Here is a 57441-nt window from a genome sequence, read left to right as displayed (position 1 = left end):
TGCTGAGAGCTGAAAAGTACCGAATCCGACCGCCAGCGCCAGGCCAAACCACGCCCGCGAGCCGTCCGCAATGCTGGCCCGCTTCGCCATCGCCGCCACAATCGGCATCAGCAGCGCGATGCGCCCCATGTTTGATGGCATCACGAACGCCAGGGCATAGCTCAGCAGCACCACGCTTGCCACCATCAGCGGCCACGAGTCAGTGAGTTTCGCCGAGAGCGCCCGCGCGGCCCTGTCCGCCAGCCCGGTTTTGCGGATCGCGACGCCAAGCACAAAGCCGCTGAACACCAGCCAAAATGCAGATGAGGCAAAGCCGCCGAAAATGACGTCCGGTGGCGCGATTTTGGCGGTCATCGCCGCCGTGAAGAACAGCAGCGCGGTGATAAATTCCGGCAGGAGCGAGGTGGCCCACAGCACGATGGTGACACCAACGATAGCCGAGGGCAGAAACAGAGGGTGAGCAAACCAGAGCGACATACCTGTCTCCTGTAGATTTTTTCAGCAAGTCTACGGCGACAGGCAGCGCGAGTAAACGCTATTTATGGTGGGGTCACTGGAGGATATGACATTGATGATCCTGCAATTCCTCAGCGGAAGCGCGGTTAAGCGTCAGCAGATTGCGCTCCGTTGCCAGCAGCACAAATGACCCGTCGGACTGCTGGGCCATCGCCAGCGCAAAGCGGCCCATGTGCTCGCGCGCTTGCGGCAGTTCGTCGGCCAGCATCATAAACGGGCTACGCTGCACCAGCTCATTTTCTGTCACCCGTCGCGCCAGATATTCATGCCCTTCCAGCCCCCCCGGGAAAGGCAGCCATTGGGTGCTGATTTCCCCCTGATGCGCATTGAGCTTTTCACGCACATCGGGACGCAGGCAGGAGATGTGGATGTGGAAATGATTTTGCGTGCGCCCGGTCGGGGAGTTGATGGTCAGGGAGACGGCGCTGTCAGGCACATCCGCGCCGCGCTTCATGCTCATAAAATTGCGCGACTGCCACGCCAGCCAGAAGAAGTTCGGCGTTTGCGCCTCGGTGAGCAGCGGGCTTTCGGTGCCGTTGATGCGGTAGGTGGGCATCAGGAGATACTGTAGCGGCCCGTTACGGTCTTTGAAGACCACATAACCGGCATCCGGTTTCACCTGCGCACAGGGCGCTGGCTGACGGTTATTCAGCTGATTCGGCAGGCACTGGTCGAGAACGATATGGCGTAACGCGTCCGGATTGCCGGATTTCATCCAGATCCAGCCGCCTGCGGCGAGGAGAATGGCGACCGCCATCAAGACCATCAGTTTTTTCATTACGCGTTCCCTGTTGTCGTCAGAGGCGAAAGAGTAACGCAAAAACATGACCAAATAAAAAAGCCCGGCGGATTTCTCGCGCCGGGCCACCGTGTCATGCGTTGATTAGCGTTTGCTGATCTGGTCGAAAGTGCCGCCGTTAGAGAAGTGCTCTTTCTGCGCTTTCGCCCAGCCGCCAAACTCCTCATCGATGGTGAACAGCTTCAGTTTCGGGAACGCGCTGTCATATTTCTTCGCCACAGCCTCATCGCGTGGACGATAGAAGTTCTTCGCGGCGATCTCCTGGCCTTCCGGGGAGTAGAGATACTTCAGGTAAGCTTCTGCCACCGCTTTGGTATCTTTCTTCTCGACCACTTTGTCGACGATGGAAACCGTCGGTTCAGCCAGAATCGATTCGCTCGGGGTTACGATTTCGAACTTGTCTTTGCCCAGCTCGTTAGTCGCCAGCAGCGCTTCGTTTTCCCATGCAATCAGCACGTCGCCAATGCCGCGCTCAACGAAGGTATTGGTCGAGCCGCGCGCACCGGAGTCCAGCACTTCGACGTTTTTAAACAGGGATTTGACGAAATCCTGCGCTTTAGCCTGATCGCCGTTGTTGTGATGCAGAGCGTAGCCCCACGCTGCCAGGTAGTTCCAGCGTGCGCCGCCTGAGCTTTTCGGGTTCGGGGTGATGACAGACACGCCTGGTTTGATCAAATCATTCCAGTCATGAATCTGTTTCGGGTTGCCTTTACGCACCAGGAACACGATGGTGGAGGTATACGGCGCAGAGTTGTCCGGCAGGCGTTTGATCCAGTTCTTATCAATACGACCACGTTCAGCAATGGCATCGACGTCATAGGCCAGCGCCAGAGTGACCACGTCCGCTTCAATGCCGTTGATGACAGAAGTCGCCTGTTTGCCTGAGCCGCCGTGAGACTGGCGAATCACCACGTTATCGCCGGTTTCTTGTTTGTAGTGTGCCGCAAAGGCTTTGTTGTATTGATCGTAAAGCTCACGCGTCGGATCGTACGACACGTTCAGTAACTGGATATCCTTTGCCAGAACGCTGGACGATGCCAGCAATAAAGTTAACCCCACGCCCCATTTATTCATCTTCCAACTCTCATTATGTTGTGTTTGATGAATGCAGCGTGCCAGAAAGCGAACCAATGATTAAAGAATAAAAAAAGATTGGCTATAACTGAGTGGAATAAAAAATGTTCAGCAGGCGGGAAAAGCAAAACGGTAATCTGAAGATTACCGTTTTTCGTTCTTTCACCCTCTCCCTGTTTAGGAGAGGGCTGGCGTGAGGATATCAGGCCGAATCAGTACAGTTTTTTCGCGCAGTCCAGCCAGTCACCTTTGAACGGACGCTTCATGTTTTCAATCGCGTCGATGATGTCATGGTGAACCAGTTTCTCGTTCTGAATACCGACGCAACGGCCGCCGTGGCCCTGCAGCAGCAGATCGATCGCATACGCGCCCATACGGGAAGCCAGGATACGGTCGTATGGCCCTGGGGAACCACCGCGCTGGATGTGGCCCAGAACCGTAGCGCGGGTTTCGCGTTTGGTTTCTGTTTCGATGTATTTCGCCAGCTCGTCAACGTCACAGATGTGCTCGGTGATAGCAACGATCGCGTGTTTCTTCCCTTTCGCGATGCCTGCTTTGATTTCGTTAACCAGGTCTTCGCGGCTGAATTCTACTTCCGGCACCACGATGAACTCGCAGCCGCCCGCAATCGCTGCCGCCAGGGTCAGGTCGCCACAGTAGCGGCCCATCACTTCCACGATAGAGATACGCTGGTGAGAAGAAGAGGTGTCACGCAGACGGTCAATTGCTTCAACGACAGTACCCAGGGCAGTAAAGAAGCCGATGGTGTAGTCGGTGCCTTTGATATCGTTGTCGATGGTGCCCGGCAGACCGATGCAAGGGAAGCCCATTTCAGTCAGACGTTTTGCACCCATATACGAGCCGTCACCGCCGATAACAACCAGCGCGTCCAGGCCGCGTTTTTTCATGTTCTCGATAGCCACTTCACGGATGTGCTCTTCACGGAACTCCGGGAAACGCGCAGAACCGAGGAAAGTACCGCCACGGTTAATCATGTCGGATACGCTATAGCGATCCAGCTGAACCATGCGGTCTTCGTACAGACCCAGGTAACCGTCATATACGCCAAAAATTTCCAGACCTTCCGTCAACGCCGCGCGAACAACCCCACGAATGGCTGCGTTCATGCCAGGCGCATCACCGCCGCTTGTCAACACACCGATTTTCTTAATCATGACTACCTCTGAACTTAGGAATGCAAAAATGAAATCTGTTGCCGGAAGACGTCTATTCGACCAACCAATACTGCAAATAGTATATCAATCACTTCCAGCTGAATTGATTCAGGTCAGACCCAATGGCGGTAATTTATCCACAAAATGCTGGCCTGGCTCACTTTTTTACAACGAATTACGAAAGCTCAAAATGTCCTTTGCCTTCCCTGGGGACGACCGAGCAGGGGTCCTGGTGAATAATCACGTCCGAACCCGGGAAACGCTGCAAAATCGCCTGCTCTACCTGCTCAGCCACTAAATGCGCTTGAACGAGCGGTAAATTGTCTTCCATTTCTAAATGAATCTGAATAAAGCGGGTCGGCCCTGACTGCCGCGTACGAAGATCGTGAGCACCACTGACGCCGGGCCAGGAGGTCACGATTTCAAAGATCTCTGCGCGTTCGGCATCGGGCAGCGCGCGGTCCAGAAGCGATTGCACTGCTTCATAACCCATGCGTAAGGCGCTGTATAAAATATAAACCCCAATCCCTAACGCGAACAATGCGTCGGCACGATGCCATCCGTACCACGCCAGTCCGAGCGCAATAAGAATCGCGCCATTCATCATAACATCAGACTGATAATGAAGCATATCTGCCCGTACTGCCTGACTTTGCGTTCGGCGAACCACCCAGCGCTGGAAAGTTACCAGAACAATTGTGCTAATAAGTGCGATAACGGTAACGATAACCCCAACGCCCGGATCGTTCATCGGCGTCGGTGACGCCAGATGCTGGATACCGGTCAAAAACAGGAACAGCGCCGAGCCGGAAATAAACATACTTTGCGCCAGCGCCGCCAGCGATTCCGCTTTTCCGTGGCCAAACGTGTGCTCTTCATCCGCCGGTTGCAGGGAATAGCGCACCACCAGCAGATTGGTAAGGGATGCCGCGATATCCACCAGCGAATCCACGAGCGCGGCCAGAATACTGACCGAGCCGGTATACCACCACGCAAAGATTTTGATGATCAGCAAACACGACGCCATAACCGTCGCGGCGATTGCGGCGCGGCTCACCAGCCGGCCATAGGATTGATTCATAAACACTCCTGTCATGCCATGCCGCTAGTATAACGGATGGAAAAGGAGTCAAAGGATGAATAAACGGTTAACAAACTTGAATGAAGGGCAAAAAAAACCCCCACATCATGTGGGGGAAGACAGGGATGGTGTCTATGGCAAGGAAAACAGGGTCTACTGGTTACTACGGGTATTGCTACTAAAAAGCTTTATCTCAGAGCTTTGTTGCATCCGGGCAACCTCACGCAACTGATCCATACGTTGCTGATGTTTGTCGTTCAAAACCGCTTGCTGCTCGGGCGATAGCAGGTGGAACATCTGGTTGCGGACCCTGGCCATTTCGACCTGGCGGGCAACTTGTTCCTGCGCCATCTTTTCTGCCTGAGCGCGCACAGCGCTTTCGTCAAAATTTTCTGCGGTGACAAGGCGATGCATTGTCTCCATTTCGCTAACATTAACAGGGAGTCGATCGTGTCGTGCCCTGTGCATCAGATCTCGCATCTGTTGACGCTGATGTTCGGTTAAACTTATGCCGTCAAACATATTGCTTTGGCCACTGTGCTGCGTAATACCCTCTGCCGAGGGACCGTTATCGCCGGTGATGACTCCAGCAGCCTGGCTAAGAGCACTAAACGCCAGTGTTGAGGCCATGACGGCAGCGGTAACTTTGCGCATCACTTGCTCCCAAAATCTTTCGTGTCGCGATTCAACGAGAGCTAGTTTACGATTCGGGCTGCAAACATGCGTCAGGGGGTGTAAAACAACGTAAAGTCATGGATTAGATAGCCTTGATGTCGTAATTTCTGCCTCGGAGGTATTTAAACAATGAATAAAATCCTGTTAGTTGATGATGACCGAGAGCTCACATCCCTGTTAAAAGAGTTGCTCGACATGGAAGGCTTTAACGTGCTGGTTGCCCACGATGGGGAACAGGCGCTGAGCCTGCTTGATGACAGCATCGACTTGCTTTTGCTTGACGTGATGATGCCGAAGAAAAACGGTATTGATACGCTGAAAGAATTACGCCAGACACACCAGACACCTGTAATCATGCTGACCGCACGCGGCAGCGAACTGGATCGCGTTCTCGGCCTTGAGCTGGGCGCGGATGACTATTTACCCAAGCCGTTTAACGACCGCGAGCTGGTTGCCCGTATTCGCGCAATCCTGCGCCGTTCCCACTGGAGCGAGCAGCAGCAGAATACTGACAACAGTTCTCCAACGTTAGAAGTGGACTCTCTGAGCCTGAACCCGGGCCGCCAGGAAGCGAGCTTTGACGGCCAGACGCTGGAACTGACCGGCACCGAGTTCACCCTGCTGTATTTGCTGGCACAGCATCTCGGCCAGGTGGTCTCGCGTGAACATTTAAGCCAGGAAGTGCTCGGCAAGCGCCTCACGCCGTTTGACCGCGCCATCGACATGCACATCTCTAACCTGCGCCGTAAGCTGCCGGAGCGCAAAGACGGTCACCCATGGTTTAAAACCCTGCGTGGTCGCGGTTATCTGATGGTTTCCGCTTCATGATAGGCAGTTTAACCGCCCGCATTTTCGCCATTTTCTGGCTGACGCTGGCACTGGTTTTAATGCTGGTTTTGATGTTGCCAAAACTCGACTCACGCCAGATGACGGAGCTTCTCGACAGCGAGCAACGTCAGGGCGTGATGATCGAGCAACACGTAGAAGCCGAGCTGGCAAACGACCCGCCTAACGATTTGATGTGGTGGCGCAGGCTGTTTCGCGCTATCGACAAGTGGGCGCCGCCCGGACAACGCCTGCTGCTGGTTACCAGCGAAGGCCGCGTGATTGGCGCGGAACGCAATGAAATGCAGATCATCCGCAACTTCATTGGCCAGGCGGATAACGCCGATCACCCGCAGAAAAAGAAATACGGTCGGGTAGAAATGGTAGGGCCATTTTCCATCAAGGATGGGGAAGATAATTACCAACTCTATCTGATTCGACCGGCGAGCAGCTCCCAGACCGACTTTATCAACCTGCTGTTTGACCGACCGCTGCTGCTGCTGATTGTAACCATGCTGCTCAGTTCGCCGCTGCTCTTATGGCTGGCGTGGAGCCTGGCAAAACCCGCGCGTAAGCTGAAAAATGCCGCTGATGAAGTGGCGCAGGGCAACCTGCGACAGCACCCGGAACTGGAAGCCGGGCCGCAAGAATTTCTCGCCGCGGGAGCCAGTTTTAACCAGATGGTGACAGCACTTGAACGGATGATGACCAGCCAGCAACGCCTGCTGTCGGACATCTCCCACGAGCTGCGCACGCCGCTGACGCGCTTACAGCTGGGCACCGCCCTGCTGCGTCGTCGCAGCGGTGAGAGCAAGGAGCTGGAGCGTATTGAGATGGAAGCGCATCGTCTGGACAGCATGATCAACGATCTGCTGGTGATGTCGCGCAATCAGCAGAAAAACGCGCTGGTCAGCGAAACGGTGAAAGCCAATCACCTGTGGCACGAGGTGCTGGATAACGCAGCGTTCGAAGCCGAGCAGATGGGCAAATCGTTCACCGTCAACTTCCCGCCAGGCCCGTGGCCGCTGTACGGCAACCCCAACACGCTTGAGAGCGCGTTGGAAAATATCGTGCGTAACGCCCTGCGCTATTCGCATACGAAGATTGAGGTGGCGTTCTCGGTCGATAAAGACGGCATCACCATCAACGTGGATGATGACGGTCCAGGCGTCAGCCCGGAAGACCGCGAGCAGATTTTCCGTCCGTTCTATCGCACCGATGAAGCGCGCGATCGCGAATCCGGTGGGACAGGGCTTGGGCTGGCGATTGTTGAGACCGCCATTCAACAGCATCGCGGCTGGGTGAAAGCCGACGATAGCCCGCTGGGTGGATTACGTTTGACGCTATGGTTGCCGCTGTATAAGCGTTCCTAATGACTGTGGTGCCGGGCGGCGGCGACGCCTCACCCGGCCTATGGTTTTCCTCCCCTCGCCCTGCGGGAAGAGGATCGGCGTGGGGATTATTTGCCCCACAATCTCCGCGAATTATCTTCGATCTGCCCACTGATGCGGCGCTTCTGCATCGTTCTCGTCCAACTTGTCGATAACCCTGCTGCTGACAACAAACGGCGATACTGCTCGTCATCAAAGGGCATATGCCAGGCGATCGCACAGGCATCATAAACCGACACCTCGCTGAGGCGTGACGCCAGTTCCAGCGGCGCATCCGCCGATACCTGCCCGCCCTGAATCACCCGATACAGCCAGCCAGTTTTTCCTGCCGTTTGCAGCTGCGCGGACATATCGCTGATACCAAAATGGTAGTTGAGCTTAAAACACGGCGAGCGCGGCTGTGTGACCTGAATCAGCGCTTCGCCCCAACGGAAAATATCGCCAATAAAGACGTTCTTTTCGGTCAGCCCGTCCGTCGACAGATTCTCGCCAAATGCCGGCGCAACGAACAGATCCGCCTGCTCAGGAAACTCCCGCGCCCAGTGCAGATAGTGTTCGCGCGGATAGTGGCACAGCGCGCGCTCAGGCCCGCCGTGGATTTTTTTCTCGGCCTGCTCATCCCCCGCCAGCCCGAGTTCGGTCAGCGTCAGTTCACCGTCGACCTGCACTTTGGCAATCGCGCTCGGACGGCTGCCGTCGTACTCCCTGATCTTGCCTGTAAACACATTCACCGGATGTTGCATGTATCATGGCTCCTTTCTGCAGATACAAAAAAAGCGAGTCATCAGACTCGCTTCTCACAGGCTATCGTGCAACCTTATTTTTTAGCTGCGAAACGTGCCGCTGCTTCGTCCCAGTTCACTACGTCCCAGAACGCTTTGATGTAGTCCGGGCGACGGTTCTGGAATTTCAGGTAGTAAGCGTGTTCCCACACATCCAGGCCCACGATTGGGAAACCAGACGCGCCAGAAATCGCTTCACCCATCAGCGGGGAATCCTGGTTCGCGGTAGAAACCACAGCCAGTTTGTCACCTTTCAGTACCAGCCATGCCCAGCCAGAACCGAAACGGGTCGCTGCTGCTTTTTCAAACTCAGCTTTGAAGTTGTCCACGGAACCGAAATCACGCTCGATAGCGGCTTTCAGATCGCCCTGCAGAGTGGTGCCGGTTTTCAGGCCTTTCCAGAACAGGCTGTGGTTTGCGTGACCGCCAGCGTTGTTACGCAGAACGGTTTTCTTGTCTGCTGGCAGTTGATCCAGTTTGGTGATCAGCTCTTCAGCAGACAGGTTGGCGAATTCTGGCAGGCTTTCCAGCGCCGCATTCGCGTTGTTCACGTAAGTCTGGTGGTGTTTAGTGTGATGGATTTCCATCGTCTGCTTGTCAAAATGCGGTTCCAGTGCGTCATAGGCATACGGCAGGGATGGCAGTGTATAACTCATAATCCTCTCCATTATTGTCGGGCGGCACAGCTGTTAATGCCGCGTAAGCAGTTGGTTCATTATAGTTAATTAAATGATATTGAAAATGATTATCAATGCCGTACTTTTTATAAGGTTATCCATTTTTGTGCCAATGCCGAATTTGTGAGTCTGCTCACGTGGTTAACGCGCTGATTGCCATGGACAAGAAAAGTGCGGCAACCTTCTGAAGGTTCGCTCGCCGCTTAATTTTTACACTCATCGGGTCGGAGGGAAGCCACCGGCCTATAAAAACGATGAGGACGTAAAAATGAATCATGCGATTACGATGGGTATTTTCTGGCATTTGATAGGCGCAGCCAGTGCAGCCTGTTTCTATGCCCCGTTTAAAAAGGTCAAACATTGGTCATGGGAAACTATGTGGTCCGTGGGCGGTACGGTTTCCTGGCTGATCCTGCCATGGACCATCAGCGCCATGCTGTTGCCCGATTTTTGGGGGTACTTCTCCTCCTTTAGCGCCTCCACGCTCCTGCCGGTCTTTCTGTTCGGCGCGATGTGGGGCATCGGCAATATCAACTACGGTCTGACCATGCGCTATCTCGGGATGTCGATGGGCATCGGGATCGCCATTGGTATCACCCTGATTGTCGGCACGCTGATGACGCCAATTCTGAACGGTAATTTCGACGTGCTGATCAACACCAAAGGCGGCCAGATGACGCTGCTGGGCGTGCTGGTAGCGGTGATTGGCGTGGGGATAGTCACCCGCGCAGGCCAACTGAAAGAGCGCAAAATGGGCATCCGCGCCGAAGAGTTCAACCTGAAGAAAGGGCTGATTCTGGCGGTGATGTGCGGCATTTTCTCCGCCGGGATGTCTTTCGCCATGAACGCCGCCAAACCGATGCACGAAGCCGCAGCAGCGCTGGGCGTGGACCCGCTCTATGTCGCCCTGCCGAGCTACGTGGTGATTATGGGCGGCGGTGCGCTGGTGAACCTCGGCTTCTGCTTCATTCGTCTGGCAAAAGTGAAGAACCTGTCGGTAAAAGCCGACTTCTCACTGGCAAAACACCTGATCATCACCAACGTGCTGCTGTCGGCGCTTGGCGGCCTGATGTGGTATCTGCAGTTCTTCTTCTACGCCTGGGGCCACGCCAGCATTCCACCGCAGTATGACTACATGAGCTGGATGCTGCACATGAGCTTCTATGTGCTGTGCGGCGGGATTGTGGGGCTGGTGCTGAAGGAGTGGAACAACGCGGGACGGCGTCCGGTGAGCGTGCTGAGCCTGGGCTGCGTGGTGATTATTATTGCCGCCAACATTGTTGGCCTCGGCATGGCGAACTGATCACGCCGCTTTTCGACTGTGATGACGCCACTGAACCGGCGTCATCCCCACCTCGCGGTTAAACACCACGGAAAAGTAGTTACTGTCCTCAAAGCCACAGCGCGTCGAGACTTCACTCACCATCAGTTCCGTATGTTGCAGCAGATACTGCGCGTGGCAGATACGCAGCTGGCGCAGATAGTGGTTCACCGTCATCCCCGTCTGGGTGCGGAACTGCTGGCGCAAGGTGCGCTCGCTGCACTGCTCCTGCTCGCAGAATTTCTCCAGCACAAAGCTGCGATTCAGGCTGCCCGCAAGCGTCGTAATCAGCTTATCAAGCAGCGCTTCCTGCGCCGTGGCAGAAGGGTTATCCGTTGCGTAGCGATAGCGTTTGAGGGTCATCACCAGTTGGGCAAACAGCAGTTCGGCCATCTCGTTCGCCCCCGGCTCGGCCTTCTGGCTCTCCTGTTCAAGCTGGGTGATGACGTGGCGTACCTGAGTCATGCCGTTGCTACTCAATCGCCAGTGCGGCGCGGTGTGCGCCTCATTAAACCCGGGAATATGCCCCGCCCAGTCGACGTTGAGCTTTAGCCTGTCCGGGCAGTAAATCACGTTCTGCAAAACCAGGTCGTTGACCGAGGCGTAGGAGTGTTTATCTTCCGCGCGGATATAAAACAGATCGCCGCGGGTGATGCGGTAGGGGCGGTCATTGAGGACGTGCAAACCGTTGCCGCGCCACACCAGCACCAGCTCGCAAAACTCGTGCGTGTGCTCGGCAAAGACGTTTTGCGGATAGCGATCGGCCACCGCGACAGCCTGCCCGGCACTAGCAAAAAAATCGGATTTGCGAAGGATTAACGGAGCGCCCACAACTCACCTCAACAGCTAATAACCTGACATTATTAGCTGTTTTACGGCAAAAAAACGGTGATTCTCCTCGCGTTACTGAAGTGACGCATCCCGGCCCTGACGAATTTCGCGCGGCGACCAGCTGAATTCACGACGGAACAGCGTCGAAAAGTGGTTACTGTCGCCAAATCCGCAGCGATAAGCGATATCCGTCACGCTATCGTCCGTATGACGCAGCAGGTGCCGCGCTTTGATCAGGCGCAGCCGGTTGAGATAGCGCTGCGGCGTCAGGCCCGTGTGCTGCTTGAGCTGACGATGCAGCGTGCGCAGGGAAAGGGAAAAATTATCAGCCACTGTTTCCCAGCACACCTCTTCCGCGAAGTGTTCTTCCAGCCAGGCCATCATCAGATTAAGGCGCGCATCGTTGTTTTCGGCCCCTTCCACCAGGCTGCTGCGACGCAGCAGAACCAGCAGTTGCATGAACAACAGTTCACGGCTGGCGCGCGTATGCGTTTCCGCATTTTCCTCTACCGTTTCCATCTGCCCCACCAGCTGACGCACCTGCTGAAGGGTGGACTGATTCACTCGCCAGTGCGACGGATAGTGCCCATCCTTCTCCTGCGGCAGAAGTTGGTTCAGCCCGGAGAGAAACTGGAACGCATCCGGTGAACGGTAGAGCACGTTGGTCAGGCACAGGTTATCCGTATGTTCATACAAGTGCCGATCGTGGTCGCGCACAAAGCACACGGTTCCACCGCTGATGGTGTAGGGCTGGCCGTTAAACACGTGAATGCCCGTACCGTGCTCAACAATCACAATCTCATGAAAATCATGATGATGTTCAGGAAAAGCCGCCTGAGGAAGCCGTGGTTCGATCGCCACTGGCGAACTTCCGTGAGGGAAAAAATCCACGCTGTGCAGTACGGTCATATCGGCCACCACCAATGAGAAATGTTCTCAAAATAGTAATTAAGGGCCGGGTTTCTCACCTTCAATTTTCGACACCAAAGCGTGCAAAGCCTGTCAGTTTTTCAAGAAACAGCGGGAAAGATCCGGAAATGCGGCAACGGTCACATGGGCTGAAATCCCCGTCATAACAGGAAACTGTGAACTTCCTCACGTTCATCTTTGCTTTCTTGCCAGCGCGCGATTTTGCCTGTCAGTGGCAAGAAGGTGCGTTTTTCTTCCCTTTCTTAGACTGTTTCGCAATGACTCCAAGAAGGACCGAATTATGACCTCTCGCCATTGTGTGGCTGTCGATTTAGGTGCATCCAGCGGGCGCGTGATGCTTGCCAGCTATACGCCTGCACAGCGCGCACTTTCGCTTCGTGAAATCCATCGCTTCGGTAACTGCCTGCAAAAGCAGGACGGCGTCGAGACCTGGGACATTGACAGCCTGGAGGCGGAAATCCGCACTGGCCTGAACAAAGTCTGCGACGACGGCATTCTGATCGACAGCATCGGGATTGATACCTGGGGCGTCGATTTTGTGCTGCTCGACCGCCACGGCGAGCGCATCGGCCTGCCCGTCTCCTATCGCGACAGCCGGACCGATGGCGTGATGGCCCGCGCCATTGATCAGCTCGGTAAAGCCGATATCTACGGGCGCAGCGGCATCCAGTTTTTACCCTTTAACACCCTCTACCAGTTGCGTGCTCTGGTGGAACAGCAGCCAGAACTGGTGGCGAACGTCGCCCACGCGCTGCTGATCCCGGATTACTTCAGCTATCGCCTGACGGGCAAGATGAACTGGGAATACACCAACGCCACCACCACCCAGCTGGTGAATATCAACTCCGATAACTGGGATGAAAACCTGCTCAACTGGACGGGCGCTTCCGCCAGCTGGTTTGGCACGCCGACCCACCCCGGCAATGTGATCGGTCACTGGATTTGCCCGCAGAAGAATGAAATCCCGGTCGTCGCCGTCGCCAGTCACGATACCGCCAGCGCGGTGATTGCCTCTCCGCTGGCAGACCACGACGCGGCCTATCTTTCGTCAGGCACCTGGTCGCTGATGGGCTTTGAGAGCAAAACGCCTTACACCTGCGAAAAGTCGCTGGCGGCAAACATCACCAACGAAGGCGGCGCGGAAGGCCGCTACCGGGTGCTAAAAAATATCATGGGGCTGTGGCTGCTCCAGCGCGTGCTGAAAGAGCTGAACGTCACTGACCTGGCGCGCCTTATCGCCGACACAGAAAAACTGCCGGCCTGCCGCTTCGTGATCAATCCGAACGACGACCGCTTTATCAATCCGCACAACATGAGCGATGAAATCCAGGCCGCCTGCCGTGAGAGCGCACAGCCCGTGCCGCACAGCCCGGCGGAACTGGCGCGCTGCATTTTTGACAGCCTCGCCTTGCTCTACGCCGACGTGCTTAACGAGCTGGCGGCTCTGCGCGGCAAACCGTTCAGCCAGCTGCACATTGTCGGCGGCGGTTGCCAGAACCAACTGCTAAACCAGCTTTGCGCCGACGCCTGCGGCATCACCGTGGTCGCCGGCCCTGTTGAGGCCTCGACGCTCGGCAATATCGGCATTCAGCTGATGACCCTGGACGAGCTTTCCAACGTTGACGATTTCCGAACGCTGGTGACGAACAACTACCCGCTCACCACGTTTACCCCTAATCCCTGCCATGAAATTGCCCGCTATCAGGCGCAGTTTCAGCAAAAACGACTGACAAAGGAGCTTTGCGCATGACCACTCAACTTGAACAAGCCTGGGAACTGGCTAAACAGCGTTTCGCCGCCGTGGGCGTGGATGTAGAAGAGGCGCTGCGTCAGCTCGACCGTCTGCCGGTCTCCATGCACTGCTGGCAAGGCGATGACGTCGCGGGTTTTGAAAATACCGGCGGCGCGCTGACGGGCGGCATCCAGGCGACGGGCAACTACCCTGGCAAAGCGCGCAATGCCACCGAACTGCGAGCCGATCTGGAGCTGGCGCTCAGTTTAATTCCGGGACCAAAACGCCTGAACCTGCACGCGATTTATCTCGAATCCAGCGAGCCGGTCGCGCGTAACGAAATCAAACCGGAACACTTTAAGAACTGGGTGGAGTGGGCAAAAGCCAACAAACTGGGTCTGGATTTTAACCCGTCCTGCTTCTCGCACCCGCTGAGCGCCGACGGTTTTACCCTCTCCCATTCCGACGACGAGATTCGCCAGTTCTGGATCGACCACGTCAAAGCCAGCCGCCGCGTTTCAGCGTATTTCGGTGAACAGCTCGGCACGCCGTCGGTGATGAACATCTGGATCCCGGACGGCATGAAAGATATCACCGTTGACCGCCTGGCTCCGCGCCAGCGCCTGCTGGACGCTCTCGACGAGGTGATCAGCGAAAAACTGAACCCGGCGCATCACATTGATGCGGTGGAGAGCAAGCTGTTCGGCATCGGCGCTGAGAGCTACACCGTGGGCTCCAACGAGTTCTACATGGGTTACGCCACCAGCCGCCAGACGGCGCTGTGTCTGGATGCGGGCCACTTCCATCCGACTGAGGTGATCTCCGACAAAATCTCCGCCGCCATTCTGTACATCCCGCGCCTGCTGCTGCACGTGAGCCGCCCGGTTCGCTGGGACAGCGACCACGTGGTCCTGCTGGATGACGAGACTCAGGCCATCGCCAGCGAAATTATTCGCCACGATCTGTTCGACCGCGTGCATATCGGTCTCGACTTCTTCGACGCCTCGATCAACCGCATTGCGGCGTGGGTGATCGGTACTCGCAACATGAAGAAAGCCCTGCTGCGCGCGCTGCTGGAGCCGACGGCGGCCCTGCGCGCGCTGGAAGAGCAAGGTGACTACACGGCGCGTCTGGCGCTGCTGGAAGAGCAGAAATCCTTGCCGTGGCAGGCCGTGTGGGAAATGTACTGTCAGCGCAACGATGCGCCAGCGGGCAGCCAGTGGCTGGACAACGTGCGGGCGTATGAGAAAGAGGTGTTAGCGACTCGCAGCTAAAACAGCACCCGGCGGCGCTTCGCCTGCCGGGCTTACGAACACTTGTCAGCGGGGATCGCTACGCGTCGCCCGACATTTTCAAAGGAATCACAAGACTATGCACACCATCACCAACGCCTGGTTCGTCCAGGGCATGATCAAAGCCACCACCGACGCCTGGCTAAAAGGCTGGGACGAGCGCAACGGCGGCAACCTGACCTTGCGCCTGGATGAAGCCGACATTGCGCCGTTCGAAGCGGATTTCCACCCGAAACCGCGCTATATCGCCCTGAGCCAGCCGATGCCGCTGCTCGCCAATACGCCGTTTATCGTCACCGGTTCCGGCAAATTCTTCCGCAATGTGCAGCTCGATCCGGCAGCGAATTTAGGTGTGGTAAAAGTGGACAGCGACGGCGCGGGCTACCACATTCTTTGGGGGCTGACGAACGAAGCGGTGCCGACCTCTGAACTCCCGGCGCACTTCCTCTCCCACTGCGAGCGTATCAAAGCGACGGACGGCAAAGACCGCGTGATCATGCACTGCCACGCGACCAACCTGATCGCCCTGACCTACGTGCTGGAAAACACCACGGATTTCATCACCCGCAAACTGTGGGAAGGGAGCACCGAATGTCTGGTGGTCTTCCCGGACGGCGTGGGCATTCTGCCGTGGATGGTGCCAGGCACCGATGAAATCGGCGAAGCCACCGCGCAAGAGATGCAAAAACATTCCCTGGTACTGTGGCCATTCCACGGTGTCTTCGGCAGTGGCCCGACGCTTGATGAAGCCTTTGGCCTGATCGACACCGCTGAGAAGTCGGCTGAAGTGCTGGTTAAGGTCTATTCCATGGGCGGAATGAAACAGACCATCACTCAGGAAGAGCTGATTGCGCTGGGTAAACGCTTTGGCGTCACCCCGCTGAAATCGGCGCTAGAGCTGTACAAATAAAAACATCGCGCCCCGCTCATTGAGACGGGGCGAAAAAACACCTGCAAACCCTACACAACACTCAATTCAGTGGAGTAAAAGCAATGAAAATAAAGACAAGCTTAATCCTCACCGTTGCCGCTCTGGCGTTGTCCGGTTCCGCTTTAGCAGAAGTAAAAATCGCCCTGGTGGCGAAATCTCTCGGAAATGGATTCTTCGAGGCAGCGAACGTGGGCGCGCAGGAGGCCGCCAAAGAATTGGGTGATGTGAAAGTCATTTATACCGGCCCGACCACCACCACCGCCGAAGCGCAGATCGAAGTGCTGAACGGTTTGATCGCGCAGGGGGTGGATGCGATCGCCATCTCCGCGAACGATCCCGATGCGCTGGTGCCGGTGCTGAAAAAGGCGATGCAGCGTGGGATCAAAGTGGTTTCATGGGATTCCGGCGTGGCAAAAGCCGGGCGTCAGATCCACCTGAATCCCTCTAATAACGCGTTGATCGGTGAAACCAACGTTAAGCTGGCCGCCGATGCGCTGAAAGCCCTGAACGTCGAAAAAGGCGACGTGGCGGTGTTAAGCGCCACCCCGACCTCCACAAACCAGAACACCTGGATTGCCGAGATGAAAAAGGTGCTGCCGCAGTATCCGTCCGTCAATCTGGTCACCGTAGCCTATGGCGACGATCTGTCGGATAAGAGCTACCGCGAAGCGGTTGGCCTGCTGAAAACCTATCCCGATCTGAAAGTGATCGTCTCCCCGTCGTCGGTCGGTATCGTGGCTGCCGCACAGGCGGTGAAAGACCAGGGCAAAATCGGCAAAGTGTATGTGACGGGGTTAGGCCTGCCGTCTGAAATGGCCGGCGCGGTGAAATCCGGGGCGAGCAAAAGCTTCGCGATCTGGAACCCGATCGATCTGGGTTACGCTGCCACCTATCTAGCCGACGACCTGGTGAAAGGTACCGCCACCAAAGATGAAGCCAGCATGGGTAAACTGGGCAAAGTGAAGCTCGATGCCGACGGCAGCGGCGCGATGGCTGAGCCGTTCGTCTACGATGCGAGCAATATTGATAAGTTCTCAAAAATCTTCTGATGCGTTTTGTAGGCCGGAGAAGCGTTGCGCCATCCGGCCCACAAGATCCCCTTTGATGGAGAACTCTCATGAACGCATCCACACCGCTGCTGGAGCTTAAGGGCATCACCAAGGTTTTCCCTGGTGTGCGCGCCCTTGAGAACGTACAGCTTGAGCTTTGGCCCGGCAAAGTCACCGCCCTTATCGGTGAAAACGGCGCGGGAAAATCGACGCTGGTCAAAGTGATGACCGGGATTTATCAGCCCGAAGAGGGCGAAATCCTCTATAAAGCCATCCCCATTCATCTCCCGACGCCGGAATCGGCACACAGAGTCGGGATTACCGCTATTCATCAGGAAACCGTGCTTTTTGATGAGCTGTCGGTGACCGAAAATATTTTTGTCGGCCAGTATCTGCATAAAGGCTTTTTCAGGAAGCTCGACTGGCCGGAGATGCACCGCCGGGCGCAGGAGATCCTCACCCGCCTGGAGGTGCAAATCGACCCGCGCGCGACGCTTAAAACGCTGAGTATCGCCCAGCGACATATGGTGGCCATTGCCCGCGCCCTGTCGTTTGAGGCGCAGGTGGTGATCCTCGACGAACCCACCGCCGCCCTGTCGCAGCATGAAATCCTCGAGTTTTACCAGATCGTTGAGCGCCTGAAACAGGAAGGCAAAGCGATCCTGTTTATCTCGCACAAGTTCGACGAAATTTTTGAGCTGGCGGATCACTACACCATTTTGCGCGACGGCGTGTTCGTCGGCGCAGGGGCGATCAACGACATCACCGAAGAGCGGATGGTGGCGATGATGGTAGGCCGGGCTATCACTCAGACCTTCCCGAAAGTGGCGTGCGAAAAAGGGGCGACGGTGCTGGAGGTCAAAGACCTCTGCCATCCGACCGAATTCGCGCACATCTCATTCTCCCTGCGCAAAGGCGAAATCCTTGGCTTTTACGGGCTGGTCGGGGCCGGGCGTACCGAGCTGATGCAGGCGCTCTCCGGCGTCACGCGTCCCTCCTCCGGCGACATCGTGCTGAACGGTCAGGCGCAGAATTTCCGCCAGCCGGCTGATGCCATCCGCGCGGGGATTGTCTGCGTGCCGGAAGAGCGGCAGAAGCAGGGAGCGATTATCGAACTGTCGATTGCGCAGAACATCAGCCTGCCGCAGCTCAGCAGGCTCAATCCCGGCGGAGTGTTAAATCAGGAGCGCGAATGGGCGCTGGCCGATGAATACGCCAGACGGCTGCAGGTGAAGGCGTTTAGCTGGAAACAGCCGGTCGAAACCCTCTCCGGCGGCAATCAGCAAAAAGTGGTGATCGGCAAATGGCTTGCGACGCATCCTGAGGTGATCATCCTCGATGAGCCGACAAAAGGTATCGATATTGGCTCGAAAGCGGCCGTTCATCAGTTTATGTCCGAGCTGGTTGGACAGGGGCTGGCGGTGATTATGGTGTCGTCGGAACTGCCGGAAGTGATGGGCATGGCCGACCGTATCATCGTGATGCACGAAGGGCTGATGGTGGCGGAATACCCGGCGGGCGGGGCGACGGCGGAAACCATCGTCAGCGCGGCCAGCGGTGCAAAACAGGAGGCCGCGTAATGGTGAAGCAACTCCTGAAACACCGCGAAGCCCTGCTGGGGGCGGTGATTGTACTGATGATCATTGCCATCGGCAGCCGCGTGCCGTCGTTTATCGCACCGGGAAACCTGGTGGAGATGTTTAACGACACCTCGATTCTCATCATTCTCGCCCTCGGCCAGATGATGGTCCTGCTGACCAAAGGCATCGACCTGTCGATGGCGGCCAATCTGGCGCTGACGGGGATGATTGTCGCCCTGATTAACTTCCATTATCCCGCCGTGCCCGTCTGGGCGCTGCTGATTCTGGCAACGGCGCTCGGCCTGTTGATGGGCGTCATCAATGGCCTGCTGGTGTGGAAACTGGGTATTCCGGCGATTGTGGTGACGCTCGGCACCATGAGCATCTATCGCGGGATTATCTTCCTGCTCACCGGCGGTGGCTGGGTGAACTCCAACCAGATGGGCGCGGATTTTCTCGCCCTGCCGCGCGCGTCACTGCTCGGTCTGCCCGTTTTGAGCTGGTGCGCGATTGCGGCGCTGCTGCTGGTCGGCTATTTCCTGCGCTACAGCCGCACCGGGCGCGCCCTTTACACCGCAGGCGGCAACGCCACGGCAGCGTATTACACGGGGATCAACGCAGGCAAAATGCAGTTCGTCAGCTTCTGCCTGTCAGGTGCGCTGGCCGGATTCTGCGGCTATCTGTGGATCTCACGTTTCGCCGTCGCATACGTCGATGTCGCCAACGGCTTTGAGCTGCAGGTGGTCGCCGCGTGTGTCATCGGCGGCATCAGCACCATGGGCGGCACGGGCAGGGTGTTGGGCTGTCTGTTTGGCGCGCTGTTCCTTGGGGTGATCAATAACGCGCTGCCGGTGATTGGCGTCTCTCCGTTCTGGCAGATGGCGATTTCCGGGACGGTGATCGTGATTGCGGTGCTGCTCAATGAACGCGGCAACAAACGCAAAGGACGGCTGATCCTGCGCGATGCGGCGCTGGCGCGTCAGAAACAGGCGGTGAACTCATGAGCAAAATGATGACTACGGAAGAGATTAAAAATCGTCCGGCCGCGACGGGGATTTTCCAGCGTCTGCTGTGCTGGGAGGGCTTCCTGCTGGCGGTAACGCTGGCGGTGTTTATCGTCAACGCCCTCGCCTCGCCCTATTTTCTCGATATCTGGAACCTTTCTGACGCAACGTTCAACTTCACCGAAAAAGCGATCATCGTGCTGCCGATGGCGATGCTGATCATCGCCCGTGAAATCGACCTGTCGGTGGCATCGACCATCGCGCTCAGCTCGACAGCGATGGGCTTTTGCGCGGCGGCGGGTGTAGATACGCCGCTGCTGGTCTGCGTGGGATTAGGCGTCGGGTTGCTGTGCGGGCTGTTCAACGGCTTTCTGGTCACGCGCTTTAACCTGTCGTCCATCGTGATCACCATCGGCACCATGAGTTTGTATCGCGGCATTACCTACATTTTGCTCGGCGATCAGGCGCTGAACACCTGGCCCGAGAGCTTCGCCTGGTTCGGGCAGGGCTACGTGTGGGGCGCGCTGTCGTTTGAATTCGCGCTGTTTATCCTGCTGGCGGCGGTGTTTGCCTTCGTGCTGCATCGCACCAATTTTGGCCGCCGGACGTACGCCATCGGCAATAACCCGACCGGGGCGTGGTTTTCAGGTATCAACGTGAAGCGCCACAACTTGATGCTGTTTGCGCTGGTCGGGCTGATGTCGGGGCTGGCCTCGGTGCTGCTCACCTCGCGCCTTGGCAGTACGCGCCCGACGATTGCGATGGGCTGGGAACTGGCGGTGGTGACGATGGCGGTGCTCGGCGGCGTCAATATTCTCGGCGGCTCCGGCAGCATGGTGGGCGTGATTATCGCCGCCTTCCTGATGGGCCTGGTGACTTTTGGCCTGAGCCTGCTCAACGTGCCCGGCATTGTGATGTCGGTGATTATCGGCGCGATGCTGATAGTGGTGATTTCGCTGCCAATTATCACCCGCCGGATTATGCAGCGAAGACGGATCTAATGCCGGGTGGCGCTTCGCTTATCTGGCCTGCCTGACCGCAGGCCCCGCAAGCGTCGCGCCGCCGGGCATAAAAATCACAGTAATTAAGGAGAATTATCATGAGTTTTATGTTGGCACTTCCCAAAATCAGCCTGCACGGCGCGGGCGCGATCGGCGATATGGTCAATCTGGTGGCGAGCAAACAGTGGGGCAAAGCGCTTATCGTCACTGACGGACAGCTAGTGAAAATGGGGCTGCTCGACAGCCTGTTTACCGCCCTGGACGCCCATCAGATGTCGTATCACCTCTTTGATGAAGTGTTCCCGAATCCGACGGAAGCGCTGGTCCAGAAAGGGTTTGCGGCCTATCAGAGCGCCCGCTGCGATTACGTCATCGCCTTCGGCGGCGGCAGCCCAATTGATACGGCGAAAGCGATTAAAATCCTCACCGCCAACCCTGGCCCGTCGACCGCCTATTCCGGCGTCGGCAAAGTCAAAAACGCCGGTGTGCCGCTGGTAGCTATTAACACTACAGCAGGCACCGCGGCGGAGATGACCAGCAATGCGGTGATCATCGACAGCGAGCGTCAGGTGAAAGAGGTGATTATCGACCCCAATATTATCCCGGATATCGCCGTGGATGATGCCAGCGTGATGCTCGATATCCCCGCCTCTGTCACCGCCGCAACGGGGATGGACGCCCTGACGCACGCCATCGAAGCCTATGTTTCCGTCGGCGCTCACCCGCTCACCGATGCCAACGCCCTCGAAGCGATTCGCCTGATCAGCCTCTGGCTGCCGAAAGCCGTCGATGACGGGCACAACCTCGAAGCACGCGAACAGATGGCATTCGGCCAGTATCTGGCAGGCATGGCGTTTAACAGCGCCGGATTAGGGCTGGTTCACGCGCTGGCGCATCAGCCGGGGGCGACGCACAATCTGCCGCACGGTGTCTGCAACGCCATCCTGCTGCCGATCATCGAAAACTTTAACCGCCCGAATGCGGTGGCGCGTTTCGCCCGCGTGGCGCAGGCGATGGGCGTGGAGACGCGCGGGATGAGCGATGAAGCGGCCAGCATGGAGGCGATCAACGCCATTCGCGCCCTGAGTACGCGCGTCGGTATTCCTTCTGGCTTCAGCCAGCTTGGCGTGACCAAAGCGGATATCGAAGGCTGGCTGGATAAAGCGCTCGCCGATCCGTGTGCGCCTTGTAACCCACGCACTGCCAGCCGCGACGATGTGCGCGAGCTGTATCTGGAGGCCCTATGATCCGCAAAGCCTTTGTGATGCAGGTGAATCCTGACGCTCACGAGGAGTATCAGCGCCGCCACACCCCGATCTGGCCGGAGCTGGAATCGGTGCTGAAAGACCACGGTGCGCACCATTACGCCATTTATCTCGACAAGGAGCGCAACCTGCTGTTTGCCAGCGTTGAGATTGAATCGGAAGAGCGCTGGAACGCGGTGGCGAATACCGACGTGTGCCAGCGCTGGTGGAAACACATGCGCGATGTGATGCCCGCAAACCCGGACAACAGCCCGGTGAGTGCGGAGCTGAAAGAGGTGTTTTTCCTCGAGTAACCGTTCACGCTGCCGCACTCGCGGCAGCGTTTTTCTTTATTTAGCTATTTAGCTATTTAGCTTGCCTCCAGCGTGCTACGTCCGGCCGCGATTTGCTGCCTGCTGCTCAGCGTAAACGCCGAAATCACCGTCACCGCCAGCACAATGCATCCGAGCATCAGATAGGTGTCCTGGAAGCCGATCCGGTCATACATATTCCCTGCAAACGCCGACAGGAAAATGGCCGCCGACTGTTTGGCAAAGTTAAAGCCAATCAGATAGATGGTCGCAGACAAGCGGGTATCAAACACGCCAGTGATGTATTTAAACGCCCCCACCAGCAGGAAGGGCACTTCCAGCGCGTGAAGCATTTTCAGGGCGATGACTTCCGTCACGGTAGTGGCGAAGGACGAGCCGATAATGCGCGTGGCCATAATCAGCCCGGCAATCAGCAGGGTGTTTTTCGCGCCGATGCGGTTAATGATCCACGGCGAGCAGAACATAATGATCGCGTTACAAATTTCTCCGGCCGTGGTCGCAAAACCAAAGGCGCGCGTCCCCTGTTCCGGCGTCGCAAAGAACGATTTAAAGAAGGTAGCAAACTGCTGATCAAACACGTCATACACGCAGGCCACGCCAACCACATACAAAATAAATATCCACATTTTGCGCTGGCGGAACAGGGTGAAGACGGTTTTGGCGGTGATTTGCGGCTGATTGGCGCCCAGCGCGTTCATCACTTCGGCGGTCTGGTTTGGCTTCGGTTTGGCGACCACCAGCAGGAGCATCAGCAACAGCGCCGCGCCTGAGCCCATCCAGAAAACAAACGACGGATCGATACTGAACAGCACGCCGCCCGTGGAGGCGCACAGCCCCCAGCCCAGGCAGCCGAACATCCGCGCTTTACCGTATTCGAAGAAGCTGTTGCGACTCACTCGTTCGATATAGGCTTCAATCGCCCCGGAGCCCGCCGAGAAGACAAAGCCGATATACAGCCCGCCGCTCAGCGCCCCGAGCCAGATATTTATTTTCAGCAGCGGCGCGAAGACGTAGAGGAAGAAGGGGGCGAACAAGAACAGTAAAATAGCGATGATCCATAACAGGTGCTTTTTCAGCCCCAGTTTGTCAGAGATCACCCCCAGCACCGGCTGGAACGCAATCGCCGAGAGCGAAATGCAGGAGAAAACAATCCCCGTATGGGTTTTATTCAGGCCGATGATATCCGACAGCCAGATCGGCAGGAACGGAAAGCAGGTGGCCATAATGAAGAAGTAGAGAAAGAAGAACGCCCCGAAAATCCAGAAATTGGGGTTGTCTTTGTGGGTACAGGCAGTCGTGTTCATTATTTTTATCCTCAACTCAGGGCCGGTCGCCCGGCCCATCACCCTTACACGCGTTCAACGCCAATCAGAATGGCGGTTTCCGGGTCCAGAATCGGCAGGACCAGTCCCGCCTGCATCAGCCATTCTCCGCTCACCGTTTGTGGCGCTTCCATCCATGCCGGGAGTTTGCGCATGGTGTGGCCCCCTTCGCCAGTGAGGCGGATATTTGGATGATCGAGCAAGGTGATGCGGTACTGCGCGTTCGCTGCAAGCCCCGGCATGCGCAGCGGCATCATCAGGGTGTAATCTGGCATCGCCAGTTGGCTGACAATAAACAGCCCCTGCCGTTGGTCTTCGCTCACTATACCCTGCACCTGAGTCGTGGCGTCCGGCATATCCACGCGCCACTGGGTGCCGTGGTGAATCACGTCGCGCCATTGCTTATGCAGCGCGGCGTAACGGCGGTAGCCTTCACGCTCGTGCTCATCGACGGTGAGCGGGTCCAGCTCAAGCCCCATGTGCCCAAACAGCGCGGTCAGCCCGCGAAACTCGATGCTGTGCTGGCGGAACGTGGCGTGGCATTTATGATGACCGATATGTGCGCCCATCACCTCCGGCGGGAAGAAGTAGCTCATTCCACGCTGGATGGTGTTGCGCTCCAGCGCATCGTTGTTATCGGATGCCCAGAAGCGGTGGCAACGGGTCAGGACTTCGTAATCAATGCGTCCGCCGCCGGACGAGCAGGATTCAAATTCCACGTGCGGGAAGCGCTGGCCGAGTGTCTCAAGCAGGCGATAATACTGGCGCGTTTGCGCGTCGGCAGCGGCTTTACCGAGATGGCCCGGCTGCACCAGCTCGCGGTTCATGTCCCACTTCACGTAGTCCACCGGATGTTCGCCCAGCAGCCAGCTCATGCGTTCCAGCAAATACTCAAAAGCTTCAGGAATATTCAGATTCAGCACCAGCTGGTGTCGCCCCGTCGCCTGCGGGTAGCCCGGCAGCGCCAGCACCCAGTCGGGATGCGCGCGGTAGAGATCGGAATCCGGGTTAATCATTTCCGGCTCCACCCAAATACCAAATTCCATGCCGAGATTTTTGACATGATTGATCACCGGCATCAGCCCGTTAGGGTATTTTTTTTCGTCGAGAGTCCAGTCACCCAGGGCGGCGTGGTCGTCGTTGCGCCCCTTAAACCAGCCGTCGTCGATGATGAAGCGTTCCACGCCGAGCGCCGCCGCTTCGTCGGCCATCCGCATGATGTAGTCCGGGTCGTGGTTGAAATAGATCCCTTCCCAGGTATTGAGGTGCACCGGACGCGGCTTGTTTTGCGGGAAGCGAATGATGTTCTCGCGCAGATAGCGGTGGAACTGCTGACTCATCCCATTCAGCCCCTGCGCGGAGTAGCTGGCGTACAATTTCGGCGTCCAGAGAGTTTCGCCTTCGGCAATCGCCATTTCGCCCGGCAGATAGAGCGCTTCGGCCTGCACGTAGCGGCGGCCATCGGTTTTCACTTCAGCCCGCAGGCGGTGGTTGCCGCTCCAGCCGAGATGCACGCCCCACACGTCGCCCTGCATTTCACTGAACGCAGGTGTGCCGGTCATCAGCGCCGGGAAGTGTTCGTGGGAGGTGCGCCCGCGCCGGTTTTCAATCACAAAACTGTCGTGCTCAAGGGTCAGGCGATGCGGCTGGAATTCGCGTATCCAGCGACCATGGAAAGCCATCACCTCTTTCGCGCGCTCCGAAACCGGCAGCGTCACGGCCAGCCGATCCACCTGCCACGGCTGCGCCCGCAGATTGGTCAGACCGTGTCGTACCACCAGCACGCCGCTCTCATCGAGGACGAGTTCGCTGGTCAGCCGCAGCCCGGCGTGCGCATCTTCTGCGGTAATCGTCAGGCTTTGACGCTGCTGTTCGACGGCAACGGTCCTGAACACCGGAGAGCCATCCAGCCCCTGGCGGTGGCCTTCAATGCCCGGCGCACCAAACAGACCGTGGCCCAGCTCGGCCATCAGCGTCACCGGGGTATCCACGTCCAGCCTGCCGTTAGCCACCGGGCGAACCAGGCTTTGCGCATCCTGCCGCGAAAAGTGGTGAAGGTGTGGCCCCCAGTAGACAATTTCGGCGAACGGGTGCGTTTTGATCACCACGTCTACCGTCGTGCTTTCGAGTCGTAAAATGGAATCTTGCATCGGACATCTCCTGTCATCGGATGTCCTGAGTGTTGATCCGAAACGTTTCGGATACCAACCCAAACGTTTCGGATCTGTGATCGACTTTAGAGTTTTGAGGTGATCTAGGCCGTCTGGCCTGGTGAAAATTCAGGCTGCCAGAGCACCTGAAGACGGGAGAGATCATCGCCATTGATGAGCTGGCGCACCATGTCGGCGATCTGCTTGCCCACGCCCTCGCGGGTGGACTGAATCACCGCTGCTACGTCGGCGTCGACAATGCTGTCCTGCGGCAGACCGTCATACACCACCAGCGAAACCGGGTCGCTGCCTGTCAGCCGCCCCTGCTGCGCCAGCGCCATTGCCGCGCCGTCGCCGTGGGTATTGCAGTCAGTCACAATCGCCGTCGGCGGGTTTGGCAGTGCAAGCAGCTCAAGCGTCGTGGTATAGCCCGCGCGGCGTGACGGCGGCATCGCGCGCAGCCATTCGCTGGATAACCCCGCTTCGCGCAGAGCGTCGAGATACCCGAGACGGCGCTGGGTGATAAACGCCTGATTATTACTTTCGCCCAGCAGGGCGATGCGCTGATGGCCCTTGTCGATCAGCCAGCGCGTGGCGCGATAGGTCCCGGCATAGTTATCAAAATCAAACCATGCGTAGGGTTTTGGCAACTGGCTGCGGCCCAGGGCGAGGAACGGAAAACCGGCGTCCTGAAGCTGCGCAAGACGCGGGTCCTGATCGAGGGTATGCGCGACAATCAGCGCATCCACACGGCGGCTTTGCACCATGCGCATGTAGCTGTGTTTATCGGCGAGGTCATCGTCGGCGATCAGCAGTAAATCAATCTCATGTCGCGCAAGTTCGTGGCTAATTTCGCCGACCATGTCCATAAAAACGCTGTTATTGAGCGGAACCGGATGCACGGGAAAAACCAGCCCGACGGCGTCGATTTTGCCCATTTTCAGGCGGCGGGCAAAGGTGTTTGGTCGATAGCCACGGCGCTGCGCTTCGGCTTCCACCCGCGCCCGGGTTTCGCGAGAAACGTCGTCATATCCGTTGAGGGCGCGGCTGACCGTCGTAACAGACAGCCCCAGTTCTTTGGCAATGGCTTTGAGCGACATGATTTTCCGTGTCCGAGAGGTTAGTTTTGTTCCGCCACTAAAAGCGCGTGGGTATCCGGTTCCAGCGCCTTGAAGATATGCGGTTGATCGGCGGGATAGCAAATGTAATCGCCCTCGCCCAGCTCTTCCGGAGCGTCAGTCAGGCCGATCAGCGCCCGTCCCTGGGTGACGATAATGTGCTCTACGGAACCCGGCGGATGCGGCTGCGAAATGCGGTCTGCACCCGGCTGGGTCATCAGCAGATAGACATCGCGGCGTGCGCCCGGCGGGCAGGCCGCCAGTAAAATCGCCTGATAGTTCGCCTGCTCGGCAATCACTTTGGTCCCCTCACCCCGGCGGATCACCTGAGTGGTGGGCTGCTGCGGCTCTAACAGGCGCGCAAACGGGATCCCCAGCGCCACGCACAGCGACCAGAGCGTTTCCAGGCTGGGATTGCCATTCCCGGATTCCAGCTGCGAAAGGGTGGATTTAGCAATCCCGGCGCGGCGTGCGATTTCCGCCAGCGACAGCCCGGTTCGCAGGCGCTCCCGCACCAGGCTTTTCGCGATCACGCTGATTGGCTGCGTCATAAAACGGCCTCTTGTTCTATAAATCGAACGAATCGTTCATCTTGAAAAACGATATTGATGCGTTCATTATAATGGATACTCGTTCGATATGGCTAAAAATGTATGAAGAACTCTCTCTCCTGTCTGAAAGGCGACACGGTCAAAGCGATCGTTCTGGTGTGTCTCGCCGTGGGCGTCGTCGGCATGTCCTACGGCTCGCTGGCGATGGCTTACGGCTTCCCGGTGTGGGTGCCGTTTGTGCTCTCCATTACCGTGCTCGCGGGCGCGTCGGAATTCATGTTTATCGGCATCGTGGCCAGCGGCGGTAATCCGCTTGCGGCGGCGGCGGCGGGTTTGCTGGTGAATGCCCGCCACGTTCCGTTCGGCGTTACGGTCCGCGAACTGGTGGGTAAGCGCGGCCTGAGCTTCCTCGGCTGCCACATCATGAACGACGAAAGCGTGGTGTTTGGTCTGTCGCAAAAAACCCCCGAGCAGCGCAAAGCCGCCTACTGGCTGTGTGGGCTAGGCGTGGCGATCATCTGGCCGCTGGGGACACTGCTGGGGGCGATGGTCGGCAAGCTGCTGCCTGCGCCTGAAACAATCGGTCTCGACGCCGTATTCCCGGCGATTTTGCTGGCGTTAGTCGTCCCGGCCTTTAAAAACCGCACGACGCTGATCCGCGCCTGCAGCGGCGCAGCGCTGTCGCTGGCCGCAGTGCCATTCGCGCCGGTCGGTTTGCCGGTGCTGCTGTCGTTACTGGGTCTGGCGACGAGGAAAAAATAATGGAAAACATGACCTTCTTTATTCTCGGCATTGCGATTTTGTCGGCGGGAACTTATCTGATGCGCCTCGGTGGTGCAAAGCTTGGCAACCGCCTGGCGCTGTCCGAACGCTCGCAAGCGCTGCTGTCGGATGCGGCAACGGTGCTGCTCTTTTCCGTGGCGCTAGCGACCACCTTCTACGAAGGAGAACACTTTGCCGGCATGGCGCGAGTCTTAGGCGTGGCCTTTGCCGTGTTCCTGGCGTGGCGCAAAGTGCCGCTGATCGTCGTGATTATCTCTGCTGCAGTCGTGACGGCGCTGTTGCGTGTGGCCGGTTTGCATTGATGAAAGAGATTCGCTCTCATGGCGCGCGAGTCGACAAGATCGCGTCATTTTTAGCGTTCTGTTGAGCGGAAAGATGGGCTACGAGGGGGGATGGCGTTACTGCGGAGAGGGGAAAACCTGTCCCTGCCCGGATGAGCAGGGGACAGTGGCTATGCTCTTATTTGTTCAGTTCAGCGGTCATGTGAACACGGTTACCTGAGAAAGCCTGGGTAATGGTGTAAGAAGCAGCACCGGCCTGTTCTGCCTGAGCGGCAATTTTCGCTTCTGCGCCGTCAATGGTCGAGGCGGTTGCGGTGACGGTCTGAGCAGCGAAAGAACCGAAAGAAGCGGCAAGAGCGATAACTGCAACAAAAGTTTTGATGTTTTTCATGATGTAAATCCTTCAGTAAGTTGTTTAGATAAGGCGTTGTGCCTTGATGTGATAATAATAGGCCTCATCATCAACAACTAAAAGCGGAAGGATTTGCTAAAGTCCTTCAAATTTACTGATCAATAATTAAACGCTGCGGATGCGTATAGATGGTGACGCGTCCCGGTTTGCAGAACCCCACCAGCGTCAGGTTGCAGCGCTGTGCCACCTCCACCGCCAGGGTGGTCGCCGCCGAGACGGCAAACAGAATTTCGACGCCACACATGGCCGCCTTTTGCACCATCTCATAGCTCGCCCGGCTCGATACCAGCGCCGCACCCTGCAGCCAGGTTTCGCTTTCTCCGGCGCGACGTCCCAGCAGTTTATCCAGCGCGACGTGACGCCCAACATCCTCATGACCGCCTGCAATATTCCCCGACGGAAGAACCCATGCGGCCGCGTGCGTACAACCGCTCAGCTGCCCTATCGGCTGGACGTCGTTGAGATGCTCCAGGGCGTGATCGAGATGTTTAAGATTGAAGGTCTGGGTAAACGGCAGCGGGACAATCGGCTTACCGATATCGTTCAGTTGCTCGACGCCGCATACGCCGCAGCCTGTGCGCCCGGCCAGCGCGCGTCGGCGCTCTTTCAGCCCCATAAAACGACGACTGGAGAGTTCAATTTGCACTTCCAGGCCGTTACAGACCTGAACGACATCCATGCCGAAGATCTCCTGCGGGTGTTCGATAATGCCTTCCGAAAGCGAAAAACCGATCGCGAACAGCTCAAGATCTTTGGGCGAGGCCATCATCACGACGTGGGAGATACCGTTGTAGACCAGGGCAACAGGCACTTCTTCCGCCAGAAAATCGGGGATTCCGTGGGTAATGTGAGGGGGTCTGTGTACCACTTGTTCCACCACGCCCGCAGGCAAGGGAGATGAATGGGTATCACGATTCTGTTTTGACACAACGGTATTCCTGAGCAACCACGAAGGTGAGCCTGCTATTGCATCATAAACCGCAGGCCGTGCGCATAGTATGGATCAACTTTTCGGCAGCCATACCCCACAAGTTTACCTACTCATTTGGGAGTGGCACAACAGACGCGCTGATACACGCCTTTAACAAGCCAGGGTCACAATGTGATCAATGTCACACTTTATAATCATCAGAGTGATAATACGTTCACTTTGTATTAACCGCACCGGAACAGGCTTACCGACATTGTGGTATTCTGAAATCATATCCCTCGTGGAATTGAGGGAATACATCAAATTTTAAGCGTTATGGTTGTTTTGCAATCATGCGCAAAAACAATAACCTCCCTAAATAGTTCGAGTTGCTGGAAGGCGGCAATTGAGCGAATCCCCAGACGCTTACCTACGTAAGCGGCTGAGTAAGAGAACGCACCTGCAGCGCGAAATATGAAGAGGGAGCAATGTCGTAAACAAGGAGTGACCCATGCAGGTCAGCAGAAGGCAGTTCTTTAAGATCTGCGCTGGCGGTATGGCAGGCACGACGGCAGCGGCGCTGGGCTTTGCCCCTGGTGTAGCGCTGGCGGAAACGCGGCAGTACAAACTGCTGCGCACCCGTGAAACCCGTAATACCTGTACGTACTGCTCTGTCGGTTGTGGGCTGTTAATGTATAGCCTCGGCGACGGCGCGAAAAACGCTAAAGCATCCATCTTCCATATCGAAGGTGACCCGGATCATCCGGTCAACCGTGGTGCGCTGTGCCCGAAAGGGGCCGGTCTGGTGGACTTTATCCATTCCGAAAGCCGCCTCAAATTCCCGGAATATCGCGCCCCTGGCTCCGATAAATGGCAGCAAATCAGCTGGGAAACGGCATTTGACCGTATCGCCAAACTGATGAAAGAAGACCGTGATGCGAACTTTATCGCGCAGAATGCCGATGGCGTCACCGTTAACCGCTGGCTCTCCACGGGCATGCTTTGTGCCTCCGCATCCAGCAATGAAACCGGGTATTTAACCCAGAAATTTACGCGCGCACTCGGTATGCTCGCGGTCGACAACCAGGCGCGTGTCTGACACGGACCAACGGTAGCAAGTCTTGCTCCAACATTTGGTCGCGGTGCGATGACCAACCACTGGGTCGACATCAAAAACGCTAACCTCATCATTGTGATGGGTGGAAACGCGGCAGAAGCGCATCCGGTGGGATTCCGCTGGGCGATGGAAGCCAAAATCCACAATGGCGCGAAACTGATTGTGATCGATCCCCGCTTTACGCGTACAGCGTCAGTGGCGGATTTCTACACCCCTATTCGCTCAGGTACTGACATTACTTTCCTGTCAGGCGTATTGCTGTACCTGATGACCAACGAAAAATATAACCGTGAATATACCGAGGCTTACACCAACGCCAGCCTGATCGTGCGTGAGGACTATAGCTTTGAAGACGGTCTGTTCAGCGGTTACGACGCCGAAAAACGCAAATACGACAAAACCAGCTGGAACTACGAGCTGGACGAAAACGGCTTTGCGAAACGCGATACCACCCTTACCCACCCGCGCTGCGTGTGGAACCTGCTGAAAACGCACGTTTCCCGCTATACGCCGGACGTGGTCGAAAACATCTGCGGCACGCCGAAAGCCGACTTCCTGAAAGTCTGCGAGTACATCGCCGAAACCAGTGCTCACGATAAAACCGCGTCGTTCCTTTACGCGCTGGGCTGGACGCAGCACTCCATCGGGGCGCAGAACATCCGCACCATGGCGATGGTTCAGCTGCTGCTCGGCAATATGGGGATGGCAGGCGGCGGCGTGAACGCCCTGCGCGGTCACTCCAACATTCAGGGTCTGACGGACCTGGGCCTGCTGTCGCAGAGCCTGCCGGGCTACATGACGCTGCCAAGCGAAAAACAGACCGACCTCCAGACCTATCTGACCGCCAACACGCCGAAACCGCTGCTGGAAGGCCAGGTGAACTACTGGGGCAACTACCCGAAATTCTTCGTCTCGATGATGAAAGCCTTCTACGGCGATAAAGCAACAGCAGAAAACAGCTGGGGCTTTGACTGGCTGCCGAAGTGGGACAAGGGTTACGACGTTCTGCAGTATTTCGACATGATGCACCAGGGCAAAGTGAACGGCTATCTGTGCCAGGGCTTTAACCCGGTCGCCTCGTTCCCGAACAAGAACAAGGTGGTGGAGTCGCTGTCGAAACTGAAATTCCTGGTGACGATTGATCCGCTCAATACCGAAACCTCGACCTTCTGGCAGAACCACGGTGAATCGAACGACGTCGATCCAGCGAAAATTCAGACGGAAGTGTTCCGCCTGCCATCCACCTGCTTCGCCGAAGAGAACGGTTCTATCGTCAACTCTGGTCGCTGGCTGCAGTGGCACTGGAAAGGTGCGGACGCCCCGGGCATCGCCATGAACGACGGCGAGATTCTGGCCGGTATCTTCCTGCGCATGCGCAAGATGTACGAAGCCGAAGGCGGCGCGACTCCAGAGCAGGTTCTGAACATGACCTGGAACTACTCAACGCCTGAAAATCCTGCCCCTGAAGAGGTGGCGATGGAGAGTAACGGTAAAGCGCTGGCGGATGTGGTTGATCCGGCCACCGGCACCGTACTGGCGAAGAAAGGCGATCAGCTGAGCACCTTTGCGCATCTGCGCGACGACGGCTCAACCGCCAGTGGCTGCTGGATCTTCGCCGGAAGCTGGACGCCGAAGGGCAATCAGATGGCGAACCGCGACAACGCCGATCCGTCGGGCCTCGGCAATACGCTGGGCTGGGCGTGGGCGTGGCCGCTGAACCGCCGCATTCTGTATAACCGTGCTTCCGCAGACCCGCAGGGTAAACCGTGGGATCCAAAACGCCAGCTCCTGAAGTGGGACGGCGCGAAATGGGGCGGCGTGGATATTCCGGACTACAGCGCCGCCGCACCGGGCAGCGATGTCGGGCCGTTTATCATGCAGCCAGAAGGCATGGGCCGCCTGTTTGCCATTGATAAGATGGCTGAGGGTCCCTTCCCGGAACACTACGAGCCGTTTGAAACGCCGCTGGGAACCAACCCGCTGCACCCGAACGTGATCTCAAACCCGGCCGCCCGTATCTTCAAAGGCGATTTTGAAGCGCTGGGTAAAAAAGATAAGTTCCCGTACGTCGGCACCACGTACCGTCTGACCGAGCACTTCCACTACTGGACCAAACACGCGCTGCTTAACGCCATCGCGCAGCCGGAACAGTTCGTGGAGATCGGTGAGAAGCTGGCGAACAAGCTCGGCATCGCGCACGGCGATACGGTGAAAGTCTCCTCTAACCGTGGCTACATCAAAGCCAAGGCGGTGGTGACCAAACGTATTCGCACGCTGAATGTTCATGGGCAACAGGTGGATACCATCGGCATCCCGATTCACTGGGGTTACGAGGGCGTGGCGAAGAAAGGCTTTATTGCCAACACCCTGACTCCGTTCGTCGGTGATGCGAACACGCAGACGCCGGAGTTCAAAGCCTTCCTGGTAAACGTGGAAAAGGTGTAACGGAGACGACTTATGGCTTATCAATCGCAAGACATCATTCGTCGTTCCGCGACTAACGGCTTCACGCCCGCGCCTCAGGCGCGGGACCACCAGCAGGAAGTGGCGAAGCTCATTGACGTCACCACCTGTATCGGCTGCAAAGCCTGTCAGGTGGCGTGTTCCGAGTGGAACGATATCCGTGACGAAGTGGGTCATAACGTCGGGGTGTACGACAACCCCGCTGATTTGACCGCCAAGTCCTGGACGGTGATGCGTTTCTCGGAAGTGGAACAGGACGACAAACTGGAGTGGCTGATCCGCAAGGATGGCTGTATGCACTGCGCCGATCCGGGCTGCCTGAAGGCGTGTCCGTCCGAAGGGGCTATCATTCAGTATGCCAATGGCATCGTCGACTTCCAGTCAGAACAGTGCATCGGCTGCGGCTACTGCATTGCGGGCTGCCCGTTCAACGTGCCGCGACTGAACCCGGAAGACAACCGCGTCTACAAATGTACGCTGTGCGTCGACCGCGTGAATGTCGGCCAGGAGCCGGCCTGCGTGAAAACCTGTCCGACGGGGGCCATTCACTTTGGCTCCAAAGAGGATATGAAAACGCTGGCGGGTGAGCGCGTCGCCGAGCTGAAAACCCGTGGTTACGACAACGCCGGTCTGTACGATCCGGCAGGCGTTGGCGGTACACACGTCATGTATGTGCTGCACCATGCCGACAAGCCGAATCTGTATCACGGCCTGCCGGAGAACCCGGAAATCAGCGCGACCGTTAAATTCTGGAAAGGCATCTGGAAACCGCTGGCCGCCGTTGGCTTCGCTGCAACCTTTGCCGCCAGCATCTTCCACTATGTCGGTGTCGGCCCGAACCGCGCGGAAGAGGAAGACGACAATCTGCATGAAGAGAAAGACGAGGTGCGCAAATGAAAAGACGTGACACCATCGTGCGCTACACAGCGCCGGAACGTATCAACCACTGGGTCACCGCCTTCTGCTTCATGCTGGCGGCGATAAGCGGGCTGGGATTTTTCTTCCCGTCCTTCAACTGGCTGATGCAAATCATGGGCACACCGCAGCTGGCGCGCATTCTGCACCCGTTTGTCGGCGTGATTATGTTTGCCTCGTTTATCATCATGTTTTTCCGCTACTGGCACCATAACCTAATCAATCGGGATGATATCTTTTGGGCGAAGAATATTCGTAAGATCGTCGTCAACGAGGAAGTGGGTGATACCGGGCGTTATAACTTCGGCCAGAAATGCGTATTCTGGGCGGCGATTATCTTCCTGGTCCTGTTGCTGGTGAGCGGCGTGATTATCTGGCGTCCGTATTTTGCGCCCGCTTTCTCAATCCCGGTGATCCGATTTGCGCTGATGCTGCATTCATTTGCCGCAGTCGCGTTAATTGTGGTTATCATGGTGCATATCTACGCCGCCCTATGGGTGAAAGGCACTATTACCGCGATGGTGGAAGGATGGGTTACCAGTACGTGGGCGAAGAAACATCACCCGCGCTGGTACCGTGAGGTCCGCAAGACAACGGAAAAAAAAACTGAATGAGTATTCGCATAATCCCGCAAGATGAGCTGGGTTCGAGCGAGAAACGCACGGCGGAGTACATTCCGCCGTTGTTATTCCCCAGACTCAAGAACCTCTACAACCGCCGCGCAGAGCGTCTGCGCGAGCTGGCAGAGAACAATCCGCTCGGTGAATTTCTGCGCTTTGCCGCGCTGATCGCCCACGCGCAGGAAGTGGTGCTGTACGACCACCCGCTGCAAATGGACCTCACCGCGCGCATCAAAGAAGCCAACGAGCAGGGCAAACCGCCGCTGGATATTCACGTTCTGCCGCGCGACAAGCACTGGCAAAAGCTACTGCACTCGCTGATTGCCGAGCTGAAACCAGAGATGAGCGGCCCTGCGCTGGCGGTGATCGAGAATCTGGAAAAAGCCTCCGATCTGGAGCTGGAAGAGATGGCGAGCGCGCTATTTGCCTCCGATTTTTCCCTCGTCAGTAGCGATAAAGCGCCCTTTATCTGGGCTGCCCTGTCGCTCTACTGGGCGCAAATGGCGAGCCTGATTCCAGGTAAAGCACGTGCAGAATACGGTGAAGCCCGTCAGTTCTGCCCGGTGTGTGGCTCAATGCCCGTGACCAGCATGGTGCAAATCGGCACCACGCAAGGCTTGCGTTATCTGCACTGCAACTTGTGTGAAACCGAGTGGCACGTGGTGCGCATCAAATGCAGCAACTGCGAGCAGACCCGCGATTTGAATTACTGGTCGCTGGAAAACGAGAATGCGGCCGTTAAAGCCGAAAGCTGCGGTGACTGCGGGACCTACCTGAAAATTCTCTATCAGGAAAAAGATCCGAAAGTGGAAGCCGTCGCCGACGATCTCGCCACGCTGGTACTCGACGCGCGGATGGAGCAAGAGGGCTTCGCCCGCAGCTCAATCAACCCGTTCTTGTTCCCGGGTGAAGGGGAGTAGTTTTCTTTAACAGTGCCGGGCGACGCAAAGTTGCCCGGCCTGCAACTGCCTTCATGCTCCATTTTGCGAGCCGCATTCGAGATTCCAACCCCCGCCAAAATCCCCCGTTTTCTTTTGCAACAAACCAGGTTATAACGCTGTATATCCATACAGATAACCAGGAAGAATTATGGCACTGGAAAACGGGATTGCTGAACTGGTTCAGGGGTTTATCGCGGCCGGGCGCCCCTCTGCACGAGAGCAGAATATTGATGACCGGCGCGCGGGGTATGTCGCCAGCACGGTGCTGGCAGGCGAAACGGAAACGCGCGTTCACGTCGAGTCTGTCGAACTTGAAGGGATGCGGTTTAGGGTTTATTCGCCGCTCAATGCCCCTGAGATTTTACCGACGGTTGTCTATTATCACGGCGGATGCTTTATCAGCGGCGGCTTTGAGACTCATGATGGCCAGTTACGTCAGCTGGCTTACTACAGCCGCTGTCGGATCGTTGCCGTGCAGTATCGTCTGGCACCCGAACACACCTTCCCCGCCGCCCATGACGATGCTGAAAAAGCCGCGCATCTGGTCTGGTACTATGCCGATCGGTTTGGCATCGATAAAAATCAAATTACCCTCGCCGGTGACAGCGCGGGAGGGCATCTGGCGCTGGTGACTGCGCTGCGACTCAAGGCGGCAAGGGAATGGCAGCCGGCACAGTTAATTCTGATCTATCCCATGCTCGACTCGACGGCGTATTTTGAAAGCTATATCCGCAACGGTGCGGACTATGTCATTACTCGCGATACGCTTCTCAGCGGTTACGAGTTATATCTTTCAGGAACCGACCGTCTTCATCCTGAAGCCAGTCCGCTATGGCGTGACGACCTTAACGGGCTGCCCCAGACGCATATCATCACCGCCGAGTTTGATCCGCTTTGTGATGAAGGCGAAGCACTCTTTCAGCGAATGACGGAACAGGGCGTCACCTGTACGTGTCAGCGCTGGTCGGGTGTCATACATGGTTTCTTTCAGTTAGGCGGAGTCAGCCAGTCTGCACGAGACGTGATGAGGGATGTGGCCTGGCGAGTCAGCTCACCAGGCCGGGAGAAGTCGCAAGAGTGAGGGTTATTCCTCCTCGTTCCCGCCCTCTTCGTAAGGGCCAAACGGCTTCGCAGGCAGCACGAGATAAGTGCCTTCGAAGATGGCGCCTGGCGCTTCATCGCCAAACAGCTCGACCTGCATCTGCACGCGGGCTTTGCGGCCACGCGCCAGACGGTCCAGGTCACCGCTGAGGGAGCCTAAGTCCGCGACTGCGCTCGGTTTACCGCTGATAGGGCTACTGTAGCGGATATGCGCATCGGCGAGAATAATGGTGCCGCCAAGGTGTCTTTCGCGCAGCATCAGCCAGATCAGCCCCCAGCCGGTCAAGGTGGCCAGCGAGAACAGGCTGCCTGCGAACAGGGTATGGTGCGGGTTCTGATTGCCGATTTCCGGCATGGTGGTAATGAATTTTTGCCCGGTGTATTGCTGGATGCGCACGCCCATCTTTTCGCTCAGCGGAATATGCTGATACCAGGCCTGCTGCAGCTGCCCGCACCAGTCGGCGCGGTGGAGAATGTCATCAAGGGTGGCGATGGGTTTGATCATCAAAAAATGACGAATCGGGGTGGTTTGCGGCGCGGTGATTTCGCCTTCATTGACGAAACCCAGCTTGGAGAAAAACTCCACGGCGTCTTCGCGGGCGCTACAGGTGACGCGTTTAACGCCTTCCTGACGGGCAACGGACTCAAGAGTCATCGCCATAAGTGTGCCAAGCCCTTTGTCCTGTACGGACGGATGCACAGCCATAAAACGGATTGAGGCTTCATTGTCGGCATTGATATACAAACGCCCGACGGCAACCAGGTTGCCCTCTTCGTCGACCACCATCTGATGATGCGCCATCGCATCCCAGGCGTCGCGCTCGGAACCTTTCGGCTGATGTAACGGCTTACGCAGCATTTCCCAGCGAAAATGGTAGTAAACCTCTAATTCTTCTTCTGTTTGCGGTACTCGAAGGTGATACATAGCTGTACTCTCTCTTGTTACCCGCGGCCATGCCGCCAGCTGGCTCATACCTGGAGCCAGAATGTGACGGGGCCATCGTTCACCAGCGACACCTGCATATCTGCAGCGAATCGTCCGGTTTGCGTATTCATTTCCTGTTGACGACACCGTTCAACAAAGTATTCGTAAAGTGCTTCAGCACGGTCGGGCGCGGCACCTCTGGAGAAACCCGGACGCATGCCGCGTTCCGTGTCGGCGGCCAGGGTAAACTGAGACACCACCAGCACGCTACCCCCCGCCTGCTGAACGTTCAGGTTCATCTTCCCGTCGGCATCGCCGAAAATGCGATACCCGAGCACGCGCTCACACAGACGATTCGCTTTTTGTTCGTCGTCATCCTTTTCGACACCTAACAACACCAAAAGTCCTGGGCCAATTTCACCCGTCACCTCATCCTCCACGGTGACGCTGGCACGGGTTACGCGCTGAATCAATGCAATCATGGTTGGTCTGCTTCTTCTTGTTCTGCGGCTTGTTTGAGTTTGCGGTATTCACCGAGAGTGACAGTTATTTCGGCACCTAGCAAGACGATACACCAGGTCCAGTATACCCAGACAAACAAAATCGGGATCACCGCCAGCACGCCATAAATCAGCTGATACGACGGGAACATGGTGATGTAGAGCGCAAACCCTTTTTTGCCCAGCTCGAACAGGATTGCCGCCACCAGCGCCCCAACAATAGCGTCCCGGTTAGGCACCTGTGTGGTCGGCACCACGCTGTACAGCAGCCAGAAGGAGAGCCAGGAGAGGATCAGCGGGAAGATGCGTAACACGTTGTCGATGACGCTGTTTAAATCGCTCGCCCAGCGTAATGACAGAAGATAAGAGCTGATCGCCAGACTGGCCCCGGCCAGCAGCGGCCCCAGGGTCAGAATCATCCAGTAGACGGCAAACGAGTAAACCTTTGGCCGCACACGCTTGCTGTGCCAGATGGTATTCAGTGCGCTATCGATGGCATACATCAGCAGCAGTGCGGTCACGATCAGCCCGCAGGCGCCCACGGCGGTCATCTTGCTGGAGTTGGCAACGAACTGCTCGATATACCCCTGAATCACGTCCCCAGTGGCGGGAATAAAGTTAGCAAACACAAAGTGGCGCAGCTGCAGACTCACGTCGGCAAACATCGGAAACGCAGAGAACAACGCGAAAATCACCGCCACCAGCGGAACCAATGAGAGCAACGACACGTAAGCGAGATTGCCCGCCAGCGTGGTCATGTTGTCCTCATCAATCCTCTGCCAGAGCAGTTTGATCCACGCCCGAAACGGACGCGTATGGTGTGTGGCTTTTTGATGAACGGTTTTTAACATAACTGCTTCGCAAAGTAGTTCGGTATCGTCTCTTTCCCTGTGACCAGGATCGACGTGATACCCAACTGGTTAGCTCCCTCTATATTATCGGCGTTATCGTCAAAAAAGACCGTATCGGCGGCAGAGAATCCTTCTGCCTGCAAGACGGCCTGATAAATTTGCGCCTCAGGTTTGCGCATGCCCATCTCCTGAGACAGGTAAATTTTATCTGCAGCGTGCTGGATTTGCGGATACTCACCAGGCCAGAACGTGGTGTGCAGACGGTTGGTATTGGACAGCACGACCACGCGATGCCCCTGCTCACGAAGCTTGTTCATGGTGTCGATGACCTCCGGGCGAAGTGCCACAAATACCGCCTGCCAGCCGTGAGCAAACTGCTCGTAGCTCAAGGGCAGATCCATCTCGTGACACATGGCTTCAGCGAAGGCTTCATCGCTGATTTCCCCCCGCTCATGCTGGTGAAATGCCTCTCCCATGGTGAAATTCTGTTTCAGGGTCGCCAGCGGCACACGGCTAAAATCGCTCCATGCACCCAGCACTCGATTAAAATCGATATCGACGATGACATTTCCTAAGTCAAAGATATAAAGCATGTTTATCTCCTTCGCGCCGTGGAGAAATAACTGTAGCGGGAAAGATAAGCTTTGGCTATGCGTCAGATTCAGCTTAGCGCATGAGAGCGTTGCGGAATTCACTCCAATAAAAAAGCCGCTGATATTCAGCGGCTTTTCGCACGACGTACCTCAGAGAGGAGTCGTATTAGTCTTTGCTGCCACGGCCCGCACGTTTACGGTCGTTCTCAGTCAGGTGACGTTTACGGATACGTACGGAGGTAGGAGTTACTTCTACCAGTTCGTCGTCATCGATAAATTCCAGAGCCTGCTCAAGAGACATTTTCTGTGCTGGAACCAGCGTGGTGGCTTCGTCAGTACCGGAAGCACGCATGTTGGTCAGTTTCTTACCGGTCAGGCAGTTTACAGTCAGGTCGTTAGAACGACTGTGAATACCGATGATCTGGCCTTCGTAAACTTCCGCACCGTGACCCAGGAACAGCTTACCGCGGTCCTGCAGGCTGAACAGTGCGAACGCAACTGCTTTACCCTGGCCGTTAGAGATCAGCACACCGTTCTGGCGCTGGCCGATTTCACCCGGTTTAACGTCATCGTAGTGGCTGAAGGTGGAGTACAGCAGACCGGTACCGGAGGTCATGGTCATGAACTCGGTACGGAAGCCGATCAGGCCACGTGCCGGGATCAGGTAATCCAGACGAATACGGCCTTTGCCGTCAGGGATCATGTCTTTGACATCGCCCTTACGCTCACCCATTGCCTGCATCACAGAACCCTGGTGCTGTTCTTCGATATCCAGCGTCACGTTCTCGAACGGCTCTTGCATACGGCCATCGATCATACGGTTGATAACTTTCGGACGGGACACAGCCAGTTCGAAGCCTTCACGACGCATGTTTTCGATAAGAACGGACAGGTGCAGCTCACCACGACCGGATACACGGAACGCGTCCGCATCTTCGGTTTCTTCAACGCGCAGCGCAACGTTGTGCACCAGCTCTTTGTTCAGGCGGTCAAGGATCTGACGAGAGGTAACGTATTTACCTTCTTTACCACAGAACGGAGAGGTGTTGACGTTGAAGAACATGGTTACAGTCGGTTCATCAACAGACAGCGCTGGCAGTGCTTCAACGTTTTGCGGATCGCAAAGGGTGTCGGAGATGTTCAGCTCGCCCAGACCGGTGATCGCGATGATGTCGCCTGCTTCGGCTTCGGTGGATTCAATACGCTCCAGACCGAGGTGAGTCAGAACTTTGCCGACTTTACCGTTGCGGGTTTTACCTTCGCTGTCGATGACAGTGACTTGCTGGTTAGGCTTCACTTTACCGCGCTTGATGCGACCGATGCCGATTACGCCAACGTAGTTGTTGTAATCCAGCTGGGAGATCTGCATCTGGAACGGACCATCGAGGTCAACGCTTGGTGCTTTAACGTGGTCAACAATCGCCTGGTACAGCGGGGTCATGTCTTCCGCCATATCAGTGTGGTCGTTGCCCGCGATACCCATCAGTGCTGATGCATAGATGATTGGGAAATCGAGTTGCTCGTCGCTTGCGTCGAGGTTAACGAACAGGTCAAACACCTGATCCACAACCCAGTCAGGACGCGCGCCAGGACGGTCAACTTTGTTGATAACCACGATTGGCTTCAAACCATGGGCGAATGCCTTTTTGGTTACGAAGCGCGTCTGCGGCATTGGGCCATCCATTGCGTCAACGACCAGCAGAACGGAGTCTACCATGGACATTACACGTTCAACTTCACCACCGAAGTCGGCGTGGCCTGGGGTATCAACGATGTTGATACGGTAGTCATTCCATTTGATAGCGGTGTTTTTAGCGAGGATGGTAATCCCACGCTCTTTCTCCAAATCGTTGGAGTCCATCACGCGTTCGGTGGCTTCAGCACGTTCATTACTGAAGGTACCGGATTGCTGCAGCAGCTTGTCAACCAGGGTAGTTTTACCATGGTCAACGTGCGCGATGATGGCGATATTACGCAGATTTTCGATCACAACTTTGCCTCAGGCATTTAGAAATAGCGCGTTATTGTACACGGATTAATCGCAGGACTAAACAGGATCACAAACATCCTCCGCAAACAAGTATCGCAGAGTTGCTTTGTGATCGCTTTCACGCAGCGTAAAAAGTGCACTTTAACGGAAATTGCACCAATATGGTGCTCAATGTTCACACTGAAGCACTATACTGGTGCAAGATGACTATCGTGGTGCAGCTCATTTGCACTATGACGTGCATGATAACGCCTTTTTGGGGTGATTTAAAAGTTGGCACAGATTTCGCTTTATAAAAATACGGCAAAAACATGGCGACCACGCCAGCCTTACACAGAATTGAAGACCTCGTTACCACGACGACAATGACCAATCCGGGAGAGTTACGTATGTCCGCTGAACACGTTTTGACGATGCTGAACGAACACGAAGTGAAGTTTGTTGATCTGCGCTTCACTGATACCAAAGGTAAAGAACAGCACGTCACAATTCCTGCTCATCAGGTAAATGCCGAATTCTTTGAAGAAGGCAAAATGTTTGACGGCTCCTCAATCGGCGGCTGGAAAGGTATCAACGAATCCGACATGGTTCTGATGCCAGACGCAACCACTGCGCTCATTGACCCGTTCTACGAAGAGTCTACCCTGATTATTCGCTGCGACATCCTCGAGCCAGGCACGCTGCAGGGCTACGACCGCGACCCACGCTCCATCGCTAAACGCGCTGAAGAGTACCTGCGTTCTACCGGTATCGCGGACACCGTGCTGTTCGGGCCAGAACCAGAATTCTTCCTGTTTGACGATATTCGCTTTGGTGCGTCTATCTCCGGTTCTCACGTAGCTATCGACGATATCGAAGGCGCATGGAACTCCTCCACCAAATACGAAGGTGGTAACAAAGGTCACCGTCCAGGCGTGAAAGGCGGTTACTTCCCGGTTCCTCCGGTCGACTCTTCTCAGGACATCCGTTCTACCATGTGTCTGATCATGGAAGAGATGGGCCTGGTTGTTGAAGCGCATCACCACGAAGTGGCGACTGCGGGTCAGAACGAAATCGCAACCCGCTTTAACACCATGACCAAAAAAGCGGATGAGATTCAGATTTACAAATATGTGGTTCACAACGTTGCACACCGCTTCGGTAAAACTGCGACCTTTATGCCAAAACCTATGTTCGGCGATAACGGTTCCGGTATGCACTGCCACATGTCTCTCTCCAAGAACGGGACTAACCTGTTCTCTGGTGACAAATATGCGGGTCTGTCCGAGCAGGCGCTGTTCTACATCGGTGGTGTCATCAAGCACGCTAAAGCGATCAACGCCCTGGCGAACCCAACCACCAACTCCTACAAGCGTCTGGTCCCAGGCTACGAAGCTCCAGTAATGCTGGCTTACTCTGCCCGTAACCGTTCTGCTTCTATCCGTATTCCAGTGGTTGCGTCTCCAAAAGCGCGTCGTATCGAAGTGCGCTTCCCGGACCCAGCGGCTAACCCATACCTGTGCTTCGCAGCGCTGCTGATGGCTGGTCTTGATGGTATCAAGAACAAGATCCACCCAGGCGAAGCGATGGACAAAAACCTGTACGACCTGCCTCCAGAAGAAGCAAAAGAGATCCCACAGGTTGCCGGTTCTCTTGAAGAAGCACTGAACGCGCTGGACGCTGACCGTGAGTTCCTGACTGCTGGCGGTGTGTTCACTGACGACGCTATCGATGCTTACATCGCACTGCGTATTGAAGAGAACGACCGTGTTCGCATGACGCCACACCCGGTTGAGTTCGAACTGTACTACAGCGTTTAATTTTCATCTGATTCACCGTCTTTCTTGTCGCTACGGTGGCAAGAAAGACGCAGAAGATTTTTTTGTTGCCGTGGAAACTTTTAGCCCATCTTCGGATGGGCTTTTTTCTCCACCAACAACCTGATCTCACGCGCTTTTTACCACTAAAACGCTATACTGCACTAAATTAGTGCACCCAACTCCAGGAGACTGCTTAATGGCAACTGGCACGCTGCCCGATGCTGGGCAGATCCTCAATTCTTTAATCAACAGTATCTTACTGGTCGACGACGAGCTGGCGGTCCATTACGCCAACCCTGCGGCGCAGCAACTGCTCGCCCAAAGCTCGCGTAAATTATTTGGTACCCCACTCCCGGAACTGTTGAGCTATTTTTCGCTGAATATTGCGTTGATGCAGGAAAGTTTATCGGCAGGCCAGGGCTTTACCGATAACGAAGTGACCCTGGTGATCGACGGGCGCTCGCACATTCTCTCCCTCACGGCGCAACGTCTGCCGGAAGGATTAATTCTGCTGGAAATGGCGCCGATGGATAACCTGCGCCGTTTGAGCCAGGAGCAGCTCCAGCACGCACAGCAAATCGCTGCGCGCGATCTGGTGCGGGGGCTTGCCCATGAGATTAAAAACCCGCTGGGAGGCCTCCGAGGCGCTGCACAGCTGTTAACCAAAGCACTGCCGGACCCGGCGCTGGCCGAATACACCAACGTCATCATTGAACAGGCCGATCGCCTGCGCAATCTGGTGGACCGTCTGCTTGGGCCGCAGCAGCCAGGCATGCACGTTACCGAGAGCATCCACAAAGTGGCTGAGCGGGTGGTGAAGCTGGTGTCGATGGAGTTGCCTGCCAACGTTACGCTGGTGCGCGATTACGATCCGAGTCTGCCGGAATTGCCGCACGATCCCGACCAGATTGAACAGGTTCTGCTGAATGTTGTGCGTAACGCGCTGCAAGCCTTAGGTGCGGATGGCGGGCAAATCATTCTGCGTACGCGTACCGCGTTCCAGCTGACGCTGCATGGCTTGCGCTATCGCCTCGCCGCCCGAATCGACGTAGAAGACAACGGGCCAGGAATTCCGTCGCATCTGCAGGACACGCTGTTTTACCCGATGGTGAGCGGCCGCGAGGGCGGAACCGGGCTGGGATTGTCCATCGCCCGTAATTTGATTGACCAACACTCCGGCAAAATTGAATTTACCAGTTGGCCGGGTCATACCGAGTTTTCGGTTTACCTGCCAATAAAAAAATAAAGGTGACGACGATGCAACGAGGGATAGTCTGGGTAGTCGATGATGATAGCTCCATCCGCTGGGTGCTTGAACGCGCGCTTACCGGAGCAGGATTAAACTGCACCACCTTTGAAAGCGGTAGCGAAGTGCTTGATGCGCTCATCACCAAAACCCCGGACGTGCTGCTTTCGGATATCCGGATGCCGGGGATGGACGGGCTTGCGCTGTTAAAGCAGATTAAGCAACGTCATCCGATGCTTCCGGTCATCATAATGACTGCTCACTCCGATCTGGATGCCGCCGTTAGCGCCTACCAGCAGGGCGCATTTGATTACCTGCCAAAACCCTTTGATATCGATGAAGCCGTGGCTCTGGTGGAACGCGCCATCAGCCACTATCAGGAGCAGCAGCAACCGCGAAACGCGCCTGTGTTTGGCCCGACGACCGATATCATTGGCGAAGCGCCCGCGATGCAGGATGTGTTTCGTATCATTGGCCGCCTGTCGCGTTCATCCATCAGTGTGCTGATTAACGGCGAATCCGGGACCGGTAAAGAGCTGGTTGCGCACGCCCTACATCGCCACAGCCCGCGCGCGAAAGCCCCGTTTATCGCCCTGAATATGGCCGCCATTCCGAAGGATTTGATCGAGTCGGAACTGTTTGGCCATGAGAAAGGCGCGTTTACCGGCGCAAATACCATTCGTCAGGGCCGCTTTGAACAGGCAGACGGCGGAACGCTTTTCCTCGATGAAATCGGCGATATGCCGCTCGACGTGCAAACACGTCTGCTGCGCGTGCTGGCCGATGGGCAATTTTATCGCGTCGGCGGCTACGCCCCCGTTAAAGTCGACGTGCGCATTATCGCCGCCACGCACCAGAACCTTGAACAGCGCGTGCAGGAAGGCAAATTCCGTGAAGACTTGTTCCACCGTCTGAACGTGATTCGCGTCCATCTCCCGCCGCTACGCGAACGCCGGGAAGATATTCCGCGTCTGGCGCGCCATTTCCTGCAGGTGGCGGCTCGCGAACTGGGCGTGGAAGCCAAACTGCTGCACCCGGAAACCGATGCCGCGTTGACGCGACTGGCGTGGCCGGGCAACGTGCGTCAGCTGGAAAACACCTGCCGCTGGCTCACCGTTATGGCTGCCGGGCAGGAAGTGCTGATCCAGGATTTACCGGGTGAACTGTTTGAATCTACCGCGCCCGAAAGCAGCACCGGACAGTCGTTACCTGACAGCTGGGCGACGCTGCTGGCGCAGTGGGCGGATCGCGCGCTGCGTTCCGGTCATCAAAATCTGCTTTCCGAAGCGCAGCCTGAAATGGAGCGTACGTTACTGACGACTGCGCTTCGCCATACTCAGGGGCATAAACAGGAAGCGGCACGGCTGCTGGGTTGGGGGCGAAATACCCTGACGCGGAAGCTGAAAGAGCTGGGAATGGAATAACACTTCTACGCCTGTTGGCGCAGCGCTGATCAGAACTACGCCTGGTAGTCCCGGTCAGCGCTGCACCACAGAAGGTTTTAGATGACGCGTGAAAATTGCTGCAAGCGGGCTTTCTGGCGCAGGTAGGCGTCAAAGCACATGCAGATATTACGAATCAACAAGCGCCCTTTTGGCGTCACCTGAATCGCTTTATCGCTCACATCCACCAGCCCATCCTTCGCCAGCGGCGCGAGCAGCTTCAGATCTTCAGCAAAGTAGTCGGCAAAGTCGAGTTCCCACTGGGATTCGATGTCGGCAAAATCGAGGCGGAAGTTGCAGATTAACGCCTTAATCACATCCCGACGGATGCAGTCATCGCGCGTAAGCGCAATGCCGCGCCACAGGGCATTTCCGCTTTCATCCACCTGCTGATAATACTGTTTCAATTCTTTCTGATTCTGCGCATAGCAGTCGCCAATCATGCTGATCGCCGAGACTCCCATCCCCAGTAAATCGGTGTCGCCCTGGGTGGTGTACCCCTGGAAATTGCGGTGCAGCACACCTTCGCGCTGGGCAATGGCCAGCTCGTCATCAGGACGGGCGAAGTGGTCCATGCCGATAAACTGATAGCCGGTTTCCGTCAGAGACGAGATGGTTTCCTGCAGGATATCCAGCTTCTGCTGAGCAGAGGGCAAATCGGCATCTTTTATTTTGCGCTGGGCGGCAAAAAGCGTCGGCAGGTGCGCATAGTTAAAGACGCTCAGACGATCGGGATTCAGCTCTGCCACGCGTTTCAGCGTGAAGGCGAAGCTTTCCGGCGTCTGTTTCGGCAGGCCGTAGATCAGGTCGATGTTGGTCGAGGTAAAACCGATTTCGCGCGCGTGGTTCAGCAGCGCAAAAATAAATTCCTCATCCTGCTCGCGATTGACCAAGCGCTGAACCTCTTTGTTAAAGTCCTGCACACCCATGCTCAGGCGATTAAAGCCCTCTGCTCGCAGGTGATCGAGCACATCCAGCTCGATTTCACGCGGATCAACTTCAATAGAGATTTCAGCATCGGCCTCAAAACGGAAGTTGGCCCGCAGAAGATCCATCAGACGGCTGATTTGCGCTTTATTGAGATAGGTTGGCGTACCGCCGCCCCAGTGGAGCTGGCTTACGTTTCGCCCGGCAAACAGCGGCGCACGGTGCAGGATTTCCTGCTCGAGGGCGTCCAGATACTGATCGGCTTTGTGCTGCTGGCGGGTGACGATTTTATTGCACCCGCAGAAATAGCAGAGCTTGTGGCAGAAAGGAATGTGAACATAGAGCGACAGCGGGCGTTCAGGATATCGCGCAACTGCCTGCAAAAAATCGGCCTCGCCGAAGGTTTCAGCAAACTCCAGCGCGGTCGGGTATGAGGTATAACGCGGCCCGGAATAGTTATATTTCTGGATCAGGGCCAGATCCCAGTCGATGTTTGGTACAGACATGCTCACTCCTTCCGTTGGTGTCGCGTTAGTATACGGCGGCCCGTTTTGACCCCATTGCGGGTCAATATTCGGGTGCGCAGCCACCTCTGTCGCCGCGACAACCGCCGTAGTTTAACGAATAACCACACCAGATAACATATAACCGGAAGGGTTATAAGAAGGACTATAGAGCCCGCTGGGTGCAAATGTTAGTTTCCACCTTTCAGCAGACGCATCATGTCGTCCTGCTTTTCTTCTTCTTCGTCTTCTTCATCGTCGTAAGAGAGACCGAGCTGCTGCATCAGTTCATCGATACGATCCAGTTTGGCATCGACCCATTTCTGCTCTTCAGCGTTCAGGGCTTCACCGCCCTCAAGACGTTCCAGCAGCGCGTCCAGGCGCTCATCGTTCTCCAGCATATCCAGCTCAGCCTGCGGTGAAAGCATAGGTTTCTCGCTCTTTTTAGGTTTTTGCTGCTTGATAACCGGGGCGTCCGTCACGCCCAGGGGAATTGGCGTTTTGCTCCCGATGCGCGGATCTTTCTGTTTGGATTGTTGCGCGGCGGAACCTGAAGCACTGCTGCCGTTCGCACGGCTACCCGAAGCATGACCACTATGCTTTTTCGCACGTTTGCGATCGCGAGCTTCCTGATTCAGTTCTTCACGGGTTTTGCGGTGCGCTTTTGCCGGGCGTTTAGCGCCCGCTGTGGATGTCGGTTTTTTCATGATGCCTTGTCTTTAAGCCATTTTCTTCAGTATAGAATTGCGGCGAAATCTAGCAGAAAGCAAGCAAAGAAAAAAGGCGACAGAGCAATCTGTCGCCTTTTTTCCTGACTCTCAACCCTTAACGGGTTATTCAATCCCTGTTTGCTAACAACTAACCCTGTTTATCCCTTAGCGAATATCATCCTTAATAGGGTCCATTTCCTTTTTTGAACGCCTCCTGGCGCTAACCATCCTGGTCGTCTTCCTGAGTCTTCGCCTCCTGGCGCTCCTGACCCTTATCCCTAAGTCGTTATCCTGTTGGCATCCTCGCCTTGGGTGCTACTTTACCTTTTTCAGTACTTCTGACAAGCCATCAAACTGGCCAAAATGGTATTTTCAGATAATTCTAAATCCTCAACATTATGATTTTAAATGATATGTTATTTTTACCGCATGAGGATTCTCTTAAATGTCCCATAGAGATTATGGGCAATGTCTCACAAACCCAATGGGTTTAATCTACATCCCGGAAGCGAAGTGAAAAGCCTTTTGCCTGCATTCAGGTATACTCCCCTTCAGATTAAGATTTTTGGAGACGACCACGTGACTACCTGGAACTACCAACAGACGCATTTTGTCACCAGTGCGCCTGATATTCGCCACTTACCGCCTGATACAGGTATCGAAGTGGCATTTGCTGGCCGCTCCAACGCGGGCAAATCCAGCGCCCTGAATACACTGACGAACCAGAAAAGCCTGGCGCGTACCTCTAAAACACCAGGTCGTACCCAGCTGATTAACCTGTTTGAAGTCGCTGATGGTAAGCGCCTGGTGGATTTACCCGGTTACGGCTACGCAGAAGTGCCAGAAGAGATCAAAATCAAATGGCAGCGCGCGCTGGGTGAATACCTGGAAAAACGCCAGTGCCTGAAAGGGTTGGTTGTGCTGATGGATATCCGCCATCCGCTTAAAGATCTCGATCAGCAGATGATCCACTGGGGTGTCGCCAGCGAAATCCCTGTTCTGGTGCTGCTGACCAAAGCCGATAAACTGGCGAGCGGTGCGCGTAAAGCACAGTTAAAACTGGTGCGCGAAGCCGCGGTAGAATTTGGCGGTGACGTGCAAATTGAGACGTTTTCATCGCTGAAAAAGCAGGGTGTGGACGTTTTACGTCATAAGCTTGATAGCTGGTTTAACGATCTGGAACCCGCGACAGAAGCGGAAGAGTGATAAAAAAGCGCGGCGATGTCCGCGTTTTTTTTGCTCCACATATTTTCTTTGCCGCAATAAAAAACGCCCCAGTCATTACTGACTGGGGCGGCTAAAATATTCAGCCAAATCCGATTACGTGAAGTAAAAGGTCTGAAAGATAGAACATCTTACCTCTGTACCCTACGTCGTTAACTCTACTCTTTTTTTATCGCTGGACAAAGCACTTTTTGTAGTTTTTTTTCACTCTTTACATAGGTAAATCTAATGATCGTCACAAAAAGCACGCTGTTATGTTGCTTACTTACATTAATAGCGTCTTAGTCATCGGACCTTTAGTGAGCCTGATCCCAGTTGTCTCCGCTCCCAACTTCCACCAGCAGTGGCACATCTAATTTCATGCTGCTTTCCATCAGTTCGTGGATCTTTTTCGAGACCGCTTCCAGATCATCCTTGTGCACTTCGAACACCAGTTCATCGTGTACCTGCATGATCATTTTCACGCGTGGTTTGTCCTTTTCCAGCCAGGCATCAACCGCAATCATCGCGCGTTTGATGATGTCAGCTGCAGTCCCCTGCATCGGTGCGTTGATTGCCGCACGTTCAGCACCGGCGCGGCGCGCAGCGTTACTGGAGGTGATATCCGGCAGATAGAGACGACGGCCATCGAGAGTTTCCACATAGCCCTTTTCCTTCGCCTGAGCGCGAGTTCGCTCCATGTATTCCAGCACGCCCGGATAGCGCTCAAAGTAGAGATCCATGTACTTCTGCGACTCTTTACGTGGAATATTGAGCTGGCGGGAGAGACCAAAAGCGCTCATGCCGTAGATCAGACCGAAGTTGATCGCCTTCGCGCTGCGGCGCTGCTCGCCGGTCACGCTGTCCAGTGGCAGACCGAACACTTCTGCCGCCGTGGCGCGGTGGATATCTTTGCCTTCCGCAAACGCCGTCAGCAAACCTTTATCACGCGACAGGTGCGCCATGATGCGCAGCTCGATTTGCGAGTAGTCGGCCGAGACGATCAGATAATCTTCCGGGGCAATAAATGCCTGACGGATGCGTCGCCCTTCTTCGTTACGAACTGGAATGTTTTGCAGGTTAGGATCGGTCGATGATAAACGCCCGGTCGCCGCAACCGCCTGGTGGTAGGAAGTATGAACGCGACCGGTTTTTGGATTGATCATCAGCGGGAGCTTATCGGTGTAAGTCGATTTAAGCTTCGCGAGGCCGCGGTATTCCAGAATCACTTTCGGCAGTGGGTAATCCAGCGCCAGCTCTTCCAGCACCTCTTCCGAGGTGGACGGCGCGCCGCCAGGTGTTTTCTTCAGCGGTTTAATGCCCTGTTTTTCAAACAGAATAGTCTGTAGCTGTTTGGTGGACGCGAGGTTAAAAGGCTCGCCGGCAATGTCATGCGCTTTCAGTTCAAGTTCATTCAGACGCAGGCTGATCTCTTCCGAATGTTTGTGCAGTACCGCAGGATCAATTTTAACACCGTTACGCTCAATACGAGACAACACCGGCACCAGCGGCATTTCGACATTTTCGAAAATATTCAGCGGCCCTTCCTGCTTTTGCAATTTCGGGTACATCTTCAGGTGCAGTTGCAGCGTTACGTCCGCATCTTCCGCGGCATAGCGGCCCGCCTCTTCCAGGGCGATCTGGTTGAAGGTCAGCTGGTTTTTGCCCTTCCCGGCAATCTCTTCAAAGGTGACGGTTTTATGCTTGAGCCAGCGATCGGACAATGAATCCATATCATGACGGCCCGCCACGCTGTTCAGGATGTAAGACTCCAGCATGGTGTCGAAGGCAATACCGCGCAACTCGATGCCGTAGTTCTGCAAAATACCGCGGTCATACTTCAGGTTTTGCCCGACCTTAAGCGCTTTGTCATCTTCCAGCAGCGGTTTGAGTAGCTCAAGCACGCGCTCACGGGAGATTTGATCCGGAGCATCCAGATAATCATGCGCGACCGGGACATAGGCGGCGATGCCTGGCTCGGTGGCAAAGGAGAGGCCGACCATATTGGCGGAGATGTTATCCAGACTGTCTGTTTCGGTGTCAAAGGCGAAGACCGGCGCTTTTTTCAGTTTCTCGATCCAGGCGATAAGCTGCGCTTCTTCCAGCACCGTTTCGTAGTTTTCGAAGGAGAGCGCACTGGCGGCCTCTTCAACGTCCTCATCGGCATCAACAACGATTGTCTCTTTTGGCTTCGCGGCAGGTTTTGCGCCCTTCGCCTGCATCCATTTCCCGGCTTCGAGATCTGTAATCCAGCGTTTGAACTCATAATGCTTAAACAGGCCGAGAAGCTCTTCCGCCACCGGCTGCTGAACTTCGAGCTGCTCACAGGTAAGTTCCAGCTCGACGTCGGTTTTAATGGTGGCCAGCTTATAGGAGAGATATGCCACCTCTTTGTTCTGCTCCAGCTTCGCCGCCATGGTTTTTGCACCACGGAATGTCAGGCCAGCGATTTTGTCTGATTCGGCATACAGCGTATCCAGCCCACCCAGGCCTTGCAGCAGCGCCTGCGCGGTTTTTTCGCCGACACCAGGCACACCTGGAATGTTATCCGAGGAGTCGCCCATTAAGGCGAGAAAATCAATGATGAGCTCTGGCGGCACGCCATATTTGGTGACGACTTCTTCCGGCCCAAGAATGGTATTGGTCATGGTATTGATGAGGGTGATCCCAGGCGTAACCAGCTGCGCCATGTCTTTATCACCCGTACTGATCAGCACCGGACGGCCCATTTTCTCTGCTTCACGAGCCAGCGTACCGATAACGTCGTCCGCTTCTACCCCAGAAACTGCCAGCAGCGGCAGGCCCATCGCTTTTACCATCGTGTGCAACGGCTCGATTTGCGCGCGCAGATCGTCCGGCATCGGCGGGCGATGGGATTTGTAATCCTCAAAAAGCTCGTCGCGGAAGGTTTTACCCTTCGCATCGAATACCACCGCCGCATGTGACGGCTGGTATTGCAGGATCAGACTACGCAGCATATTCAGCACGCCATACATCGCGCCGGTTGGCTCCCCTGCGCTATTGGTCAGAGGAGGAAACGCATGATACGCCCGATACAGGTATGAAGAGCCGTCGACGAGAATAAGAGGGTTTTCTGGAATCTGAACCATAATGTCCGTGCCTTTAATCAATTTATGGCTAAAGGATGCCACAGAAGGATGAAAACATCAGTTTTTAGCACGGAATACAGGAAAAGATTTTGCGATCGTCGGGATCGCTCGCAAAATCAAACTGTGGATAAGTTTGTGCATACTTTTAATTCATATGAAGAATATTGTCATTTCCAGATCGCGTATGGTTTTTTTATAGAATATTATCAGTTAGTTATAAATAGATCCGATCGGTATATTTCCATTTGATGACTATTTGCTCTATGTGGATATAAGAAGAGCCTAATAAGGTATGACAGACAAATAATCTGTTAAGGTGCAGATCCTGCGGTATCGTGGAGTGAAAGCCCCTGCTTTTATTTGTTTTCTGGTAAAATCAGCGCCCTGCGGCACCGGTTTGGCTGCCAGATTACAGCTAACTACCTGAAAAAGCTCATCATGTCGAGATTACTCGCTGCAGTAACATTACTGTTAAGCATCTTTTTAACGATCCTGGTTACCATCGCCTGTTCTGTGCCGATCATCGTCGCCGGAATCATTAAACTATTACTGCCTGTCCCTGCTGTCTGGCGTGCGGTATCAGCCTTCTGCAATTTTATGATGTACTGCTGGTGTGAAGGGCTGGCATGGCTGCTACGCCTGAACCCGCATCTGCAATGGGATATCGAAGGGCTGGAAGGCCTGAACAAGAAAAACTGGTATTTACTGCTCTGTAATCACCACAGTTGGGCAGATATCGTGGTGTTATGCGTGCTGTTTCGCAAACATATTCCGATGAATAAATACTTTCTCAAGCAGCAACTGGCCTGGGTGCCGTTTATCGGGCTGGCCTGCTGGGCGCTGGATATGCCGTTTATGAAACGTTATTCACGCAGCTATCTTATTCGTCACCCCGAACGCCGTGGGCGTGATGTTGAAACGACACGTCGCTCCTGTGAGAAATTTCGGGCTCACCCGACGACAATCGTTAACTTCGTTGAAGGCTCACGTTTTACGGAACTGAAACGTCAGCAAACTCGCTCCCCTTATAAGAATCTATTGCCGCCAAAAGCGGCGGGAATTGCGATGGCCCTTAATGTACTGGGATCGCAGTTCGATAAATTGCTGAATGTGACGCTGTGCTATCCGGAAAATGACGAGACACCTTTTTACGATATGTTAAGCGGTAAACTGACGCGTATCGTGGTGAGGATAAACCTGGTGCCAGTGAATGAAGAGCTGCACGGCGATTACATCAATGATAAGAATTTCAAACGTCGTTTCCAGCTGTGGCTGAACACGCTGTGGAATGATAAAGATGTGCTGATAAACGATCTTAAGTATGCAAACAAAAACGCCGGTCTGTGACCGGCGTTTTCACTTTTATTTCTTCTCAACCAGATATTTCACGGTGTCAGCATACTGCTGCACGAAGATATCCATATTGCTGGTATCCATACCCTGCGGATTCACCTGGTATTTACCATTGACGAACATCGCCGGAACGCCCTGCAACTGAAGGTCTGCGGCCGCTTTTTCCTGCTGCGCGACCAGAGATTTCACCACAAAGCTGTTCCATGCTGCGTCGTAATCTTCGCCTTTCACGCCCGCATCAACAAAGACTTTACGGATATCAGCAACGGTCTGAACAGTTTGAGTTTTCTGTACAGCTTCAAACATAGGTGCTGTGACTTGATCTTCCACGCCCAGCGCCAGTGCAACTGCCCAGGCTTGCGTCAGATCTTTACCCAAAGGACCCAGGAATTCGACATGATACTTGGTCATTTTGGTGCCTTCAGGCAGCTTTTTCTTCACGTTATCAGAAACGTGCAGAACTTCTTCAAACTGGTAGCAGTGCGGGCAGTAGAATGAGAAGAACTCAAGCACCTGCGGCTCACCGGCAACCGGCTTTTCGAGGGTAGTGAACTGCTTGCCATCGCTGAATTGAGCAGCAGATGCGCTAAATGCCAGAATCATACCTGCCAGCGCCAGCCATATTTTTTTCATGATCAACTTTCTCCTGATGTGTCCGATTAATACATTGGCGTTAATTGAAGTGGCGGTTCCTGCAGAACCTTAACTTGCTGAATAAAGGTGGTTGTCTGGCTGCGCCAGTAATCTTCCCCGGTAAGCCACGGGAAGTTTTTAGGAAACGCGGGATCGTCCCAACGCCTGATTAACCATGCGAGATAATATACAAAACGCATGGCGCGTAAAGGTTCAATCAGGGCAATTTCGTCTGAATTGAAGGGACTAAATTCTTCGTAGGCTTCGATGATGGTTTCAAGCTGCATCCGCTGTTCGGCTTTATCACCATTCAGCAGCATCCACAGATCCTGAATCGCTGGCCCCATGCGGGCATCATCGAGATCAACAAATAGCGGGCCGTCGCGCCAGAGAATATTCCCCGCGTGGCAGTCGCCATGTAAACGCAGAATATCGGTTTGATCATCCCAGCACTCAGTTACGGCAGCAATAAGGGCATCGGTGGCTTTCAGGAAATTCGCTTTCAACGCTTTGGGAATCAGCGTAGATGTTTCGAACACCTGACGCGGCTCCGTTAAATATTCCTCAAGCCCAATAACAGGTCGTGCGCTGAATGCTTTTTTGCGCCCCGTCTGATGCATGCGCCCCAGGTAACGAGCGACCCACTCCATTTGATCGATATTATCAGACTCAAACTGGCGGCCACCCAGGCTCGGGAAAACAGCAAAGAAATATCCCTGATGCGTGAGCAGCGACTGGTGATTAAACTGAATGGGTGCAGCGACCGGAACGTCGTCATTAACCAGATCGAGAGCGAACTGGTGCTCTTCCTGAATTTGCTCCGCCGACCAGCGTTGGGGACGGTAGAATTTAACGACAAAGCGCTGGCGATCCTCGTCCTGGAATTGATAGACGCGGTTTTCATAGCTGTTTAAAGGGGTTAGCCCGGAATCCACTCGAATGCCCTGTTCAAACAGAGCATCCATAATGGTATCCGGGTTTAATGTCTGGAAAGTAAAAGCCTTGTCGTTCATCCGATCATCCGGAAATTATACGAATGATTCAGGATATCATTTCACAGCGATTTCGGTGGCGCCGCTTACAAGGTTTTACTCTTTAATTACGCCACGCGCGCGCAGCAGCGCGGTTTTAAAATCTTCCTCGTAATCTTTCTTAATACCTGGAATCGCGGCATCTTTATCAGAATCACGCATTTTAAGATGGTAGATCAGGATGTCATCAGAAAGGTCGGCCAGTTCGCCGTCATAACCTGACTCTTTCGCCAGTTTCTGTAAAAATTGCATCAGGTTAAGCTCTGGCTCTTTTTGCCAGGCAGGCTGGAGAAGTTCGATAACTTCGTTCAGACGTTTACATTTCATCGTAGTGCTCCTTTCATTGATAGGAACACGTTAGCAGGGTCAATCCCACAATAAAAGAGGCGACATTCGTGAATCAGTGCCGGGGAGTGCTCGGCGTCGTGCTTGCAGGGGGAAGAGCGACGCGGATGGGCGGAAAAGATAAGGGCTTACAGGAGCTTAATGGAAAGCCATTATGGCAGCACGTCGCCGATGCGCTGAGAGTCCAGGTGGGAGCAATCGCCGTTAGCGCTAATCGTCACATTGATATTTATCAGCAAAGTGGATATTCCGTCTATCAGGATGCGTTAGCTAACTATCCTGGGCCTCTGGCTGGCATGCTGAGCGTGATGCAGCAGGCAGATGATAAATGGTTTCTTTTCTGCCCATGTGATATGCCGTTTATCCCCTCTGTGCTTGCTGAGCGTCTGGTTGAACAGCGCAAAGACGCTCCCGTCGTCTGGGTACATGACGGAGAGCGCGATCACCCTGCGATTACGTTGATTAGCAGGAAACTTTGTCCAGATTTACGCGCTTACCTGGCCTCAGGGGAGAGACGCGTTATGGTATTTATGCGCCAGTCAGGCGGCCATTCCGTTGATTTTAGCGATCTGAAAGAGGCTTTTGTTAACGTGAATACCACGGAAGATTTGCAAACACTGCAGGGGAAAGTATGAAACCTGTTTTAGCGATTGCCGCCTGGAGTGGGACGGGGAAAACATCACTTCTGAAAAAGCTGATCCCGGCCCTGTGCGCGCAGGGTATTCGTCCAGGATTGATTAAGCATACTCACCACAATATGGATATTGATAAGCCCGGTAAAGACAGCTACGAGCTGCGAAAGGCAGGTGCGGCTCAAACCATGGTGGCCAGCGCGCAACGATGGGCATTGATGACAGAGACACCGGGAGAAGAGGCGCTGGATTTGAATTATCTGGTGAGTCGAATGGATCATTCGACGCTGGATCTGGTGCTGGTCGAGGGATTTAAGCATGAATCGGTAGCGAAGATTTTGCTTTTCAGAAGCGATGCAGGGCATGAAATCGCTGAATTGACCGTAGATCAGCATGTGATTGCTGTCGCCAGTGATATTCCGCTTTCACTTCCCGTGCCGATTCTGGATTTAAATGATGTTGCTGGTGTTGTTGAGTTTATTCAGGAGTGGTTGGCAGGGCAATAAACGGGCTGTTGTGCCGGTGTGGGACTATTTTTGTATAAAGACAAAAACGCAAAAAGGCCATCCTTGCGGATGGCCTCTTCACTTAATTAATGCCTGGCAGTTCCCTACTCTCACATGGGGAGACCCCACACTACCATCGGCGCTACGGCGTTTCACTTCTGAGTTCGGCATGGGGTCAGGTGGGACCACCGCGCTAAAGCCGCCAGGCAAATTCTG

Annotated in this window: 53 protein-coding genes and 1 rRNA gene (1 of these 54 only partly in view); 26 read left to right on the top strand and 28 right to left on the bottom strand. The window is 55.4% G+C overall.

The window, feature by feature from the left end; translation table 11 throughout:
* From F153LOC_RS20180 to cpxP, 6 genes are all read right to left on the bottom strand, one after another.
* On the bottom strand, positions 1 to 477 hold the beginning of the coding sequence (locus tag F153LOC_RS20180; RefSeq protein WP_102105680.1) for an SLC13 family permease. Its footprint begins 828 nt before the window's first position; the window shows 477 of its 1305 coding nt (coding positions 1-477); its start codon is at positions 475 to 477; its stop codon lies beyond the left edge, outside the window.
* Positions 478 to 550: 73 nt separating this feature from the next.
* Positions 551 to 1294 (bottom strand): CDP-diacylglycerol diphosphatase, encoded by a 744-nt coding sequence (locus tag F153LOC_RS20175; protein ID WP_102105681.1) that lies wholly within the window; start codon positions 1292 to 1294, stop codon positions 551 to 553.
* 105 nt (positions 1295 to 1399) lie between these two features.
* Positions 1400 to 2389 (bottom strand): sulfate ABC transporter substrate-binding protein, encoded by a 990-nt coding sequence (locus tag F153LOC_RS20170; protein ID WP_102105682.1) that lies wholly within the window; start codon positions 2387 to 2389, stop codon positions 1400 to 1402.
* A 212-nt stretch (positions 2390 to 2601) separates the two neighbouring features.
* Positions 2602 to 3564 (bottom strand): 6-phosphofructokinase, encoded by a 963-nt coding sequence (pfkA, locus tag F153LOC_RS20165; protein ID WP_100778363.1) that lies wholly within the window; start codon positions 3562 to 3564, stop codon positions 2602 to 2604.
* Positions 3565 to 3739: 175 nt separating this feature from the next.
* Positions 3740 to 4645, bottom strand: a complete 906-nt coding sequence (fieF, locus tag F153LOC_RS20160) for a CDF family cation-efflux transporter FieF (protein ID WP_102105683.1) — start codon at positions 4643 to 4645, stop codon at positions 3740 to 3742.
* Between the two features lie 153 nt (positions 4646 to 4798).
* Complete coding sequence (gene cpxP / locus F153LOC_RS20155) at positions 4799 to 5299, bottom strand: cell-envelope stress modulator CpxP (protein ID WP_100778361.1); 501 nt, start codon at positions 5297 to 5299, stop codon at positions 4799 to 4801.
* Between the two features lie 150 nt (positions 5300 to 5449).
* Between cpxP and cpxR the strand changes: the two genes are divergently transcribed.
* Complete coding sequence (cpxR, locus tag F153LOC_RS20150; protein ID WP_006179159.1) at positions 5450 to 6148, top strand: envelope stress response regulator transcription factor CpxR; 699 nt, start codon at positions 5450 to 5452, stop codon at positions 6146 to 6148.
* Positions 6145 to 7518, top strand: coding sequence for an envelope stress sensor histidine kinase CpxA (gene cpxA / locus F153LOC_RS20145; protein WP_100778360.1), 1374 nt, complete (start codon positions 6145 to 6147; stop codon positions 7516 to 7518). Before cpxR ends, cpxA begins: the two co-directional genes overlap by 4 nt.
* A gap of 86 nt (positions 7519 to 7604) precedes the next feature.
* Here the strand turns inward: cpxA and yiiM are convergent, their stop codons facing one another.
* Positions 7605 to 8279: a 6-hydroxyaminopurine reductase gene (gene yiiM / locus F153LOC_RS20140; RefSeq protein ID WP_100778359.1), complete on the bottom strand. Its 675-nt coding sequence runs from the start codon at positions 8277 to 8279 to the stop codon at positions 7605 to 7607.
* A gap of 74 nt (positions 8280 to 8353) precedes the next feature.
* Positions 8354 to 8974, bottom strand: coding sequence for a superoxide dismutase [Mn] (sodA, locus tag F153LOC_RS20135; RefSeq protein WP_010436906.1), 621 nt, complete (start codon positions 8972 to 8974; stop codon positions 8354 to 8356).
* A 289-nt stretch (positions 8975 to 9263) separates the two neighbouring features.
* Here sodA and rhaT point away from each other — a divergent pair, with 289 nt between their 5' ends.
* Entirely contained in the window at positions 9264 to 10298 is a 1035-nt protein-coding gene (rhaT, locus tag F153LOC_RS20130; RefSeq protein ID WP_102105684.1) for an L-rhamnose/proton symporter RhaT, read from the top strand.
* Here rhaT and rhaR read toward each other — a convergent pair whose 3' ends face one another.
* Entirely contained in the window at positions 10299 to 11147 is an 849-nt protein-coding gene (rhaR, locus tag F153LOC_RS20125) for an HTH-type transcriptional activator RhaR (protein WP_102105685.1), read from the bottom strand. It lies immediately after the preceding gene.
* 72 nt (positions 11148 to 11219) lie between these two features.
* Entirely contained in the window at positions 11220 to 12056 is an 837-nt protein-coding gene (gene rhaS, locus F153LOC_RS20120) for an HTH-type transcriptional activator RhaS (RefSeq protein ID WP_100778356.1), read from the bottom strand.
* Positions 12057 to 12357: 301 nt separating this feature from the next.
* On the opposite strand from rhaS (F153LOC_RS20120), the gene rhaB reads away from it, so the two are divergent.
* The 9 genes from rhaB to rhaM all read left to right on the top strand — a co-directional run bounded on the left by rhaB (position 12358) and on the right by rhaM (position 22224).
* Positions 12358 to 13827, top strand: a complete 1470-nt coding sequence (gene rhaB / locus F153LOC_RS20115) for a rhamnulokinase (RefSeq protein ID WP_102105686.1) — start codon at positions 12358 to 12360, stop codon at positions 13825 to 13827.
* Positions 13824 to 15083, top strand: coding sequence for an L-rhamnose isomerase (gene rhaA / locus F153LOC_RS20110; RefSeq protein ID WP_100778354.1), 1260 nt, complete (start codon positions 13824 to 13826; stop codon positions 15081 to 15083). The genes rhaB and rhaA overlap by 4 nt, the downstream gene beginning before the upstream one ends.
* A 97-nt stretch (positions 15084 to 15180) precedes the next feature.
* Complete coding sequence (rhaD, locus tag F153LOC_RS20105) at positions 15181 to 16011, top strand: rhamnulose-1-phosphate aldolase (RefSeq protein ID WP_102105687.1); 831 nt, start codon at positions 15181 to 15183, stop codon at positions 16009 to 16011.
* An 83-nt stretch (positions 16012 to 16094) separates the two neighbouring features.
* Positions 16095 to 17081: a rhamnose ABC transporter substrate-binding protein gene (rhaS, locus tag F153LOC_RS20100; RefSeq protein ID WP_100778352.1), complete on the top strand. Its 987-nt coding sequence runs from the start codon at positions 16095 to 16097 to the stop codon at positions 17079 to 17081.
* Positions 17082 to 17149: 68 nt separating this feature from the next.
* Positions 17150 to 18661, top strand: coding sequence for a sugar ABC transporter ATP-binding protein (locus tag F153LOC_RS20095; RefSeq protein ID WP_102105688.1), 1512 nt, complete (start codon positions 17150 to 17152; stop codon positions 18659 to 18661).
* Positions 18661 to 19665 (top strand): ABC transporter permease, encoded by a 1005-nt coding sequence (locus tag F153LOC_RS20090; RefSeq protein WP_102105689.1) that lies wholly within the window; start codon positions 18661 to 18663, stop codon positions 19663 to 19665. Before F153LOC_RS20095 ends, F153LOC_RS20090 begins: the two co-directional genes overlap by 1 nt.
* Complete coding sequence (locus F153LOC_RS20085) at positions 19662 to 20666, top strand: ABC transporter permease (RefSeq protein WP_102105690.1); 1005 nt, start codon at positions 19662 to 19664, stop codon at positions 20664 to 20666. The genes F153LOC_RS20090 and F153LOC_RS20085 overlap by 4 nt, the downstream gene beginning before the upstream one ends.
* 98 nt (positions 20667 to 20764) lie before the next feature.
* Positions 20765 to 21913, top strand: coding sequence for a lactaldehyde reductase (gene fucO / locus F153LOC_RS20080; protein WP_100778348.1), 1149 nt, complete (start codon positions 20765 to 20767; stop codon positions 21911 to 21913).
* A complete protein-coding gene (rhaM, locus tag F153LOC_RS20075; protein ID WP_100778347.1) occupies positions 21910 to 22224 on the top strand; it encodes an L-rhamnose mutarotase in 315 nt (104 codons plus the stop codon). Before fucO ends, rhaM begins: the two co-directional genes overlap by 4 nt.
* Before the next feature lie 56 nt (positions 22225 to 22280).
* Here rhaM and F153LOC_RS20070 read toward each other — a convergent pair whose 3' ends face one another.
* From F153LOC_RS20070 to F153LOC_RS20055, 4 genes are all read right to left on the bottom strand, one after another.
* Positions 22281 to 23546: an MFS transporter gene (locus F153LOC_RS20070; protein ID WP_102105691.1), complete on the bottom strand. Its 1266-nt coding sequence runs from the start codon at positions 23544 to 23546 to the stop codon at positions 22281 to 22283.
* Positions 23547 to 23590: 44 nt separating this feature from the next.
* Entirely contained in the window at positions 23591 to 25714 is a 2124-nt protein-coding gene (locus F153LOC_RS20065; protein ID WP_102105692.1) for an alpha-galactosidase, read from the bottom strand.
* Between the two features lie 104 nt (positions 25715 to 25818).
* Positions 25819 to 26814, bottom strand: coding sequence for a LacI family DNA-binding transcriptional regulator (locus F153LOC_RS20060; protein WP_102105693.1), 996 nt, complete (start codon positions 26812 to 26814; stop codon positions 25819 to 25821).
* Positions 26815 to 26834: 20 nt separating this feature from the next.
* A complete protein-coding gene (locus tag F153LOC_RS20055; protein WP_100778343.1) occupies positions 26835 to 27383 on the bottom strand; it encodes a helix-turn-helix domain-containing protein in 549 nt (182 codons plus the stop codon).
* A 102-nt stretch (positions 27384 to 27485) separates the two neighbouring features.
* Here F153LOC_RS20055 and F153LOC_RS20050 point away from each other — a divergent pair, with 102 nt between their 5' ends.
* The gene (locus F153LOC_RS20050) at positions 27486 to 28145 is read left to right on the top strand and encodes an AzlC family ABC transporter permease (protein WP_102105694.1); all 660 of its coding nucleotides are present in this window, start codon (positions 27486 to 27488) and stop codon (positions 28143 to 28145) included.
* Positions 28145 to 28468 (top strand): AzlD domain-containing protein, encoded by a 324-nt coding sequence (locus F153LOC_RS20045; RefSeq protein WP_100778341.1) that lies wholly within the window; start codon positions 28145 to 28147, stop codon positions 28466 to 28468. The genes F153LOC_RS20050 and F153LOC_RS20045 overlap by 1 nt, the downstream gene beginning before the upstream one ends.
* A gap of 157 nt (positions 28469 to 28625) precedes the next feature.
* Here the strand turns inward: F153LOC_RS20045 and F153LOC_RS20040 are convergent, their stop codons facing one another.
* Positions 28626 to 28838 (bottom strand): YdgH/BhsA/McbA-like domain containing protein, encoded by a 213-nt coding sequence (locus tag F153LOC_RS20040; RefSeq protein WP_100778340.1) that lies wholly within the window; start codon positions 28836 to 28838, stop codon positions 28626 to 28628.
* A gap of 112 nt (positions 28839 to 28950) precedes the next feature.
* Positions 28951 to 29787 (bottom strand): formate dehydrogenase accessory sulfurtransferase FdhD, encoded by an 837-nt coding sequence (fdhD, locus tag F153LOC_RS20035; RefSeq protein ID WP_102105695.1) that lies wholly within the window; start codon positions 29785 to 29787, stop codon positions 28951 to 28953.
* Between the two features lie 493 nt (positions 29788 to 30280).
* Here fdhD and fdnG point away from each other — a divergent pair, with 493 nt between their 5' ends.
* The 5 genes from fdnG (at position 30281) to F153LOC_RS20010 (ending at position 36906) form a co-directional block, all read left to right on the top strand.
* A complete protein-coding gene (gene fdnG, locus F153LOC_RS20030) occupies positions 30281 to 33331 on the top strand; it encodes a formate dehydrogenase-N subunit alpha (RefSeq protein ID WP_100778338.1) in 3051 nt (1016 codons plus the stop codon).
* 12 nt (positions 33332 to 33343) lie between these two features.
* Positions 33344 to 34246 (top strand): formate dehydrogenase subunit beta, encoded by a 903-nt coding sequence (gene fdxH, locus F153LOC_RS20025; RefSeq protein WP_100778337.1) that lies wholly within the window; start codon positions 33344 to 33346, stop codon positions 34244 to 34246.
* Positions 34243 to 34878, top strand: coding sequence for a formate dehydrogenase cytochrome b556 subunit (gene fdoI, locus F153LOC_RS20020; RefSeq protein WP_100778336.1), 636 nt, complete (start codon positions 34243 to 34245; stop codon positions 34876 to 34878). The genes fdxH and fdoI overlap by 4 nt, the downstream gene beginning before the upstream one ends.
* Complete coding sequence (gene fdhE, locus F153LOC_RS20015) at positions 34875 to 35804, top strand: formate dehydrogenase accessory protein FdhE (RefSeq protein WP_100778335.1); 930 nt, start codon at positions 34875 to 34877, stop codon at positions 35802 to 35804. The genes fdoI and fdhE overlap by 4 nt, the downstream gene beginning before the upstream one ends.
* Positions 35805 to 35973: 169 nt before the next feature.
* Positions 35974 to 36906 carry an alpha/beta hydrolase gene (locus F153LOC_RS20010; protein WP_102105698.1) on the top strand — a complete coding sequence of 311 codons (933 nt, stop codon included), beginning with the start codon at positions 35974 to 35976 and terminating at the stop codon, positions 36904 to 36906.
* 3 nt (positions 36907 to 36909) lie between these two features.
* Here the strand turns inward: F153LOC_RS20010 and fabY are convergent, their stop codons facing one another.
* From fabY to typA, 5 genes are all read right to left on the bottom strand, one after another.
* A complete protein-coding gene (gene fabY / locus F153LOC_RS20005) occupies positions 36910 to 37851 on the bottom strand; it encodes a fatty acid biosynthesis protein FabY (RefSeq protein ID WP_157809219.1) in 942 nt (313 codons plus the stop codon).
* Positions 37852 to 37895: 44 nt separating this feature from the next.
* On the bottom strand, positions 37896 to 38333 hold the full coding sequence (dtd, locus tag F153LOC_RS20000) for a D-aminoacyl-tRNA deacylase (RefSeq protein WP_100778332.1): 438 nt from the start codon (positions 38331 to 38333) through the stop codon (positions 37896 to 37898).
* Positions 38330 to 39202 carry a virulence factor BrkB family protein gene (locus tag F153LOC_RS19995; RefSeq protein WP_100778331.1) on the bottom strand — a complete coding sequence of 291 codons (873 nt, stop codon included), beginning with the start codon at positions 39200 to 39202 and terminating at the stop codon, positions 38330 to 38332. The genes dtd and F153LOC_RS19995 overlap by 4 nt, the downstream gene beginning before the upstream one ends.
* Complete coding sequence (yihX, locus tag F153LOC_RS19990; protein ID WP_102105699.1) at positions 39196 to 39795, bottom strand: glucose-1-phosphatase; 600 nt, start codon at positions 39793 to 39795, stop codon at positions 39196 to 39198. Before yihX ends, F153LOC_RS19995 begins: the two co-directional genes overlap by 7 nt.
* 166 nt (positions 39796 to 39961) lie before the next feature.
* Positions 39962 to 41785 carry a ribosome-dependent GTPase TypA gene (gene typA / locus F153LOC_RS19985; RefSeq protein WP_100778329.1) on the bottom strand — a complete coding sequence of 608 codons (1824 nt, stop codon included), beginning with the start codon at positions 41783 to 41785 and terminating at the stop codon, positions 39962 to 39964.
* A gap of 389 nt (positions 41786 to 42174) precedes the next feature.
* Here typA and glnA point away from each other — a divergent pair, with 389 nt between their 5' ends.
* From glnA to glnG, 3 genes are all read left to right on the top strand, one after another.
* Positions 42175 to 43584, top strand: coding sequence for a glutamate--ammonia ligase (gene glnA, locus F153LOC_RS19980; protein WP_095284040.1), 1410 nt, complete (start codon positions 42175 to 42177; stop codon positions 43582 to 43584).
* A gap of 196 nt (positions 43585 to 43780) precedes the next feature.
* Positions 43781 to 44830 (top strand): nitrogen regulation protein NR(II), encoded by a 1050-nt coding sequence (glnL, locus tag F153LOC_RS19975; protein WP_102105700.1) that lies wholly within the window; start codon positions 43781 to 43783, stop codon positions 44828 to 44830.
* An 11-nt stretch (positions 44831 to 44841) separates the two neighbouring features.
* The gene (gene glnG / locus F153LOC_RS19970; RefSeq protein ID WP_102105701.1) at positions 44842 to 46254 is read left to right on the top strand and encodes a nitrogen regulation protein NR(I); all 1413 of its coding nucleotides are present in this window, start codon (positions 44842 to 44844) and stop codon (positions 46252 to 46254) included.
* A gap of 77 nt (positions 46255 to 46331) precedes the next feature.
* Here the strand turns inward: glnG and hemN are convergent, their stop codons facing one another.
* Positions 46332 to 47705 carry an oxygen-independent coproporphyrinogen III oxidase gene (hemN, locus tag F153LOC_RS19965; protein ID WP_102105702.1) on the bottom strand — a complete coding sequence of 458 codons (1374 nt, stop codon included), beginning with the start codon at positions 47703 to 47705 and terminating at the stop codon, positions 46332 to 46334.
* Positions 47706 to 47893: 188 nt separating this feature from the next.
* Entirely contained in the window at positions 47894 to 48409 is a 516-nt protein-coding gene (gene yihI / locus F153LOC_RS19955; RefSeq protein ID WP_100778324.1) for a Der GTPase-activating protein YihI, read from the bottom strand.
* 582 nt (positions 48410 to 48991) lie between these two features.
* On the opposite strand from yihI, the gene yihA reads away from it, so the two are divergent.
* Positions 48992 to 49618: a ribosome biogenesis GTP-binding protein YihA/YsxC gene (gene yihA / locus F153LOC_RS19950; RefSeq protein ID WP_102105704.1), complete on the top strand. Its 627-nt coding sequence runs from the start codon at positions 48992 to 48994 to the stop codon at positions 49616 to 49618.
* Between the two features lie 314 nt (positions 49619 to 49932).
* Here yihA and polA read toward each other — a convergent pair whose 3' ends face one another.
* Positions 49933 to 52725, bottom strand: coding sequence for a DNA polymerase I (polA, locus tag F153LOC_RS19945; protein ID WP_102105705.1), 2793 nt, complete (start codon positions 52723 to 52725; stop codon positions 49933 to 49935).
* A 438-nt stretch (positions 52726 to 53163) separates the two neighbouring features.
* Between polA and F153LOC_RS19940 the strand changes: the two genes are divergently transcribed.
* Positions 53164 to 54072: an acyltransferase gene (locus tag F153LOC_RS19940; protein ID WP_100780791.1), complete on the top strand. Its 909-nt coding sequence runs from the start codon at positions 53164 to 53166 to the stop codon at positions 54070 to 54072.
* Positions 54073 to 54087: 15 nt separating this feature from the next.
* Here the strand turns inward: F153LOC_RS19940 and dsbA are convergent, their stop codons facing one another.
* The 3 genes from dsbA to F153LOC_RS19925 form a co-directional block, all read right to left on the bottom strand.
* Complete coding sequence (gene dsbA / locus F153LOC_RS19935; RefSeq protein WP_102105706.1) at positions 54088 to 54711, bottom strand: thiol:disulfide interchange protein DsbA; 624 nt, start codon at positions 54709 to 54711, stop codon at positions 54088 to 54090.
* 26 nt (positions 54712 to 54737) lie between these two features.
* Entirely contained in the window at positions 54738 to 55724 is a 987-nt protein-coding gene (locus tag F153LOC_RS19930) for a serine/threonine protein kinase (RefSeq protein ID WP_102105707.1), read from the bottom strand.
* Positions 55725 to 55799: 75 nt separating this feature from the next.
* Positions 55800 to 56069: a YihD family protein gene (locus F153LOC_RS19925; protein WP_102105708.1), complete on the bottom strand. Its 270-nt coding sequence runs from the start codon at positions 56067 to 56069 to the stop codon at positions 55800 to 55802.
* Between the two features lie 68 nt (positions 56070 to 56137).
* Between F153LOC_RS19925 and mobA the strand changes: the two genes are divergently transcribed.
* Both mobA and mobB read left to right on the top strand, forming a co-directional pair.
* Positions 56138 to 56722: a molybdenum cofactor guanylyltransferase MobA gene (mobA, locus tag F153LOC_RS19920; RefSeq protein ID WP_102105709.1), complete on the top strand. Its 585-nt coding sequence runs from the start codon at positions 56138 to 56140 to the stop codon at positions 56720 to 56722.
* On the top strand, positions 56719 to 57225 hold the full coding sequence (gene mobB, locus F153LOC_RS19915) for a molybdopterin-guanine dinucleotide biosynthesis protein MobB (protein ID WP_102105710.1): 507 nt from the start codon (positions 56719 to 56721) through the stop codon (positions 57223 to 57225). Before mobA ends, mobB begins: the two co-directional genes overlap by 4 nt.
* 91 nt (positions 57226 to 57316) lie before the next feature.
* Here mobB and rrf read toward each other — a convergent pair.
* Positions 57317 to 57432: ribosomal RNA gene (gene rrf / locus F153LOC_RS19910) — 5S ribosomal RNA — on the bottom strand.
* Between the last annotated feature and the right edge of the window lie 9 nt (positions 57433 to 57441).

It is taken from the genome of Lelliottia sp. F153 (assembly GCF_002870005.1).
GTDB classification, from domain to species: domain Bacteria; phylum Pseudomonadota; class Gammaproteobacteria; order Enterobacterales; family Enterobacteriaceae; genus Enterobacter; species Enterobacter nimipressuralis.
This window is presented reverse-complemented; position numbering and strand designations above follow the sequence as displayed.

What these genes read in the sequence shown, in the direction of transcription:
- F153LOC_RS20175 (WP_102105681.1), bottom strand. Translation starts at nt 1,294, where the DNA reads ATGAAAAAACTGATGGTCTTGATGGCGGTCGCCATTCTCCTCGCCGCA.
- F153LOC_RS20170 (WP_102105682.1), bottom strand. Translation starts at nt 2,389, where the DNA reads ATGAATAAATGGGGCGTGGGGTTAACTTTATTGCTGGCATCGTCCAGC.
- pfkA (WP_100778363.1), bottom strand. Translation starts at nt 3,564, where the DNA reads ATGATTAAGAAAATCGGTGTGTTGACAAGCGGCGGTGATGCGCCTGGC.
- fieF (WP_102105683.1), bottom strand. Translation starts at nt 4,645, where the DNA reads ATGAATCAATCCTATGGCCGGCTGGTGAGCCGCGCCGCAATCGCCGCG.
- cpxP (WP_100778361.1), bottom strand. Translation starts at nt 5,299, where the DNA reads ATGCGCAAAGTTACCGCTGCCGTCATGGCCTCAACACTGGCGTTTAGT.
- cpxR (WP_006179159.1), top strand. Translation starts at nt 5,450, where the DNA reads ATGAATAAAATCCTGTTAGTTGATGATGACCGAGAGCTCACATCCCTG.
- cpxA (WP_100778360.1), top strand. Translation starts at nt 6,145, where the DNA reads ATGATAGGCAGTTTAACCGCCCGCATTTTCGCCATTTTCTGGCTGACG.
- yiiM (WP_100778359.1), bottom strand. Translation starts at nt 8,279, where the DNA reads ATGCAACATCCGGTGAATGTGTTTACAGGCAAGATCAGGGAGTACGAC.
- sodA (WP_010436906.1), bottom strand. Translation starts at nt 8,974, where the DNA reads ATGAGTTATACACTGCCATCCCTGCCGTATGCCTATGACGCACTGGAA.
- rhaT (WP_102105684.1), top strand. Translation starts at nt 9,264, where the DNA reads ATGAATCATGCGATTACGATGGGTATTTTCTGGCATTTGATAGGCGCA.
- rhaS (WP_100778356.1), bottom strand. Translation starts at nt 12,056, where the DNA reads ATGACCGTACTGCACAGCGTGGATTTTTTCCCTCACGGAAGTTCGCCA.
- rhaB (WP_102105686.1), top strand. Translation starts at nt 12,358, where the DNA reads ATGACCTCTCGCCATTGTGTGGCTGTCGATTTAGGTGCATCCAGCGGG.
- rhaA (WP_100778354.1), top strand. Translation starts at nt 13,824, where the DNA reads ATGACCACTCAACTTGAACAAGCCTGGGAACTGGCTAAACAGCGTTTC.
- rhaD (WP_102105687.1), top strand. Translation starts at nt 15,181, where the DNA reads ATGCACACCATCACCAACGCCTGGTTCGTCCAGGGCATGATCAAAGCC.
- rhaS (WP_100778352.1), top strand. Translation starts at nt 16,095, where the DNA reads ATGAAAATAAAGACAAGCTTAATCCTCACCGTTGCCGCTCTGGCGTTG.
- F153LOC_RS20095 (WP_102105688.1), top strand. Translation starts at nt 17,150, where the DNA reads ATGAACGCATCCACACCGCTGCTGGAGCTTAAGGGCATCACCAAGGTT.
- F153LOC_RS20090 (WP_102105689.1), top strand. Translation starts at nt 18,661, where the DNA reads ATGGTGAAGCAACTCCTGAAACACCGCGAAGCCCTGCTGGGGGCGGTG.
- F153LOC_RS20085 (WP_102105690.1), top strand. Translation starts at nt 19,662, where the DNA reads ATGAGCAAAATGATGACTACGGAAGAGATTAAAAATCGTCCGGCCGCG.
- fucO (WP_100778348.1), top strand. Translation starts at nt 20,765, where the DNA reads ATGAGTTTTATGTTGGCACTTCCCAAAATCAGCCTGCACGGCGCGGGC.
- rhaM (WP_100778347.1), top strand. Translation starts at nt 21,910, where the DNA reads ATGATCCGCAAAGCCTTTGTGATGCAGGTGAATCCTGACGCTCACGAG.
- F153LOC_RS20070 (WP_102105691.1), bottom strand. Translation starts at nt 23,546, where the DNA reads ATGAACACGACTGCCTGTACCCACAAAGACAACCCCAATTTCTGGATT.
- F153LOC_RS20065 (WP_102105692.1), bottom strand. Translation starts at nt 25,714, where the DNA reads ATGCAAGATTCCATTTTACGACTCGAAAGCACGACGGTAGACGTGGTG.
- F153LOC_RS20060 (WP_102105693.1), bottom strand. Translation starts at nt 26,814, where the DNA reads ATGTCGCTCAAAGCCATTGCCAAAGAACTGGGGCTGTCTGTTACGACG.
- F153LOC_RS20055 (WP_100778343.1), bottom strand. Translation starts at nt 27,383, where the DNA reads ATGACGCAGCCAATCAGCGTGATCGCGAAAAGCCTGGTGCGGGAGCGC.
- F153LOC_RS20050 (WP_102105694.1), top strand. Translation starts at nt 27,486, where the DNA reads ATGAAGAACTCTCTCTCCTGTCTGAAAGGCGACACGGTCAAAGCGATC.
- F153LOC_RS20045 (WP_100778341.1), top strand. Translation starts at nt 28,145, where the DNA reads ATGGAAAACATGACCTTCTTTATTCTCGGCATTGCGATTTTGTCGGCG.
- F153LOC_RS20040 (WP_100778340.1), bottom strand. Translation starts at nt 28,838, where the DNA reads ATGAAAAACATCAAAACTTTTGTTGCAGTTATCGCTCTTGCCGCTTCT.
- fdxH (WP_100778337.1), top strand. Translation starts at nt 33,344, where the DNA reads ATGGCTTATCAATCGCAAGACATCATTCGTCGTTCCGCGACTAACGGC.
- fdoI (WP_100778336.1), top strand. Translation starts at nt 34,243, where the DNA reads ATGAAAAGACGTGACACCATCGTGCGCTACACAGCGCCGGAACGTATC.
- fdhE (WP_100778335.1), top strand. Translation starts at nt 34,875, where the DNA reads ATGAGTATTCGCATAATCCCGCAAGATGAGCTGGGTTCGAGCGAGAAA.
- F153LOC_RS20010 (WP_102105698.1), top strand. Translation starts at nt 35,974, where the DNA reads ATGGCACTGGAAAACGGGATTGCTGAACTGGTTCAGGGGTTTATCGCG.
- fabY (WP_157809219.1), bottom strand. Translation starts at nt 37,851, where the DNA reads ATGTATCACCTTCGAGTACCGCAAACAGAAGAAGAATTAGAGGTTTAC.
- dtd (WP_100778332.1), bottom strand. Translation starts at nt 38,333, where the DNA reads ATGATTGCATTGATTCAGCGCGTAACCCGTGCCAGCGTCACCGTGGAG.
- F153LOC_RS19995 (WP_100778331.1), bottom strand. Translation starts at nt 39,202, where the DNA reads ATGTTAAAAACCGTTCATCAAAAAGCCACACACCATACGCGTCCGTTT.
- yihX (WP_102105699.1), bottom strand. Translation starts at nt 39,795, where the DNA reads ATGCTTTATATCTTTGACTTAGGAAATGTCATCGTCGATATCGATTTT.
- glnA (WP_095284040.1), top strand. Translation starts at nt 42,175, where the DNA reads ATGTCCGCTGAACACGTTTTGACGATGCTGAACGAACACGAAGTGAAG.
- glnL (WP_102105700.1), top strand. Translation starts at nt 43,781, where the DNA reads ATGGCAACTGGCACGCTGCCCGATGCTGGGCAGATCCTCAATTCTTTA.
- glnG (WP_102105701.1), top strand. Translation starts at nt 44,842, where the DNA reads ATGCAACGAGGGATAGTCTGGGTAGTCGATGATGATAGCTCCATCCGC.
- hemN (WP_102105702.1), bottom strand. Translation starts at nt 47,705, where the DNA reads ATGTCTGTACCAAACATCGACTGGGATCTGGCCCTGATCCAGAAATAT.
- yihI (WP_100778324.1), bottom strand. Translation starts at nt 48,409, where the DNA reads ATGAAAAAACCGACATCCACAGCGGGCGCTAAACGCCCGGCAAAAGCG.
- polA (WP_102105705.1), bottom strand. Translation starts at nt 52,725, where the DNA reads ATGGTTCAGATTCCAGAAAACCCTCTTATTCTCGTCGACGGCTCTTCA.
- F153LOC_RS19940 (WP_100780791.1), top strand. Translation starts at nt 53,164, where the DNA reads ATGTCGAGATTACTCGCTGCAGTAACATTACTGTTAAGCATCTTTTTA.
- dsbA (WP_102105706.1), bottom strand. Translation starts at nt 54,711, where the DNA reads ATGAAAAAAATATGGCTGGCGCTGGCAGGTATGATTCTGGCATTTAGC.
- F153LOC_RS19930 (WP_102105707.1), bottom strand. Translation starts at nt 55,724, where the DNA reads ATGAACGACAAGGCTTTTACTTTCCAGACATTAAACCCGGATACCATT.
- F153LOC_RS19925 (WP_102105708.1), bottom strand. Translation starts at nt 56,069, where the DNA reads ATGAAATGTAAACGTCTGAACGAAGTTATCGAACTTCTCCAGCCTGCC.
- mobB (WP_102105710.1), top strand. Translation starts at nt 56,719, where the DNA reads ATGAAACCTGTTTTAGCGATTGCCGCCTGGAGTGGGACGGGGAAAACA.